This is a genomic window from Streptosporangium sp. NPDC000563 (assembly GCF_040299985.1).
In the GTDB taxonomy this organism is placed as follows: domain Bacteria; phylum Actinomycetota; class Actinomycetes; order Streptosporangiales; family Streptosporangiaceae; genus Streptosporangium.
On sequence record NZ_JBEPDA010000001.1, the window covers coordinates 634,257 to 689,530 of the forward strand.

The following is a 55,274-nucleotide window of genomic DNA, read 5'->3' on the forward strand; positions in this document are numbered from 1 at the left end:
CCGCCCTGGGACATGAACGGGGTGACCAGGCCGGTCAGCGGGATCAGGTTGGTCACGCCGCCCACGATGATGAAGACCTGCCAGGCGAGGATGAACGACAGGCCGCCGGCCAGCAGCTTGGAGAACGGCTCACGGGCCGCGATCGAGGTGCGCAGACCGCGCTCGACCAGCAGGGCGTAGACCATCAGCAGGGCCATCAGCCCGGTGAGGCCGAGCTCCTCGCCGGCGGCGGTGAAGATGAAGTCGGAGAAGGCGAGCGGGATCAGGTTGGGATGTCCCTGGCCGAGCCCGGTGCCGAGAACGCCGCCCTGCCCCATCGCGAACAGGCCCTGCATGAGTTGGTAACTGCCACCGAAGGTGCGGTCGTACAGCTCCGGGTTCTCCGGGTCGAGGAAGACCTCGAAGCGGGCCGCGACATGGTCGAAGATGAGCCCCGCCAGGACCGCGCCGCCGACGAAGAGCAGGATGCCGATGAGCACCCACGAGGTGCGCTGGGTGGCGATGTAGAGCATCGCGATGAACGTGCCGAAGATCAGCAGCGAGGAGCCGAGGTCCTTCTGCAGGATCAGCACGCCCAGGCTGAGGCCCCAGGTGATGAGGACCGGTCCCAGGTCGCGGGCCCTGGGCAGGTCGATGAAGAGCAGCCGCCGCCCGGCCAGGGCGAGCACGTCGCGCTTGGCGACCAGATAGCCGGCGAAGAAGATGACCAGGGCGAGCTTGGTGAACTCCGCGGGCTGGAGGGTGAAACCGGCGATGCCGATCCAGATGCGCGCGCCGTTGATCTCCTGGCCGATGAACGGCAGCAGCGGTGAGATCAGCAGGGCGAGGCCGAGGGCGCCCATGGTGTAGGTCAGACGCTGCAGCGCGCGGTGGTCGCGCAGCACGATCAGCGTCACGGAGAACATGACGACCCCGACGCCGGTCCACAGCAGCTGGCCGGTGGCCGAGGCACCCGGCATGCCGGAGGCCTCAAGGCGGTAGATGACCACCAGCCCGATGCCGTTGACCAGCGTCACCAGCGGCAGGATCAGCGGATCGGCCCAGGGGGCGAACTTCGCCAGGACCAGGTAGGCGGCGAGCATGAGACCACCCAGGCCGAGGCCGTAGGTGAGCATTCCCGATGGGATCTGGTTGTCGAGGGCCAACCCCACGTTGGCGTACGCCAGCATCACGATGGCGACCGCGAATGCGAGCATCGCCAACTGGGCCACCCGCCGTTTGGCGGGAAGCGGGACCGGCTCGGCGCTAGGGGTGCTCATGTGTCTACTGTGACCTTGTGGGTTCGGGGGCCCTGGCGGGCGCGGAGGACGCGGAGGCGCTCGGGGTCGCGGTCGGCTCTTCCTTCCGATCGGCTTTGGCCGCGGACGACTTCAGCTCTTCGATCTTCTTCAGGCCCGCTTCGACGGTGGGAACGGGGATGCCGTCGCGGACCTGACCCTGCTGGAACGCTCCGAGGGAGGTGATCGATTCCGCGGTGCTCTGGGCCACGTCGAAGAGCTCGAAGGGGCCGAGGTTGGTCTTCACGCCCTGGAAGACCACGATCTCGTTGCCCTTGGCGCCCACGAAGTACTGGTCTTCCAGCCACTGGCCGCCGAAATACCAGCCCAGGCCGCCTCCGACGACGACGACGCCGCCCACCACGGCCAGGAGCGGCCACAGCCGGCGGCGTTTGGCCGGTCGGGCCGCGGCCCTGATGATCGGCTCGTCGATGTCGTCGTCGTCTGAGATGACGGGCTGCGGCATGGTGACCGCGCTGGCGCGACCCGCGGGGGTGTCCGGCAGCTCCGACCGCGGCATGCTGGAACCCGCGGCGCCGACCACGGCCGCGTCGGTGCGCGGTACGTGGCTCTCGTCCACCTCCAGCACGTCGGCGAGGACGCAGGTGATGTTGTCGGGGCCGCCGCCACGGTTGGCCAGGTCGATGAGGGTGCGGACCACCCCCTCCGGGTCTTCGATCGTGGAGAGCGTGTGGTGCAGTGTCTCGGCGCTCACCACCCCGGACAGGCCGTCGGAGCAGAGCAGGTAGCGGTCGCCGACCTGGGCCTCGCGCAGGGACAGGTCGGGGTCGACCTCACCGCTGCCGTCGAGCGCCCGCAGCAGGATCGACCGCTGTGGATGGGTGGCGGCCTCGTCCTGGGTGATGCGGCCGTCGTCCACCAGTGACTGCACGAGGGTGTGATCGTGCGTGATCTGGTAGAGCTCCCCGGCGCGCAGCAGGTAGGCACGTGAGTCGCCGACGTGGACCAGGGCGACCCTCGTCCCCGACCAGAGCATGGCGGTGAGGGTGGTGCCCATGCCCTTGAGGCTGGGATCGCGCCCCACCATCTCGTGCAGCTTGCGGTTGGCGTCGCGTACCGCGGCCTCGATGGCGCTGAGCAGGTCACCCCCTTGGGCGTCCACGTCGAGCGAGGACATCGCGGCGATGGCGACCGAGCTGGCCACCTCGCCGTGTGCGTGGCCGCCCATGCCGTCCGCGACGGCGAGCAGGCGGCCGCTGGCGTAGGCGGAGTCCTCGTTGCCTTCGCGGAGGAGGCCGACGTCGGAGCGGGCGGCGTAACGGAGTGCGATGGTCATTTGCGCAATTCGATGACGGTCTTACCGATGCGGATCGGAACACCGAGCGGCACCGGAGTCGGACGGGTGACTTTGGAGCGGTCGAGATACGTGCCGTTGGTCGAGCCGAGATCTTCCACGATCCACTGACCGTCCTGGGGAAAGAGCCGGGCGTGCCGGCTGGAGGCGTAGTCGTCGCTGACTACCAGCGTCGCGTCGTTCGCCCGGCCGATGGTGATGGGCGTCTCCGAGAGGGTAATGGTGGTGCCTTGGAGGGGGCCACCGGTAACGATCATCTCCCGTGGCTCCCCCTTCCTGGATTTGGCCGCGGGCTTCACCGGCTTGGGGGCCTTGCGCGCGGGGACGGCGGCGGCCGTGCGTGATCCGAACAAGTCTGTCCGGATCACACCGACCGCGGCAATCACGAAGAACCACAGCACCGCGAGGAAGGCGAGCCGGATCAGCAGCAGCGTGAGCTCGGACATGGACCGTCTGTTTACCTTTAATCGCGCCGGAAAACCAGAGTCGTTCGCCCCAGCGTCACACGAGTGCCGTTCTGGAGCTCGACCCGGCGAACCGGCTGGCCGTTGACGAAGGTGCCGTTCGTGGAGCCGAGGTCGACGAGCGCGACCAGGGGGCCCTCCACTCGCAGCTCGGCGTGGTGCCGGGACACACCCGGGTCGACCAGCCGTAGATCGCAGTCGGTGCCCCTGCCGAGCAGGGTCACCGGTGTTGTCAGGTCGAAGGACCGCTGGCCCTGCGGGTCGTCCTGGGTGGAGACCAGCAGGCGGGGGCGGCCCCCGAAGGCGTGCGACCGTGCGGGGGGCACGTCGCTCACCGGGGTTCGGATCTCGTCCTGCTCGACCGTCGCCCCGCGGATCACGCCCGAACGGATGCGGAACAGGCCGACCGCGAGGTCGTCGGCCGTCTCGAAGCGGACCCTGACCGGTCCCACGAAGGAGTAGCCCTGTTCCTTGGCGTACTCCCTGGCGAGGTTGGCCAGCTCGTGGCTGATGCTGTCGGAGTAAACCTCCAACCGCTCGCTGTCGGTCGTGGACAGTTCGACCACGAAGTCGTTGGGCACGAGAGTGCGGCCCTGGGCGACGATCGCCGCCCGCTCGTCCATTTCCCGTTGGACCGCACTGGCGACCTCTACCGGCTGAAGGTCAGATTTGAACGCCCGCGCAAAGGCCCCCTCGACCAAGCCTTCGAGCCTCCGCTCGAAACGCTGAAGGACTCCCATCGGGTACCTCCCCTCCTCCGTCTATCTGGTCACGGCCGCTTGGGGGCTCGTTCCTCGCTCTCTCGCACCCAGCTGCTCCGCTTCCGCATCTAGGAGGATCGTATCCGGGTTCATGGGTACCGGCTGATTCGTGCTAATGTTTCGACCGCACCCAACAAGGGCGGGTGGCGGAACGGCAGACGCGCACGGTTCAGGTCCGTGTGTCCGAAAGGACGTGAGGGTTCAAATCCCTCCTCGCCCACAAGATCACTACCCCGGTCATGCGAGCATCGCGACCGGGGTCTTGTCGTTTTCCGGGAAACCGCGTATTCATCTGAGCCGTCCGTAAGGTCTCGTGCCGGACCGAGTGGATCATCGATCAAGATAGTCGCTCGCTCCGTTATAGAGAAGTCTCAGGGGTTACGCATGGGTCTTGTGGTTTTTGGCCCACTACGGCATGCCTCACCCTTCTACCCTGCCGTGCTTGCTGATCACTTTCGGATGACTTGCAGGGGTTCGCCGGTGTCCGGATTACGCTGACAGAGAACGCGGGCCGGGGAAAGAATCTTTCCCCGGCCCGCGCCGTCTCCCGCCCACTCCGAGACCGATCCCGACGGTCCCCGCCGACCGGCGGGTCGCGAGTCGGCGAGTCGCTAGCGGGTCGCGAGCACCCGCACGTCCAGGACCTCGCCGAGCAGGTCCGTGAGGCTCACCATGCCGACCACCTCGCCGCCGTTCTCCGTGACCAGGCCCAGGTGCGCGTGGGCGTCCTGGAGTGTGGAGACCGCGTCGGGGATCGTGGTGGCCTTGTCCAGGCGGGGCACCGGGCGGGCGAGCTCGGCGGGGCTCGCCTCCGGCCGGACGAGGATGTCCCTGACGTGCACCACGCCCAGGACGTCGCCCGGCCTGCCGGAGGTGACCAGCATGCGCAGGTGCCCGTCGCGTGCGGCGACCTGGCGCATCTGCTCGCTCGTCGCGTCGTCGGGCACCGAGGTGGTCTTCTCCAGCGGCAGCATCAGTCGCTCCACCGGCTGCTGGTGAACCCGCAGGGCCCGGGTGAGCAGGTCGTGCTCGTCGCGGTCGAGCAGGCCCATCCGGCCCGACTCGCCGACCAGCATCGCCAGCTGGACCGGGGTCCTGGTGGTGGCCAGCTCGTCCTTGGGATCCACCCCGAACAGCCTCAGGATCCCGTTCGTCAGGCCGTTGAGCGTGGCGAGCACCGGCCTCATGAGCCAGGTGAAGCCGCGGAACGGCATGGCCAGCCCCATCGCCGCGGTCTCCGGGTGGGTGAGCGCCCACGACTTGGGGGCCATCTCGCCGATCACCATGTGCAGGAAGGTGACGAACGCCAGCGCGATCACGAGCGAGACCGCGACCCGCAGCGACTCGGGCAGGCCGACCGCGCCGAAGACCGGCTCCAGCAGGTGCTCGATGGCCGGCTCCGTCACCATGCCGAGGCCGAGCGAGCACAGCGTGATGCCCAGCTGGGCTCCGGCCAGCATCAGGGAGAGCTCCCTGCTGCCGCGCACGGCGGCGCGGGCGGCGAGCCGGGTGAACCGGCCGCCCTTGCCCGCCATCTCCTCCAGGCGGTGCCTGCGGGCCGAGATCACCGCGAACTCGGCGGCGACGAAGAAGGCGTTGCCGATCAGCAGGGCCACGCCGAGCAGGAGGGCGGAGACGGTGCTCATCGCCGCCTCACCCCGCTCCGCTCGATCATGGGCGGCTCGGGGCCACGCTGGATCATCCGCGGCGCGTTCATCTCCGGCTCTTCCTCGTCCCCGGTCTTCCCGGGTCTCGTCTCCGTGTCCTGGTCGCCATCGGTCTCCCGTGGCGCGTTGAGCGACAGCCGAACCCACTCGGGGACCCTGCGGTGCACGGAGAGCACCGTGAGCACCGCCTCCTCCTCGTCGACGTCGTCGCTCTCCAGCGGATCGTGCCGCGGCGTCAGCGTGACGGTCGCCTCGTCACCGGGTTCGGTCATCCGGCCGAGGGTGGCGAGCACCAGGCCCGCGACGGTGTCGTAGTCGTCGCTCTCGGGGAGCTGCAGCCCGATGGCCCGTTCGATCTCGTCCAGCCGGAGCGTGCCCGGGAGGTCCCAGGTGCCCTCCTCGCCCACGACGACCCCCGCGGGCTCCGGGTCGTTCTCGTCGATGAGCTCGCCGAAGAGCTCCTCGGCGAGGTCCTCGATGGTGACCACGCCGGCCAGGCCGCCGTACTCGTCGATGACGCACGCCAGGTCGTCGCGGGCGGCGCGCATGCGCTCCAGGACGAGAGGCAGCGGTGACGAGGTGGGCACCAGGAGCGCGGGACGGGTGATCTTCTCCAGCCTGCCGTCGGTCAGCCCCGACTTGAGCAGCTCGCGTACGCCGGTGACGCCGACCACGTCGTCGCCGTTCTGGTCGCAGAGCACCGGGTAGCGGGAGTGACCGTGCCTGCGGACCGCGTCGACCAGGTCGGAGATCGGCCGGTCGTCCCTGAGCAGCACCAGGCGGGGGCGCGGCACCATCACGTCCTCCGCGGTGCGGTCACCGAACTCCAAAGCCCGCTCCAGCAGCTCCGACAGCCTTGGCGGCAGGTCACCCGCCGTGGCGGACTCGGAGATGATCCGCGACAGCTCCTCGGGGCTCGCGCCGTGCTCGATCTCCTCCACCGGCTCCACGCCGACCCGGCGCAGCAGGCCGGTGGCGGCGGAGTCGAACAGCCGGACGACCGGTCCGGCGATCCGCAGGTAGATCAACGTCGAGCGGGCGAGGAACTTCGCCACGGGCTCGGGACGGGCGATGCCCAGGTTCTTGGGGGCCAGCTCGCCGAAGACCATCTGGATCACCGTGGCGATCGTGACGGCGAGCGCCACGGCGATGCCGGGCACGGCCCCCGACGGCACTCCCGCGTTCTCCAGCCAGGGACGGACGACCGTGGCGATGGCGGGTTCGGAGAGGAAGCCGACGAGCAGGGCGGTCACGGTGATGCCGAGCTGCGCGCCCGACAGCATGAACGACAGCCGTTTCGTCACCTCCAGCGCCCGTGCCGCGGCCGCGTCGCCGGAGTCGGCCTGCTCGCGCAGCACACCCCGGTCCGCCGCGACGAAGGCGAACTCCTGTGCGACGAAGTAACCGGTGGCGAAGGTCAGGAGGAGGATGGCCAGAAGGCCCAAAGCCGTGTTCACCGGGCGACTCTCCCGGTTGGTTCAGTGGTGCCCGTGCGTTCGCACGGGCAGATACTCCACGGGTCCGGAGTGGACACGATCATCCTTTCGAGCAGAGGTAGTCCTCTACCGTAACGATCCGGGTGGGGGTCAATGTTTCCGGATCGGCCGACGATCGCATTGTCGGTCGCTAACCACCTGTCTGAGTACTTTTACATAGGGAAACCTTGGCCGTCTCGCGGCAGGTTCCTGAGCCACGACGTAGCGTCGATAATGACGTTTTCACCATGAGATCGAGAAGTGGCGGGACAAGACGTGGCTGACAGGCCCGAAGACGACGATCGCACCCGCGCGTTGCGATCGCCCACGCCGGGGCCCGTGCCGTCGAGAGCGGCCGGGCAGCCCGCCTACCCCTCGCCTGGCGGCCCGGGGGCGCCCGTCCGGGGGGCGTCGGCCTCCTCACGGGAGACGCCCGTCCGACAGGAGGCGTCCGCGCGCGAGGTGCCGCCCTCCCGGGGAGGCGGGCGAGTGTACGGCAAGGCCAGATCGGGTTCCGGCCCGGTCAGGCCGCTGAACGCCCCCTCGGCCCAGCCGGGGGGCTCGGGCGGAGGCTCCGGCGGCCAGGGCGGCGGGTTCGCGTCGCGCATGCCCGCCTGGCGGCCGAAGCGCCCCGGCAGGCTCGCCGTGCGGATCCTCGCCGGACTGGTCGTCGTGCTGCTCATCCTGGTCGTCGTCGGGTATTTCACGGTCAACTCGCGGCTGACCCGGGTCGAGGCGCTCACCGACTACGAGGGCCGTCCCGCCGACACTCCCGGCACCAACTGGCTGCTGGTCGGCTCCGACAGCCGCGAGGGCCTGACCGCGGCCCAGCGCAAGAAGCTCGCCACGGGCAAGGCGGTGGGTCGCAGGACCGACACGATGATGCTGCTGCACATCCCCGAGGGCGACGACCGCCCGACCCTGGTCAGCCTCCCGCGTGACTCGTACGTGCCGATCGACGGCCACGGCAGCAACAAGCTCAACGCCGCCTACGCCTTCAAGGGCGGCCAGCAGTTGCTTCCCAAGACCGTGGAGCAGGTCACCGGGCTGCGCATCGACCACTACATGGAGATCGGCTTCGGCGGTTTCGTGGGGATCGTGGACGCCATCGGCGGGGTCGAGATCAACGTCAAGCAGGCGATCAAGGATCCCAAGGCGGGGATCAACCTGAAGAAGGGCCTGCAGACCATGGACGGCGGGACGGCCCTCGGCTACGTCCGCACCCGCGCCACCGGCGCGATCCCCGACCTCGACAGGACCCAGCGCCAGCGCCAGTTCTTCTCCGCGGTGGTGAAGAAGGCGGCGAGCCCCGGCGTCCTGATCAACCCCTTCACCTCCGTCCCGCTCGCGCTGAGCGCGGCCGACTCGGTGACCGTCGGCGAGGAGACCGGCGCGTTCGACCTGCTCTCCCTCGGCCTCGCCATGGGCGGCGACCCGATCACCACGGTCGTTCCCATCGGCTCACTGCCCACCATCGACGGCCAGGCCGTCGTCAAGTGGGACCGGGAGAAGGCCCTGCGCATGTTCGAGGCCCTCGCCCAGGACAAGCCCGTCCCCAAGGACGCCCTCGGCAAGTGACCTTCTCCCCGGCCTTCCGACTCCCCGGCCTTCCGACTCCCCGGCCTTCCGAGGGCCTCGGCCCAGCTCGTTTTCGATCTTCGCGACCCGCTCGTCCCGTACCGGACAACGGCGCCGGAGGCCGAACGGAGGCGACCGGGCCGCGTCCTTCGGAGACCGGGGAGTCCCGTCGTGTCACGCGGGAGCGGGGTGAGGCGTCGAGGGGCGGCGGGGTCGAGGCGGTCGGCGCCGTCGTGTCACGCGGGAGCGGGGCGAGGACTTCGCGGTCGTAAGCAGTCCGTAATCGATCGAGGGCGGCGCCGCGGATAGCGTCGGCGTCGAGGCCGGAGGGACATCTCGGCTTTCTCCTCGTGGCCGGAAGCCGCGGGACCCGACGCCGGAGGTATCCCATGAGAGTCAAGAGGTTGCTCCGACACCCCGTCACCTGGGGCGTCCTGGCGTTGGGCGCCGTCGCGCTCGGTGTCGCGCTGTACCTGTTCCAGCCGTGGCGCCTGTTCACCGTCGTCGAGGTGAACGAGGCGCTGCCCGTGGCGACCGCGCCACCCGGAGCCGAGGCCGCCCCGCAGGGCGAGCCTTCCGAGCCCTCGACGTCTTCCGCGTCCTCGGAGTCCTCGGAGCCCTCCGAATCCCCTGCGCCCGCTCGAGAGCCGAAGACCCTGTCCAAGGGCACGTTCATCTCCCACGAGCACAAGACCGAGGGCAGGGCGAGGGTGCTGGAGCTGCCCGACGGGAGCCGGGTCCTGCGGATCGAGGACCTGAACACCTCCGATGGGCCTGACCTGCGGGTCTGGCTCAGTGACCAGCCCGTCAAGGAGGGCACCGCGGGATGGTTCAACCTGGACGACGGCAAGCACCTCGAACTCGGCGACCTGAAGGGAAACAGGGGCAACGCCAACTACGCCATTCCCGCCGGAGCCGACCTCGACAGCCTGAAGTCCGTCACCATCTGGTGCAAGCGCTTCAGCGTCTCCTTCGGCGCCGCCTCCCTGACCTGACACAATCTCCGACCCATGAGGGTTTCTGAGGAACTGCACGCGATCGGCCGCCCGCTCGTCGAGGCGCAGCTCGCCCACCCGACGGTGGTGGGCATCGCACGGGGAGACCTGCCGGAGCCGGTGTTCCGGTCGTGGCTGGAGCAGGACTACCTGTTCCTGCTCGACTACGTCCGTGTCTTCTCGCGGCTCGCCTGGCAGGCTCCGGACGGGCATCTGGGCGACCTGGTGGACCTGGCGCACGCCACCTTCCACGAGGAGCTGAGCCTGCACCGGTCGCTGTCGGCCGAGTTCGACGCCGACCTCGGCGGCGCGAGGAAGGGGCCGGCCTGCGCGGCGTACACCTCCTTCCTGCTCGACTCCGCGGCCGTCTACGCCGACGGTCTGGCCGCGCTCTACCCCTGCATGTGGGGCTACTCCACGCTCGGCCGCGTCCTGGCGGAGAACCCGCCCGAGGAGCCCCGCTACCGCGCCTGGGTGGACACCTACGCGCACCCCGCCTTCGCCGAGCTGACCGAGCGCATCGCGGTGATGATCGACGAGGTGGCGCCGGACCCCGGCAGGGCGGGGAGGCTGTTCGCTGAGGGGATGGCTCACGAACTCGCCTTCTGGGACGTGCCCTGACAGCGGGACGTGGGTGAACGTCTCCGGCGGCCGGGTCCCTCCGCCGGATCATCCGTTCTCCGTGAGGCGCTCCCGGCCGCCCTCGGCGAACGGCTTCCCCGCCCTGCCGGAGACGGATGATCAGGCAGGCCGGATGTCCCTAATTAGCCTGCTATCAGGGGAAATTGGAGGTCCGGATGAGGGCATCCGAGCGGCTTCGTGCCCCATCCGGTGGGGGACGTTGGAACAATGAGCGCATGAGTGTTCCTGAAGTTGAGGTGCAGGCCGTGCCGGAAGACGCGTTCCTGCTCGACGTACGCGAGAACGACGAGTGGCGTGCCGGGCACGCGCCCGGTGCCGTCCACATCCCCCTGGGCGAGCTGCAGGCGCGGGTCGACGAGGTGCCCAAGGACACACCCGTCTACGTGGTCTGCCGGGTCGGCGGCCGTTCCGCGAACGCCGCCGCCTGGCTCAACCACGTCGGCTGGGACGCGATCAACGTCGGCGGCGGCATGCGGTCCTGGGACGGCGCGGGACGCCCGATGGTCGCCGAGAGCGGCCAGGACCCCTTCGTCGCCTGAGCCGTACGCACCGGGCGAGGGGGAGCCCTTGCTAGGAAAGGAATGAATGGCATAATCGGGGCGAATGTCTACCGCGGGAGCTCGGGCGTAACCGGGCTGAGAGGGCGGAATCACGCAGAGGGTCTCGAACCCTCCGACGCGCCGCCGACCGCATGAACCTGTCCGGGTAATGCCGGCGTAGGGAGTGTGCGTGATGACGTCTGCCGCCGTTGATTCCACCAAGGGCCCCGGCGATCCCGGGGACTCAGGGGCGGTCGAGGCGCCCCTCACGCTCGGCGAGGCTCCTCCCAAGGCCCTCGGCGTGCTCGACCAGGGCGCGCTCTGGGCCAACCTGGGAGTCAGCCTGCTCGGGTTCTCCGGTGCGATCGCCCTGATCAACCCGCTCGGGGACCGGCCGCTGAGCTTCGTGGCCGCGATCCTGGCCGCCGTCGTGGGCAGCGTCATCGGTACCGCGATGGTCGGCCTGGCCGCGATTCCCGGGCAGCGGACCGGCGCTCCGGCGATGGTCCTGCTGCGCGGCCTCTTCGGGGCCAGGCTCTCCTACCTGCCGACCGTGCTGAACATCATCCAGATGCTGGGCTGGGGGGCCTTCGAGCTGTGGGTGATCGCCCAGGGCGCCCAGGCCATCGCCGGGTCCTTCGGTGTCGAGGTGCCCTACGCGGTCTGGGTGGTCGTCGCGGGGGTGATCACCACCGCGCTCACCATCCGGCCGCTGGGAGCGGTCCGCCTGCTCCGCAGGTACGTCACCGCCGGTGTGGTGATCTCGATGATCTGGTTCACGATCGCGCTCTTCCAGCGGGGACCGGCGATCGGCGGCGGATCCTGGGAGGCGTTCGCCCCCGCGGTCGACTACGTGATCGCGCTGTCGGTCTCGTGGGTGCCGGTCGCGGCGGACTTCGCCCGCTTCTCCCGCTCCGGCAGGGCCGCGTTCACCGGGGTCGTCGGCGGCTACACGATCGCCCAGGTGGCCTGCCTCGTCCTCGGCATCGCGGCGCTCGCACTGGTCGGCAACGACCCGAACCAGGTCTGGGACCCCTTCGTCGCCGCGGCGCTCGGCCCGCTGTTCTTCGGCATCCTGGTGCTGCGTGAGACCGACCAGTCGTTCGTGAACGTCTACTCCACCGCGATGTCGCTGCAGAACCTGCTGCCCAGGCTGGACCGCCGGATCATCTCCGTCGCCATCGGCGTGCTGGTCACCCTGCTCGCGATCTTCGTCAACGCCGAGACCTACACCGGCTTCCTCGGCCTCATCGGAGCGGTCTTCGTGCCGATGTTCGCGGTGCTCGCCGCGGACTACTTCCTGCTCGGCGGCGCCGATCGCTGGGACACCTCGGAGACCGCGCCCTCGCGCCCGCTCATGGTGGTCGCGTGGGTGCTGGGCTTCGTGACGTGGTGGATGCTCGCCGCACTGCCGACCGCTCCGGAGGTCGCGTGGTGGACCTCGTTCTGGAACGGCGTCCGCGACGCGCTCGGCTTCGTCCCGCAGCCGTGGATGAGCGCGTCCGTCGGCGCGTTCCTCGTCGCGGGCCTCGCCACCCTGGCCCTCGGCGCGCTCCGGCGCCGCTCCTGACCGTGCCGCCCGTACGGTTTCCGGTCGGTGGCGTACGAGGGCGTACGGCTTCCTGTCGCACGGGAGCGTACGCCTTCGGCCGGGCGGGGAGGGACGGGCGAGGCGGTCTACGCGCCGCCGGGCGCGCGGGCCGTGGCGGTGGACTCGATGCGCAGCAGGCGTTCCTTGGCGGCGGCCCCTCCGGCGTACCCGCCCAGAACGGCCTCGCTCTCGACGACCCGGTGGCACGGCACGATGACGCACACCGGGTTGCTGCCCAGCGCGTTGCCGACCGCGCGCAGCGCCCGCGGCCTGCCGATCCGCTCGGCGATCTCGCGGTAGGTCGTCACCGTCCCGTACGGCACCGCGAGCATCATCTGCAGGACGGTCCTGGAGAACTGGGTCGCCAGGCGCAGGTCGACCGGTGTGGTGAAGGCGCGGAGCCTGGCGGAGAAGTAGGCGTCCAGCTCCCGGCGGACGGGATCGAGCCGCCGGGCGTCCGGCCCGATGAACGTGCCGACCTCCCTGCTGATCCGTTCGAAGACGACGTTCTCGTCCTCGTAGCTGCAGGCCACCACACCCCTGCCCGTCACCGCGAGGGTGAGACGCCCCAGCGGGCCGTCGAGCGTGCCGAACGCGATGTCGGGATGGCTCGTGCCGACGTAGTCGGGCGAGGTCACCCGTAGCAATGCATCGATGTCGCCGGATGACATGGCCCCACCCTTTCGTATCCAGGTGTGTGGTGACCGCAGAGTATCGGACGGATCGCCCGGCCAGTGGCAACACGTGCGGGACGAAAGTGCCAAGATCAGACCGGTTGAGACGGCACTATGGGTCTGTGGTGGACTACAGGGCCGACAGTGACGGCGGTATCGGCCGTGAGGTCGTCGCCGCTGCGCCCAACGCGATCGTCGCCATCGATCGCGAGCAGACGGTGCTCGCCTGGAATCCCGCCGCCGAGCGCCTTTTCGGCTGGTCGGCGAAGGAGATCGTCGGGCGCCGGGCGCCGGTGGTCCCCGAGGAGCTGACGGCCGAGCACAACGCGGTCCTGGAGAAGGTCCGCACCGGCGGTGAGGTCTCGCTGAGGACCAAGCGGTTTCGCCGCGACGGCAGCCTGATCGACGTACGGGTCGACACCGGCGCGCTGTCCTCGCCGGACGGCGCCCTCCTCGGCTACGTCAGCGTCTACCACCTGGCCCAGGACGACGAGACCGCGAACGAGCGCAGCGTCCGCAGGGCACAGCTCGTCCGCAGGCTCACCGACGTGGTCGCCGACATCAACGCCGAGCTGGAGCTGCCCGCCGTGCTCGACCGGATCGCGGCGAGCCTCGCCGACCTGACCGGGGCCGACGCGGGCGGGTTCGTGCTGATCGAGGGCGACAAACTCAGGCTCGTGGCCTGCCACAACCTTCCCGACTCGATGCGCGACTCCACCGCCGACCTTCGCACCAGCCTGGTCGGCAAGCTGCTGCGCGAGGGCAGGACCGTCCTGCTGGAGACCGGCGACCAGAGTCGCCTGGACGAGCTGATCTGGTCGCGGCTGCCCGGCCTGCACACCATCGCGCTCGGCCTCGCCGCCATGGGCGGGCGGCCGTACGGCGCGCTGTACGCGCTGTTCGCCAAGCGCAAGGTGAGCCACCTGGAGCTGGAACTGCTGGAGCTCCTCGCCGGTCACGCGGGCATCGCCGTGGGCAACGCGATGGCCTACCAGGAGGCCGTACGCCAGCGCGCCCACGAACGGGCGGTGTTCGACGCCAGCGCCGACGGCATCGCGGTCCTCGACGGCGCGGGCAGGGTCGTCCGGTGGAACCCGGCCGCGAGCGAGCTGACCGGTTTCCACGCCACCGAGGTGATCGGCGGGCCGCCGCCGTTCGAGCTGCCGAGGCCCGGGGACAAGCTCGGCATCCAGCTGCCCTCGGGCACCTGGCTGGACGTGCTCTGCGCGGAGATCGTGGAGACGGGCGAGATCGTGGTCGACTTCCGCGACGTCACCCGCGCGAAGGAGCTGGAGGAGGCCAAGGACCTCTTCCTCGCCACCACCAGCCACGAGCTGCGCACGCCGATCACCGTGGTCCGAGGCTTCGCCAGCACGCTCGACAGCCGCTGGGACGGCATGACCGACGTCGAGCGCCGTGCCGCCGTGCACACCATCGCCGAGCGGGCCCGCTCTCTCGGTCAGCTCATGGACCACCTGTTGCTGGGCTCGCGCGCCGGGGCCGGCGAGCTCGTGCTCAGGATCGAGAGCTTCGACCTGGCCGAACTGGTCGGGCGTGCCACGCTGGGTCTGCCGATCCTGTCGGACCTGCACCGCATCGAGGTCGCCGTCCCCGACGACCTGCCCCCGGTGTCCGGTGACGCGCTGGCCACCGACATCCTGCTGGCCCAGTTGCTGGAGAACGCCTTCAAGTACTCACCGGACGGTGGCCTGATCAGGGTCGAGGCATGGGTGGACGGCGACCGGGTGGTGCTGGTCGTGGACGACGAGGGCGTGGGAATCGCCCCCGCCATCCGGGAGCGCGTCTTCGAACGTTTCGTCCAGGCGGACAGCGGTGACCGCCGCAGATTCGGCGGGGTCGGCCTCGGCCTCTACATCGTGCGGAGCCTCGCGCGGGCCCAGGGAGGGGAGGTCACGGCGCATCCGCGCCCCTCGGGCGGCACCCGGATGAGGTTGGCTCTTCGTATTGCCGACACGCCGAGCGCTCTTACCTGATCGACACGCCGAGGCGGTAACGAGCCGGTAACGGATGTGCTGATCTATTGTCGAATGTGCACAAGCTGTAATTGGTGTGCGGTTTCCAAGACTATCTAACGGGGCATTTCGGTCGTACTGGGGTGAGTTCCTCAGGGGGGAACAGGCATACGGGGAGGTGAGTGCGTCGAGCGTCGTTCTGTTGCCGTATGCACCGTCCAGCGTCGCTGTCGCACGCCAACGCCTCTGCTCTGACCTGCAGGAACGGGGTGTGTACGAGTCCGCCATCGATGACGCGGTGCTCGTGGTCAGCGAGCTGCTGAGCAATGCGCTGCGTCACGCCCACCCCCTGCCATCAGGGCAGATCAGGGTGTCATGGCGCTGGACCGAGGAGCATGTCGAGGTCGCTGTGAGTGACGGTGGCGCCGCCACCGAACCGCGGGCGGGACGCCCGGCGCTCTCCTCCCTGGGAGGGCGAGGACTCGGAATCGTCGAATATCTGGCCTCCACCTGGGGCGTCAGGCACGAAGGAGAGATCACCACGGTGTGGGCGTTGGTCGCGGCGGTCGACACGGTAGGTAACGGCCGTGTTTCCACCCCCGAACCCGCCCTCAGGGAATGCGGGTAACGCTCCCGACGGTGTCCCGCCCCACCTCACACGTCACGAGGCAGGGCGGGATCCCGATCTCCGCGTGCTCACCCGGGGCCCGCCGGGCGGCGTTGTTCGGTGGGCGGCTACGCGGGCTCTACGCGTAGAGGAACCACTTGTCGTACTGGGGGACGCAGCTGTACGAGGTCCACCAGCCGCTCTGGATGCCGAGGTTTCCGACCCGGTGGCAGTCCCAGTCGTAGTAGTAGACGTTTCTGAGGGTGGCGGCCTGTGCGGGGGCCGCGCCGACGGACAGTGTCAGGCCGGTGGCCAGCACGGCCGAGGCGAGCAGGGTCAGGGTCTTGCGCATCATTCCTCCTGGGGCATGGACGAAATGCGGTTCCGCGAAGACGTGCGATCACTCCGTCGGGCCGGACGGCACCGGAAGTATCACACCGGCACTCGCCAGGAAACAGATCACCGTCCCCGTCCCGGTCCGCGGAGCGGGCCTGACCTCGTGACACCGGTGAGGAGACGTGCGGCGAACGTGAAACGTTCACGGCGGTTTTTCGCGGGTGCCGAGCCGGTGTGACGGCGGTTCTTTCGTGGGCGTCGAACCTGTGTCGCGGTGCTTCTTTCGTGGGTGTCCGAAGCGGTGTGACGGCACTCCCTCGCCGGTGCCGAGTTCGGTGGATCCGGGGACGGGCCCTCACGCCCCGGCGAGCGCCGGGCGGTGCAGCACCGCCTTCTCACCGGCCGTCCAGGCCGTCGAGACGAGGAGGTAGATCCCCGCCGCCAGCGGCAGCACCATGGCGACCAGAACCGTCCCGTACGGCAGCAGGGGCAGCATCCGGCGCAGCGCCGCGGGCTGGAGGTCCTCGCTCATCGTGCGCCGCATCCGGCGGGAGGTGACCCACGCCACGGCGACGAGCAGCAGGAAGAGTCCGGCGAACACCATGGTCGGACCGCTGATCAGCCCGAATCCGGCCACCGTGCCCGCGAACTGCTGCCCGAGCGGCACCCCGAGGAGCCCGTGAGTCAGGAGCGTGTTGGCCTGCCCGGCGATCGTCGAGGAGACGAACACCTGGTACGTCACCATGAGGAACGGCATTTGTGCCACGGACGGCAGGCACCCGGCCAGCGGCGAGGTCTTCTCCCTGGCGTAGAGGGCGGCCATCTCCCGCTGGAGCCGCTCGGGGTCGCGGCCGTACCGCTTCCGGAGTTTCCCGAGCTCCGGCGCGAGGCGGGTCCTGACCCGCTCGCCCCTCGCCTGCATGACACCGAGCGGAAGCAGCATGAGCCGGACGAGGAGGGTGAAAACGACGATCGCGAGCGGGGCCGAGCCCAACGGCTCGGCGAGCACGGCGATGAGACCGGCGGTGAACGAGATGACGGGGGCGAACATGGAAGGGCCCTTCCGAGCGGAGTGAAGACGGCGCAGAAGGCACCCGCGAACCGCGAGGATCTTTTCGGGACGCGTGCGCGGCGCGCGAAGGCCGGGTGTCCCGGAGACATGCCGATCACGCATGTACGGGGTTACCGGTCATGTGCGCGGGTGACGCACGGCGATCGCGTGCGCGTGGGCGCACGGCGACCACATCTGTGCGGGCACACGGTGATCAGGCACACGGGGGACACACGGCGATCACGCGCGTCGGGCACGGAGGTCGCGAGAGGTCGCGGGGGTTACGCGGGCGCCGGGCCCGCGGAGGGTGCTCTGGGCCGGGACCTCCCGGCCGCGTCGGGGTCGCACTGCCGGACGAACATCGTCAGCCTGGCCCGGTCGCGCCGGGACAGCGGTGACCGTGACCCCGTACCCGAGGTGACGGGCGCCGGACGCAGCGCCCAGGCGAGCAGGAGCACGCCCAGCCCGACCACGGCGGCGGCCGTGAGGACACCGCCGCCGTCGAACATCCAGACCGTCAGGGTCTGGACGGCGAGCAGTAGGTTCACTGCTTGAGCTTGCCGACCACGGTGACCGCGGCGACGACCACGAGGGCGAGCACCCCGAGCACGAGCGCGAACTTCAGCAGCCCGAAGAGGGCGGGCAGCACGAGCCCGAACACCACGTAGAGCGCGAGCAGGACGCCCAGAACCCCGAACACGATACGACTCATACGCTCTACCGTACGTCGGCCGGGGAAACGGCGAGGGCCTTGATCATAACGAAGGTCATAACGATCCAGTCCTTACGGACCGATGACACGAATGGGGGATCGTTCCCTCGCGGGCCTACCGTGGAGGCCATGAACGCGCGGATTCTGGTGGTCGAGGACGATCCGATGGTGGCCGAGGTCGTGGCCCGCTACCTGGAACGCGACGGTCACGCGGTCGACTGCGTCGGGGACGGCGCCGAGGCGCTCAGGCGCGCGCTGGCCAACCCGCCCGATCTGATGGTGCTCGACCTGATGCTTCCGAAGATGGACGGACTCCAGGTCTGCAGGAAACTCAGGGAGCGCTGGCCGGTCCCGGTGATCATGTTGACCGCGCTCGGCGAGGAGCTGGACAGGGTCGCCGGCCTGGAGACCGGTGCCGACGACTACGTCACGAAGCCGTTCAGCCCGCGTGAGCTGGCCCTGCGCGTACAGTCCGTGCTGCGGCGGGCGCGCGGCGCCTCCCTGCCCGCCGGCACCGGCGTGCTCAGGGACGGCGAACTCACGGTCGACGTCGGCGCCCACGAGGTGCGCCTGCACGGCGACGAGGTCCTGCTCACCGCCCGCGAGTTCGACCTCCTCGCCCACATGATGCGCAACCCCCGCCAGGCCTTCAGCCGCTCCGCCCTGCTCGACCAGGTATGGGGCTGGTCCTTCGGTGACTCGTCCACGGTGACCGTGCACGTCCGCCGCCTCCGCGAGAAGATCGAGCCCGACCCGACCGCCCCCCGGCGCATCGTCACCGTGTGGGGCGTCGGCTACCGCTACGAACCGCTGGCGGAGTCGTGATCCCCGAGATCCTGCTGATCGTCGCGGTCACCGCCGGGCTGGGCCTGCTGGTCGCGCTGGCCGGGCTGGGCGCGATGCGACTGCTGCGCGAGCGGTCGATCGGCGTGATGCTCGCGGTGGTCGTCGTGGTGACCGTGGTGGCCACGGTGGGCGGAGTGGTCGCCATCACCCTGAAAATGATCATCGAGGGTACGCCGAGGGACATCGTGCTCAGCGTGGTCGTCGTGGGCGGCCTGGTCGGGCTGGGCGTCGCGACGGTGCTCTCGCGCCGGGTCGTGGCGGCGAGCCGCAGGCTCGTCGACGCCGTGCACGCCGTATCGCCCTCGGGGGAGTTCACCCCACCGAGGGGATTGCCCGCCGAGCTCGGCACGATCGCCGGGAGCCTGGACCAGGCGTATCGGCGGCTGCGGCTCGGCCACGAGCGCGAGCGCGCCCTGGAGAGCGCCCGCCGAGAGCTCGTCGCCTGGGTCAGCCACGACCTTCGCACCCCGCTGGCGGGCATGAGGGCGATGGCCGAGGCCCTGGAGGACGGGGTGGTCTCCGACGAGGAGACCGTCCGCCGCTACCACCGGCAGATCCGCCTGGAGGTGGACCGGCTGTCGGGCATGGTCGACGACCTGTTCGAGCTGTCCAGGATCCACGCCGGGACACTGCGCCTGTCGCGCAGCAGGATCGGCCTCGGGGATCTGGTCGCCGACGCGCTGGCCGGGGTCGAACAGCTGGCCAGGGCGAAGGGGGTGCGGCTGACCGGCGAGGCCGACCAGGTGGTCCCCGTCCAGGCCGACGCCGCCGAACTCTCCCGGGCGCTGCGCAACCTCGTGGTCAACGCGATCAGGCACACCCCGGGCGACGGCACCGTCGTGGTCCGCGCCTCGGCCGAGGACGACATCGCCTGCCTGTCCGTCGCCGACTGCTGCGGCGGCATCCCGGCCGACGACCTGCCCCGCGTCTTCGACGTCGCCTTCCGCGGCGAGACGGCCCGTACCCCCAGCGCCGACGGAGCCGGAGCGGGCCTCGGCCTGGCGATCGCGCGAGGCATCGTCGAGGCCCACGAGGGGTCGATCGGCGTCGTCAACGCCGACGCCGGCTGCCGCTTCGAGATCCGGCTGTCACTCTCCGCCTGAGCGGCCGGGTGCCGGGTGCTCCTTCGTCCGGGCTTCGTCCGGGCGGCCAGGTGCTCCTTCGCCTGGGCGTCCGTGTGTTGAACGGTCGAGCCCGGGTGCGGGGACAGGACGGTCGAGGGACGGTCAGTTCGCGCCCGTGCCGTTGGAACCCGTGCCGTCGGCGGCCGGCGCGGGCGTGACATGGTCATCGAGGTTCTCGGGTCTCACAGCGACCATGAGGGCCATCTGCGCGCACTCGTCACCCTCGGTGTCGCGTTCGACGTGCTGGCAGGAGGTCAGCCTCCTGGTGGTGCCGAGAGATTCCACCATCGCCCGGAACGTCGGGCACGGCCAGCGCCACATGCAGCTGCGGCAACGCAGGATCGGATGCGCGGTGTCGCTCGTGACGCCGCCCGCGTCGCGCGGCCGGTGCAGGTCGAGCAGCCTGACGCCGAGCGTGGCGAAGTCGAGGAGCTCCTCACGCGCTCCCTCAAGGAAGTCCAGGTCCTCGGTCGACAGGCGGGTCCTGATCGGGATGTGCCCCTCGTGGTCCACCAGGTTTCGCAGTGAGCTCGCCGCGTCGCGCCACGAGGTGGCCTTGTCGGTACGAGTGATCATGGACTCCAGGTGCTCCCGGAGCCGCTTCCGCTGGAGATCTTCGGGTAGGTCGGTGTTCATGATGCGTTTGAGCCCGTTTCTTGTGACTCAACGGCCGCCACTGACGTGGCGCGGGGCGATCGGGAGGTGCCGGGTCTCCTCCCTTTCGGGCCAAGCCGTTGTTGCGTAGTGTCAAGCTTCGCGCACTCAGGGTTTCCGTGAGACGGAAACGGGGGACAAAGGGCCGGACGACTCGGGTTGTTCAAGAGAACGTGACCAGCGGCTCTCGCGCCGATAGTGTGCCCGCTGTGGAGCTAAAAGTCTCAACTCGATCTCATGCCGGGCACACCGTCGTGACCATCGTTGGCGAAATCGACCTATACACCGCGCCTCGCCTGCAGGCCGAGTTCACCCGGCTGCTTGGTCAGAGCCAGACCATGCGTGTCGTCCTCGACATGTCCGCGGTGGAGTTCTGCGACTCCACCGGCATGAACGTGCTGCTGTCCGCGCTCAAGCGGTTGCGGGAGCGGGGCGGCACACTGGAGGTGGCGGCGCCCCGGCCCGCCGTACGCAAGATCCTGCAGGTCACGGGTCTCGACTCCGTCTTCGTCGTGCACGAGACCCTGCCGGAGAAGCTGCTGACCTCCGATTCACAAGGATGACGTCCTCCCCACGGCTGATGCCCGGGGTCACCACGCTGGAGGTGTTCGATGGCCGGCACGGCGGCGATCATTCCCGCCAAGGATGAGGGCGACAGGATCGGGGCCACCGTGGCCGCGGTCCTGGCGCTGCCCGGCGTCGACCTCGTCGTGGTCGTCGACGACGGTTCCGGCGACCAGACGGGACGGGTGGCCAAGGCCGCCGGCGCCCGTGTCGTGCGACACAGCCACAACCGGGGCAAGGCCGCCGCCATGGAGAGCGGTGCCCACGCCGTGCGCCAGCTCGACGGCGAGGAGCCCCGGCACCTGCTCTTCCTCGACGCCGATCTGGGCGACACCGCCCGTACGGCCACCGCGCTGATCGAGCCGGTCGCGGCGGGCGAGGCCGACATGACGATCGCCGTCTTCGTCACCCGGGTGAAGCTCGGAGGCCACGGGTTCGTCGTGAGACTCGCGCGTGAGGGCGTCGAGCGCGCCACCGGCTGGACCCCCACACAGCCGCTCAACGGGCAGCGCTGCCTGACCCGGGCGGCCTTCGAGGCCGCCCGCCCCCTGGCGCGCGGTTTCGGCGTGGAGACGGGTCTCACGATCGACCTGCTCAGGAAGGGCTTCCGGGTGCGCGAGGTTCAGGTCGAGATGGCACACCGGGCCACGGGTACCGACTGGAAGGCCCAGATCCATCGGGCCAGGCAGTTCCGCGACGTCGCCCGCGCCCTCCTGGCACGCCGTTAACCCGGCTGACCTGGCCGACATGGGCTGATCCGGTATCCGGCCCCGGCCCCGGCCGCCCTGGCACCCGGTCGACCAGGTCGGCGGGCCTGGAAGCCCGCGCCGAACCGGGCACCCCGCCGGGTGTGCTGGAATTTGCGGGTGACTCGGGATGCGTCGGTCGTCGACGCCAGGCGGAGCCCCGCCGGCGATACGCCGCGAAGGCTCGGCATCGCCGCGTTCGCAGCCGTGGGGCTCTCGGCGGCGACGACGGTTCTGATCGGGCTGCTCGGCCCCTCGGCCATGGTCCCGAGGCTGCCCGGCCCTTCCTGGCAGCCGCCGTACTCGCTGGACGTCCATCCCGGCACCCATCTGGTCATCGCCATGGGCGCCTTCGCGATCGTGCTGGGCGGGCTCGGACTCGTCGGCGCGCTCAGGTCACGGTGGGGACCCGACCCGCGCCTGCTGCTCGCGGCCGGCTGCGCCGTGTCGGGCGTGCTCGCCTTCCTGTCGCCCTCGGGCTCGGCCGACCACCTCAACTACGCCGCGTACGGTCGCCTGGTCACGCTCGGCCTGGACCCGTACGCGATCACCCCCGCCACCCTGCCCGGCGACCCCGTCACCGGCGCGGTGGAGGAGTGGGCCGGTGTGACCAGCGTCTACGGCCCGGTCGCCACCGCCGTCCAGGCACTGGCGAGCCTCGTGGGCGGTGACTCGGTCAGGCTCACGGTCTTCGTGATGGCCGTCGTCAACGCGGCGGCGTTCGTCGGTACGGCGCTGCTGCTGCACCGTTTCGCCAGGGGGGACGCGAACCTCCAGCGGCGGGCGGCGCTGCTGTGGGTGGCGAACCCGCTGATGATCTACCACCTCGCCGCCGGGATACACGTCGACACCCTCGCCGTCGCCTGCATGGTCGCCGCGCTCACGGTGCGCGGCGCCGCCTCGGGGCTGATGCTCGGGGTGGGCATCGGGGTCAAGCTCAACGCCGGGCTCGTCGCCCTCGGACCCGCGTGGGAGTTGCGTCGCTCGCCGGGCAGGCTCGCCGTGGTGGCGGGGACCGCGACGGCCACCGTGGTGGCGATCTACGCCGTCGCCGGGCCGCACGTGCTCGATCAGGTGAGCGCCGCCAGTAAGAGGGTCTCCCTCGCCACCCCCTGGCAACTCGTCAAGGTGGGGCTCCAGTCGCTCTTCGGGCCGGGCGCGTACTCGGCGTGGATCCAGATCGGGTCCCTGCTCCTGATGGCCTGCCTGGCCTGGCTCGTGCTGCGGGCGCTGCCCGCCGACACCGTGCCGGCTGTGGGGCCGAATGTGGGTCCGTCCGTGGCCGCCGCGATGGTGGTCGCCTGGCTGTTCGCCGCCCCGTACGCGCTGCCCTGGTACGACGGGCTGGCCTTCGCGCTGCTGGCGATGGCGTCCTGGCCCGCGTTGGAGGCGTTCATGGTGGCCAGGGTCGCCGTGCTGTCGCTCGCCTACCTCCCGGCCAGGGAGATAGCGCGGCCCGATGACCTGCTCTGGACCAAGACCCTGCTCAGGGAGACGGTGGTGCCGTGGACGCTGCTGGCACTGACGATCGCCCTGGTGTGGTGGGCGGCGAGAGCCGGACTGCGCGCACGCAGGCGGCCAGCGTCAGCGGCACCGCGACCGTGAGCGCCATCGCGGGGATCGCGATGCCCGAGTCGTTCATCAGAAACCCGATCAGCGAGCAGGCCAGCGCCCCGATCAGCCCGGCGCGCAGCGCGGGCGCGAGCGTGTAGGCCCGGCCCAGGGCCGAGGCCCCCCACCGCGAAGGGCGGTCGAGCACCAGGAACAGGAACGCCAGCGCGACCAGCGTGAGCAGCGACAGCGACCAGTTGCCGACCGTGACCCCGATCATCGCGCCGAACTTGCGGCCGACCACGGTCCAGGCATCCCCGTCCAGCACCTGCTGCACGAAGGCACCCAGGTGGGTGCGTTGGTCGGCGGGCCGCATCCAGTCGGCCACCGCTATGGCGCCGATCAGCAGACTGCCCGCCAGGCCGACCAGGATCAGTCTCATCGGTGAGACCCGCCCGCCGGACACCAGGATCATGAGGATCGCGACCCCCACCAGGAACGCCGGGACCCCGCCGAAGTCGGCGCCCCACGCGGGCCAGCCGTCGGCGAACACCGCCAGTCCTCCGTACGCCGCGCACACCGCGAGCGCGAGCGTCCGACGGCCACCCGAGATCAGCCACTGGGCGATTCCGGCGAGGGCGAGGATCGTGCCGGCGGCGTAGACGGCGAAGGCGATGTTGCTGAAACCGTAGAAGCGTCCGCCGGTGACCGGCTCGTAGCCGGTGACCGCGTTCACCTGAAGTGCCGAGCCGGTCATCACGTCGGCCAGCAGCGCGACCGAGGTGATGGCGGCGACCACCGTCAGCGGGCCGAGCGGGTGCGCCCGCCACGGTCCGGAGAGCGCCACCCCGGCGACCGCGCAGGCGAAGCCGAGGATCGTCACGATCACCCAGACCATCGGCGCGGGCAGGCTCCACCAGGGGATCAGCTGCGCCAGGAAGGTGGAGACCGCGATCGCCCCGCTGACCACGGCGACGACCTGGACGGCCGTCAGGGCACGAGAACCACCCCAGCCCCGGCGGATCGCGACGGCGGCCAGCAGGTAGAACAGGATCTGCACCGCCACGAACACCGCGAAGAACGGCCCCCTCACCTCGCGCAGCACCTGGCTCGCCAGGTCGTCGTCGGCGAGCTTCTCGACCGTCGCCGCGACCGGCTCCTCGCTCGTCCCGCCGCCCTGCCAGGCGCGTCCCACGACCCCGTTGGGGGACTGGAGGCCCAGCAGGCCGATCGCGGTGGCGGTCAGGTCGGTGTTCGTGACCAGGCCGTCCTGGCGGGTGGAGGCGGCGGTGAGGTAGCCGCGCGGGTACGTTTCCCCGCCGGGGGACGGCCCCCGGGCGATCGCCACGTGCAGGTGAGGCGCGACCGAGGTGTCGGCCAGGCCGGCGACCAGGACCGTGGTCCCCGTTCCGGGCGCGGCCGTTCCGGGGACGGTGCCTTCGGAGGGCGTGGCCTCGGGCGTCGTGGCTCCGGGAGCGGTGGTCCCCGGGGCCGTGGTTTCCGGCGTCGTGGTTTCCGGTGCCGGTGCCGGTGCCGGGGTTTCGGGCGCGGTGGTCCCCGGGGCCGTGCTCGCCGTGGGCGACGCCGGGGTCGTGCCGTCGGCGAGCGAGGGGGGCAGGCGGTCGAGGACCGTGCCCACCACGCGGTCGGCCCTGGCCACGGCCTCCTGTCTGGCCTGGGTGGTCATCGTGGCGGGGACGCCGTCCGCGGCGAGGGCGTCACCGGTCCAGGCCCTGGCGAGGTCATCGGCCTCGACCACGATCAGCCCGTACGGGGACAGGTCGCCCAGCTCCTCGACACTCGCCGCGTATTTCCCGATTTTTCCGGACTTGTCGGCGGCGGCGAGGGCGGCTCCCGGCCCGACGGCCGCCACCTTCAGACCCGCCTCCGCCGCGAGCCCGCCCAGCTGCCCGAGAACCGGCCGGTAGGAGGTGGTGGCGTTGAAAGCGGTCAGCTCGTCCCAGCCGGGAACGCTCGCCCCGCCGCCGGGGGCCGCCTCCGGTGCCCGAGGGGGCTCGCAACCCGTGCCGGGAGCGCCCGCGCGCTGGCCGGCCGACACCGTCAGCCAGCCCGCCGCCGGGCAGGTGATCCCCCGATCGGGCGGCGGGACCGCCCGGGTGGACATGGACGCGGACCCGCCCTCACCCGCGAGCCTCCACAGGTTCGGGGTCCGCTCCCGGTCGAGGTCGCTCCACTCCAAGCCGGGCACCCCGATGATCACGACCCTTCCGGGAGTCGTCACCGCCGAGGCGCCCGTCACGCCGTCACCGGAGCCCCCCGGAACACCGGGGGCACCCGAGGCGCCCGTACCGGCACCCGAGGCGTCGAGGGCACCCGAGATCCCCTGGGCTCCCAAGGTATGGGGAACACCGGAGGCGGCGAAGGCCTCCGGAGTGCCCGGGAGGCCGAGCAGGACGAAGAGCAGGGCCGACAGCAGGGCCGCGGCGGTCGGCACGGTCCCGGCGACCCGGCGGAACGCCGGCCGTGTCGCGGGTCCCCCGGTCGCCGGGCACGCGCGCCCGTGACCGCTGTGTGCCGAAGCCATCCGGTTCCCCCTGTCCGTGCCCGCTCTGTCCGTGCCCGTTGGGCGGCCACTTTTCCCCGCCCCCACGGTAACCTGCCTGCTCGTGAGGACTGGCGAGGCGACCACGACCGAGCGGCGCCCACGGACGTGGCCGTCGTGGCCGTCGTGGCTGCCCTGGCTGCCCGCGCTGCTGCTCGTCGCCGCCGCGGTGGCCCCGCTGGTGCTCTCCTGGCTGGGCAATGTGGACGACCAGCGTCTGGTCGACCTGGATGTGTACCGTACCGGCGGAGCGGCGATCCTGGAGGGTCGGTCCGTCTACGGGTTCGTCACGCCCGCGCCGCAGTTGCTGCCCTTCACCTATCCGCCGGTGGCGGCGCTGTTCGCCACGCCGCTGGCGGCGGTGTCGTGGACGACGGCGCAGTGGGCGTGGACAGCGTTGATCTTCCTGACACTGGGGGTCTCCGTCCGGCTCTCCTTCCGCGCCGTGTTCGACGGGGTGGGTGGCGCGCCGGGGAGGTCGGGAGCGGCGGACGAGGTCCCGCTCTCACCGGGTTCCGCTCCCCGCGCGCCCGGTGGGGAGCCGGCGCCGACGGAGGGGAAACTCCGGGGCGTACGCACCCGACTGGTCGGTTCGGGGAGATTCGGCGGGCTCGGTGGGACGGGCGGGGGGCGGCTGTGGACGCCGCTGCTGTTCGCCGCCCTGATGATCGCGTGCACCTACCTGATGCCGATCAGGGACCAGGTCCGCTTCGGCCAGGTGGACATCCTGCTCGTCGCGCTCTGTCTGGCCGACTGCGTGGCCAGGCGCCCGCTGTGGCCGCGCGGCATGCTGATCGGCCTGGCCACCGCGGTCAAGCTCACCCCGGGTGTCTTCCTGATCTACTTCCTCATCGCCGGTTTCGGACCCGGCGCGAGACGGGAGCATCGAGAGACCTTCCTCGTGGCCGCGCTCACCGCCGCGCTGCTGACCCTGCTCCCGTTCCTGGTGATCCCGGCGGACGCCGCCGACTTCTGGTTCCGCGCGTTGCTCGACCCCGAGCGGCTCGGTGCCAACGCGGCGACCACCAACCAGTCGATGCGCGGCATGCTCATCCGGCTCTACCTCCCCGACGTGCTGACGAGCCTGCTCTGGCTGGCGCTGGTCGCCGTGGTCGCCTGGTACGGCTTCCGCCACGCCCGTAGAGCGCTGCTCGACGGGCACCTCGTGAGCGGGGTGGCCCTGGTCGGGCTGATGGCCGTACTGCTCTCGCCGGTCGCCTGGATCCACCATCTGGCCTGGGTGGTCGTGGTGCTCGGCGCGTTGGTCGGTGACGGGCGCGACCCGGTCAGGCTCCGGGTGGCCGCCGGGGTCTGGCTCTACTACGTGCTGCCGATCCCCTGGTGGGGAGTGACGATCAAGGCGATGGAGATCCCGGTGCTCAGCCCGGTGCTGGGCAAGATCGTGCAGAACGGATTCGGGCTGGGCGCGCTGGCCCTGGTCTGGGTGCTGGGAGTGTGGCTGCCCCGGCGAAGGGCGACGTTCGAGGCGCTTTCCCGGCGGGATACGGCCCCGGAGACGGCCCCGGAGACGGAGCGGCCCGGAAGGGACGAGGGCCCCGGACGTGAAACGGCCGTCGAGGGGACCTGAGCGGGCGGGGGTCCGGCGCGCGGTGGCCATCGAGGGGAAGATCAACGAGGAAACGACCTCTGACGTGGGGCGACTTCGACTGATCGGATAGGAGTCGGTCGTATCGGTATGTAATCCTGCGCACATTTTCTGACAGTCGCCGGATACCCTGGGGCCATGCCGAAACTCGCTTACCTGGGACCGGAGGGGACCTTCACCGAGGAAGCCCTGCGCATCCTGGCGCCTGAGGCCGAGCGCCTGCCGAGCCCGAACGTCACCGCGGCCCTCGATGCCGTACGGCGCGGCGAGGCCGACGGAGCCGTCGTCCCGATGGAGAACTCGCTCGAAGGCGCGATCACCACGACCCTCGACGAGCTCGCCCGGGGTGAGGCGCTGCTCATCACCGCCGAGCTGCTGCTTCCCGTCGAATTCTCGCTCCTGGCGCGTCCCGACACCGAGATCGGCCATATCAAGAGGGTCTTCACCCACCCGGCGGCCATCACCCAGTGCCGCAACTTCATCGCCCGCGAGCTGCCCGACGCCGTGGTGGTCGCCGCCCCGTCGACCGCCGCCGCGGCGCAGGAGGTCGCGCTGCCCGGCTCGCCGTACGACGCGGCCATCGCCGCGCGCATCGCCGGAGAGCACTACGGACTGGTCGAGCTCGCGTCCGGGATCGGCGACCGCACCGACACCGTCACCCGGTTCGTCCAGGTGTCGCGTCCCGGACCGCTGCCGGAGCCGACCGGTGCCGACCGGACCTCCCTGGTCGTCTTCCTCGCCGACGACCACCCGGGCGCGCTGCTGGAGATGCTGACCGAGTTCTCCGTCCGCGGCGTCAACCTGTCCCGCATCGAGTCGCGGCCCACCGGCGACGGCATCGGCCGCTACTTCTTCCACTTCGACTTCGAGGGCCACGTCGCCGACGCCCGCGTCGGAGAGGCGATCTCGGGTCTCCACCGGGTCTCCGCCGAGGTGCGCTTCCTGGGCAGCTACCCGCGTGCCGACGGTCTCTTCCCGCAGATCAAGCGTGGTACGAACGACGGCGACTTCACCGAGGCCGCCAGCTGGCTCGGCAGGATCCGCAACGGTCAGGTCTGACCGTCACCCGGCTCGCGAGCCGGCGCCGATCCCAGGGGGGCAGCCGGGGTATGCCCTTCGAAGGCGCCCTCCGAGAGGGATCCGGAGTGTGCCCGCCGAAGGCACGCCAGAGGGGGGGCGGGGCCGGTGCGTACCCCCGCCGAAGGCGTCCGCCGGGCGGAAACGGGGTCGGTGCGCCCGCTCCAAGGCGTCCCAGGGAGGCTCCAAGGCGTCCCGGGGAGGAAGACGGGGCCGGTGGGTGCCCGCCGAAACGTCCCGCCGGGCGGGAAAGCGGGTTCCGTTCCCGTGGCGCCACCCCGCCTCGGAGGGCGGGCGGTCAATCCGGGCGCGGGCGCGGGCAGTACATCGGTAGCCTTGTGGCTGTGATTGACCTGCGTACCCTTCGTGAGGATCCCGACCGGCTACGGGCGTCGCAGCGTGCCCGCGGTGAGGACGACTCTGTCGTCGACACGCTGCTCGACCTCGACGAGCGGCGGCGCGGCGCGCTGAGTCGCTTCGAGACGCTCCGCGCCGAGCAGAAAACCATCGGTAAGTCGGTCTCCCGTGCCTCGGGTGAGGAGAAGGCGACCCTGCTGGAGCGGGCGAAGGATCTCTCCGCGCAGGTGAAGTCCGCCGAGGCCGAGGCGGAGAAGCTCGGCTCCGAACTCGACGGCCTGCTCTACACGGTGTCCAACCTCGTGGAGGAGGGGGCTCCCGCCGGCGGCGAGGACGACTACGTCGTGCTGGAGGAGATCGGCGAGAAGCCGTCCTTCGACTTCGAGCCCAAGGACCACCTGGAGCTGGGAGAGCTCCTCGGCGCGATCGACATGGAGCGCGGCGCGAAGGTCTCCGGCTCGCGGTTCTTCTTCCTGAAGGGTGTCGGCGCCAGGCTGCAGCTCGGGCTGCTCAACATGGCCATGCAGCAGGCGATCGAGGCCGGCTTCGTCCCGATGATCACGCCCGTGCTGGTCAAGCCGGAGTCGATGAAGGGCACCGGTTTCCTCGGCGCCCACGCCGGCGAGGTCTACCACCTGCCCGACGACGACCTTTTCCTGGTCGGCACGAGCGAGGTGCCGATGGCGGCCTACCACGGCGACGAGATCCTCGACGGCTCCGCGCTCCCGTACCGCTACGCGGGATGGTCCTCCTGCTTCCGGCGCGAGGCCGGCTCGTACGGCAAGGACACCCGGGGCATCATCCGGGTCCACCAGTTCGACAAGGTGGAGATGTTCTCCTACGTCCGCCCCGAGGACGCCCACGCCGAGCACCTGCGTCTGCTCGCCTGGGAGAAGGAGATGCTGGCCAAGGTCGAGCTGCCCTACCGGGTGATCGACACCGCGGCCGGAGATCTGGGGTCCTCGGCCGCGCGGAAGTTCGACTGCGAGGCGTGGGTGCCCAGCCAGGGCAGCTACCGCGAGCTCACCTCGACCTCCAACTGCACCGACTTCCAGGCCCGCCGTCTCGGCGTTCGCTTCCGTGACTCCGGTGGCAAACCCCAGCACGTGGCCACCCTGAACGGCACGCTGGCCACCACCCGCTGGATCGTCGCCATCCTGGAGAACCACCAGCAGGCCGACGGCTCCGTCGTACTCCCCAAGGCGCTGCGCCCGTACGTCGGTCTCGACGTGCTCGAACCCGTCAAGTAAGCCCGCGCCGCGCGAAGAGACTCACGGTGAAGGCCCCGCCGCGGCGGGGCCTTTCCGCGTTCACGCCGGGCGTTCCACCGCTTTCGCCACTTCCGCGTTCACGCCGGATGTTTCACCGCTTTTGCCGCTTCCCCGGTTCGCGCTGTCCTCGCGGCGCCCGCCCAGCCGACCAGGACGGACCCTCCGACCCCGATCGCGCCGACGAGCCAGGCGAGGAACCCGGCCGTCGCGTAGTCGTCGATGACGCCCGCCTCCCAACCGGTGAAGAGCGTCCATGTCGCGAACGGCGTGCAGCAGGCGATGGTGACGAGCGCCAGCCAGGTCCGGGCCGGTACGCGCGCCTGGATCGCCGCCACCGACACGAGGATCGTCGCGGTGAGGGCGCAGGCGCCGCCGAGCAGGGCCACCAGAACGCCGAGGTCGATGACGTACGGTTCGCCGGACGGCAGGGCGAGCACGAAACCGACTGCGGCGAGGAAGTACGCGGGCCCGGTCACGCCGGTGGTCCGCCGTGTGTGACGGCGTGCCACGGCCATGCCGGACATGAAGCCGAGCAGGCCGACGAAGAGACCGATGCGGTGCTCCGTCCTCAGATCGACTCCCGGCGCGTCGAGCGGGATCGCCGCGTTCGCGGAGAGACCTCCGTCGAACAGGCCCATCCGCCGCCAGTTTCCCCGCGCGTCCCGTACGGCGATGCCATCCTCACCGTTGGCCGCCACCACCACGTGCCCGTCCGGTACGCGCTGGACCGCGATGGCCGAGGAACCTTGCCACGGCCTGCCCCACATGCCCGCAGCCCGCCGCCGGAGTGCGTCCTCACGCCCCGGGGAGAGCGCCCACACCGTTCTCCAGTTGTTCCCGCCGTCCCGCGACTCGTCCACCGCCAGCCGAGGAGGGACGACGCGGTAGCAGTGCAGGGGGTCATCGGGCAGGCAACTCCGGGTCGCGGGGGCCTGGACGGGCGAGGAACCGAGGTCTGGGAGGCCCGAGTCCGGTGAGGGCGAAGAGATCCGGGTGCTCCGCTCCTGTGCTGGGTGACCGATCCACGTACGGCCGCCGTCACGGGAGAGGAACTCGGCACCTTGGTCCAGGACCACGGCGATGACCTCGCCACGTATGAGGACCTGCGTCGCCGCGGGCGGCCGCGGTTCACCTGCGGTGGCGGTGACCCCGACAAGGGCGATCGGGACGATGATCAACACGCGGACCCGCGGTACCGGGTGACCGGTACCGCACCGGAGCCAGATCAGCCACGCGGCGCCCAGCGCCGGCAGGGCCACCAGGTCGGTCGGATCGGCCAGGACAAGCGATGGGCCGGCGGCCAGGGTCCACGCTCTGGAGGCGAGTGCCGCGCCCGCCTCCGTGGTCTTGACCAGGGTGAAGCCGACACCGGTGGCGGTGATCGCCACGAGGGCGGCGAGCCGGACGGGGACGAGCGAGGCGCCGCTTCCGAAGGAGGCGCCGCCTCCGGAGCGGGCGAGGACCGAGGAGAACGAGGAGAACGAGGAGAAGGGGAGAGAAAGAACGAGGGCGAGTACGGGCGGGGCGACCAGCAGCCCCGCGACGTCGCTCAGCTTGCCGGTGACGAGCCCCGGCCACAGGGCCTTGAGGAGATGGTCGTTGATCAGCAGCACGAAGGTGGCGACCACGGTCGCCGGATGCCCGATCCAGGCAAGGAGGGGCTCTCGCGGGCTTTCCACGGCCGGGTAGATCCACCGCGACGAGGCTTGGTTCGGGATTGGTGGCATTCGTGATCGAGGTGTGTCCCGAAACCCGAGCGATCCGCACGTCCCGGTGCCGGGCGAGTTCGGTTCGCCGGTGACGCCGCGCACGTCCACAGTCCCGCGGGAGGGCACGGAACGAACATCGGAATCCTTCTCCCGCTGTCGCCCTGGCCGAAGCCCTTACGGTCGCTCTCAGAGGCGGAGAGAGGGCGCTGGACCGCTACGTCGCGGCCCGCCGCCCCATCGCACTCCAGGCCGCCACCCTCACCGGGCGGCTTTCAGGCCGGGCGACGTGAACGGGCACCTGCGACCGCTCGGAGACCTCGTTCTGCGGCTCCTGGCGCTCAGCCCGGCCTTTCTTCGGCGTCTCGCCTGGCGGCTCTCGGATCCGGTCTGTCGATGAGCTCCGCAGGTCTTGCCCGGGGCCGGTGCCCTCAAAGGGGAGAATCGGCCTCCGCGGACGAAAGTAAGGCGAGAACACGCGGGGCGGTACGCCGGGGCGCGCTCCGCAGGACGGGGGCCGGTGCCCGAAGTGCCGCGGGACGCCCCGGAAGGTCCGGGAACAGAAAGACGGGGTTCGCTAGAAGCGAACCCCGTCTTCCCGGTTCAACCAAGAGGTCTATGCGTCAGACGGCGCGGACCTGCGAGGCCTGCGGGCCCTTCTGGCCCTGGGTGATCTCGAACTCGACCCGCTGGCCGTCTTCGAGGCTACGGTAGCCGTTGCCCTGGATCTCGGAGAAGTGCACGAACACGTCCGGTGCACCGCCGTCCGGTGCGATGAAGCCGAAGCCCTTTTCAGCGTTGAACCACTTGACGGTTCCCTGAGCCATTAAAGCTCTCCCTCAGGATTTGAAACTTTGGGATTCACACCTCATGAACCCCATGTGTCGTACAGCGGGCCCCGGGGTGGCTCAGTCAAACTGGTTTTCACAACGGGATTCAGCTAATACAACGCCATCACATCTAACACTATCCGGCGCGGGCGTGTTCCCGCCATGAGGAAGATTCCTTGGACCGGATCCCGGGGCCGACAGACCGGCTATCACAGTGCAGACTGGGACGTGTTATGCAAAGCCCCAGGTTGATCGCCACAGACCTCGATGGCACCGCTCTGCGCTCGGACGGTACCGTCTCTCCCCGTACGGCCGCCGCTTTTGCGCTTGTGGAGAACGCCGGGGCCACGCTGGTCTTCGTGACCGGCAGGCCACCCCGCTGGATGAGCATGGTCGCGGGTGCCGTACGCCGTCGTGGGCTGGCCATATGCGCCAACGGAGCCCTCGTCTACGACCTGCACAGCGAGCAGATCGTCAAATCCCACCTCATCCACCCGGACGTGCTCGAAGAGGTGGTGAGACGCCTCCGCGAAAAGGTGCCCGACCTCGCCTTCTCCGTGGAATACGAGGGCGGATTCGCCCACGAATCGGACTTCCGTCTCGGAAGATGGGACAGCAAGACGGTCGTCGGACGCCGTGTCGGAACGGACGCACTTACCTCGCGGCCCTGCGCCAAGCTTCTAGCGCTGCATCCCAGAATGGACCCCGACATCCTCCATGAGGCGGTTTACGGGCTGGTCGGTGACCTTGTCACCCCCACCCATTCCAGCGGCCGGGCACTGATAGAGATGAGCGCGCACGGTGTGACGAAGGCATCGGCGCTGGCCCATCTCGCTATGACGCTCGGTGTCGTGGCCGAAGAGGTGGTCGCCTTTGGTGACATGCCCAATGATCTGCCGATGCTCAGGTGGGCCGGCACCTCGTACGCCGTCGCCAACGCCCACCCGGAGGTGCTGGCCGCGGTCGATCACGTGACCGCGGCCAACAACGACGACGGGGTCGCCGGAGTCCTTGAGGAGCTCTACAAGGGGGACGGGTTTCGCGACCCCCGTGAAGGCGTCCCATGAAGGCTCCGCGGGCGGGGGCGGCCACCGGCTCTCGCCGTACCCTCGCCGGATCGCGGGCCTTCTGCAGGTGCGGGCCTTCTACAGGTAGGGGCCCGCGTTACCCGCGGGTCCTCCCTCCTGCTGCTGCAGGGACATGCCACCGGGCAGAGCCCTGCGCATGTTCTCCAGCTGGGCGCGAGCCGCCATCTGCTGGGCGAACAAGGTGGTCTGTATGCCGTGGAAAAGCCCCTCGAGCCAGCCGACCAGCTGCGCGTGGGCGACCCGGAGCTCCGCCTCGCTGGGCGGGGTGCCGTTGACGTCCTCGGTGAACGGCAACGAGAGCCGTTCCAGCTCCTCGACCAACTCGGGCGCCAGACCGTCTTCGAGCTCCTTGATGGAACTCTCGTGGATCTCCTTGAGCCGCTTGCGGCTGGCCTCGTCCAGAGGAGCCGCCCGGACCTCCTCAAGGAGCTGACGGATCATGCTGCCGATGCGCATCACCTTGGCGGGCTGCTCGACGAGGTCGGCGATGGACCTGCTCTCGCCCTCCTCCTCGCCCTTGGAGCCCTGGGGACCCACGACCACGATGTGCGGAGTGCTCTCCTCAGCGTTCATAGCCTCAACTTACTAGCAGGATTTTCCCGACGTGTTCTCCAGACTCCAGGATGCGGTGAGCCTCGGCCGCCTCCCTCATCGGCACCCGGGCATGCACCACCGGCCGGATCGCCCCGGCGTCGAGCAGGGGCCAGACGTTGTCGACGACCCCGCGCACGATGACCCCCTTCTCGTCGACGGGCCGGGAGCGCAGCGTGGTGCCGTACACCGAGGCCCGCTTCGCGAGCAGGGCTCCCAGGTTCAGCTCGCCCTTCGCGCCGCCCTGCAGGCCGATCACGACCAGCCGCCCCCCTGTCTTGAGAACCTTGATGTTTCCCGGAAGATACCTGCCGCCCATGATGTCGAGGACCACGTCGGCCTTGACCTTCTCCGAGAAGTCCTCCCGCCGGTAGTCGATCCCCTCGTCGGCTCCCAGCTCCAGGCAGCGCTCGATCTTCTCGGGGGACCCGGCGGTGACGACCACGCGCGAGCCGAACGCCTTCGCCAGCTGTATGGCCATCGTGCCGATCCCGCTGGCACCGCCGTGCACGAGGAGGGTCTCGCCCTTCCGCAGGCGCCCGGTCATGAAGACGTTGGACCAGACCGTGCAGGCCACCTCGGGCAGCCCGGCGGCCTCGACCAGGTCGACGCCCTCCGGCACCCGCATGACCTGCTGCCAGGGCACGGCGACCTTCTCCGCGTACCCACCTCCGCTGAGCAGCGCGCACACCCGGTCACCCGGCGCGAACCCCTCCACGTCCTGGCCCACCGCCCCGACCACGCCGGAGCACTCCATGCCCGGGTACGGTGAGGCGCCGGGGGGCGGATCGTAGAAGCCCTGACGCTGGAGCGCGTCGGCCCTGTTGACCGCGGAGGCGGTCACGTCGATGATGACTTCGCCACGTTCGGGTAGCGGGTCGGGAACCTCCCGCCACGTCAGAACTTCCGGTCCGCCTGGTTTATCGATCACGATGGCGCGCATGTGAGAAAAGGTATCCGCTGAGCCCCAACTTGGTGGTTGCACGCGTTGACATGAACACAGGGCGTTAACCTGCTATGTGTTTGCTGCCCTTTTATGCCCATCCCGAGGGGGAACACGGTGGCAAGACACGATCGTGAGGAATCTCTCGAGGAACAGCTCGCGTGGCTGGATGCCATCAAGGAGCAGGAGGAGGAGGCGCCCGCCCTGGCGGTGAAGGCCACCGCGGTGGACGACGCCGTCGTCTCGCCGTACCCGAAGGATCCCTGGAGTCTGGTCCCGACCGAGCCCGACACGACGTCCTCGCCGCTGTTCCGCGCGGCTGTCGACTCGGCCCACCCGGACACCGACCCGCCGGTGGAGGACGCCGACGCGGCCGAGTGGCTGGAGGCCTCCGACACGGTGACGTCGTTCACCGTGCCCGCCCCGGCGTCCGGCAAGCAGGACAACGACGGTTTTCTCGAGCCGCTCAAGCCCCTGCCGCGCCAGGAGTCGGCCGACACCGGCGAGTACGGCGCCGGCGACTTCACCGAGCCGCACATCCGCACCCCGTTCGCGGCGCCCGCCCAGGAGCCGTCCCGAGGGCTGTTCGAGCAACCCCAGCGTCCGGCGGAGCCGGCCGCTTCCGCTCCCGCCCCGGCGGAGCCCTCAGAGCTGGAGCCGCTCAGGCCGTCCTCCTCGGACACCGAGCGGTTCACCTTCGGCAGTAAGGAGTTCGGCGGCACCGACTCCGACCGCTTCTCCTTCGGAAGCGGCGACACGCGCCCCGCCTCGGGGGACAAGGACTTCTCCTCGACCAGCGGAGATCTCTCCACCGGAAGCACCGACTCCGACCGGTCCCCGTCCGGCACCTCCGGCACCACGGGATCCGGCACGTCCGGTGCATCCGACACATCTGGTTCGTCCGGCGCGTCAGGCCCTTCCGGTACGTCTGGTTCGTCCGACGACGGCGACCGATTCTCGTCAGGGGCCGCAGAGGCCGACCGCTTCCCCTCCACCGGCGCCGAGCACGACCGCGACCGTACGAGCTTCGAGCCCTTCGGATCCTTCGACTCCACGGTGACGTCGGCGGCGAAGGAGTCGCCGTCGCCCAGGCAGGCGTCCGAGCGTTTCGAACCCGCTCCGGATCGCTTCGCTCCCGTCCCCGCGCCCGTTTCTCCGCCCGGTTCCGAGCCCGAATCGGAGTCGGAGTCGTTCCAGTCATCCGAATCCTTCGGCACCGACAGGCCGGAAGCGGCCGCGTCGCCGGAGCGCCCCTCCACGGCGGGTGCCTTCGGCTCGAAGCCCACCTCGGGCGCCTTCGGTGACGCTCCCGGTTCCTCCGGAGCCTTCAGCTCGTTCGGCTCCTTCGACACGGAGCGTTCCAGCTCACCGTCGCCTTCTTCCTCCGGCTCCTCCGGTTTCGCCGCCTTCTCCGGCCCCACGGCCTTCGCACCGGGCCGGGACACGCCCCCCGCCCCTGAACGGGAGACCCCTTCACCCCAGAAGCGCGGTCGGGACACGGCGGAACGGGAGAACCCTTTCGCATCGGGCCGGGACACGGCAGAACGGGAGAGCCCTTTCGCACCCGGTCGGGACGCGGCGGAACCGGTTCGGGAGCCGTACCAGGCACGCCGCCGCCAGACGGCCCCGGCACCCGCCTTCGGCGCACCGGCCAGGCAGCAGCCTCCGGGCACGGCTCCCCGGCCGTCCGCCGACAGCCTGGATCCGGAGTCGCTGCTGAGGGGCCGCCGCAACGCGCCCGCCGGCGGCTGGCGGAAGCTCGTCTACAAGGCGTCGGCAGGGTTGATCAAGCCGGGCGAGTCCCCGGAGGTCCGCCGCCGCAGAGAGCTGGTCGGCCGCGCACGCACCCCGGTGGCCACCGGCCACCACCGTGTCGCCGTACTCAGCCTCAAGGGCGGTGTCGGCAAAACCACCACCACGGTCGGCCTCGGCGCCACCCTGGCCCAGGTACGCGGCGACCGGGTCATCGCGGTCGACGCCAACCCCGACCGCGGCACCCTGTCGGACAAGGTCGAACTCGAAACCTCTGCGACCGTCCGCGACCTGCTGAACGAGCGTCAGCAGATCAAGAGGTACGTCGACATACGGGCCTTCACCTCCCAGGCCCCGTCGCGCCTGGAGATCCTCGCCTCAGACCGGGACCCGTCGGTCTCCGAGGCCTTCAGCGCGGCCGACTACCAGTCGGTCTCCCAGGTCCTGGAGAACTTCTACTCGATCTGCATCACCGACTGCGGCACCGGCCTGCTCCACTCGGCCATGTCCGGCGTGCTCGGACTGGCCGATCAGCTCGTCCTGGTCAGCTCCCCCTCCGTGGACGGCGCCCGCGCCGCCTCGGCGACCCTCGACTGGCTGGAGGCCCACCACTACGAGGAGCTCGTACGCTCCGCGACCGTGGTGCTGTGCAGCGTCCGCCCGCGCTCGAAGTCGACCGTCGACCTCGACCGCCTGGAAGCCCACTTCGCGGCCCGCTGCCGTGCCGTCGTCCGCGTCCCCTACGACCCGCACCTCGAGGAGGGCGCGGAGATCGACCTGGAAAGACTCCAGGCCGGTACCCGCGAGTCCTACCTCCGCCTGGCCGCCTCGGTCGGCGACGGTTTCGCCGGCCCTCAGCCCTGATCCACACACGATCCTCGGCTTGACCCACACACCGGCGGGCGCCGCGACTCCAGATCGGAGCCACGGCGCCTGCCGGGTCCGGGCACGCTCGGGCCAATGAGAGACTAGGGTGCAATCTGACACGTTCTTCGGACGTGTCACCAGGAGAGCTCGCCTAGTGGACGATGGCGGCGGTCTTGAAAACCGCTAGGCCGGGTGACCGGTCTCGTGGGTTCGAATCCCACGCTCTCCGCCCAGCTCGCAAAACGGCGTCTGACCAGGGAATTCCCTCGGATCGGGCGCCGTTGATCGTTTCCGGGGTATGCAGCCGTATGCCGCCCTGAGCGGCCACATGTCGCTGGTCGTGGGATATCTGTGGGATGGAACCGGCCACGTTTGCCCAGCTCATCAAGACAAAAAAGAGGGTCCCGGATGACCGAGACCCTCTCACCGTAACCGGTGGACTCACGCCGCCAGCGCGTCCTCAATCCGCTGGTTGGCAATCTCCGTGCCGCCGTCGATGCACTTGGCGTAGACCTTGAGCAGTACGTCCACCCCGTGCCCTGCCCGCTCTGCCACGTCGGGGGCCGCCACCCCGGCATTGAGCCACAGGGACACCGCCGCGTGGCGCAGGTCGTACGGCCGGGCCGCCAGGGGTGAGACCTGCTGTTCGGGAGTCAGGGCGAAGGCCCGCGCAGCCTTCCACACCTCGCAGTAGGTCCCGATGGAGATCACGCCCCCGCGCGAGGTACGGAACAGCCGCCCGTCCTCGTGGACGCCGAACTCTTCGATAAGGGACGCCTACGGGAAACGTGCGGCACCGTATCCATGGCGAGGGCGCTGAGGCCGCGGCGCGCGAGGTCGTCACTTCACGAGAAGCTCATCTCCGCCAGACCTTTCTCCACTGTCACGTCGGGCGAGTAGCCCAGTTCCCTCCGCGCGGCGGTGATGTCGTAGGAACGGTCACGGCCGGTGAAGCTCACCAGCCAGTTCGTCAGAGGGGGCGCCGTCTTGCGGCGAAGCAGGCGCGCTGTGCGGTCCATCATCGCGGCCATGGGCGCCGCCATCGCCAGAGGGACGCTGCGGCTCTTGGACAGATCCACGCCGCGGGTCGCCAGCAAGGGGGTGAGGAAGTCTCGAATGGGCATCGGCGTGCCGTCCGTCGCGTAGTACACCCCACGGTGGCGGCCCCGTGTGAGCGCGAGGATCGCGGCAGCGGCCAGGTTTTCGACGTGCACGAAGTCGACGATGTGCTTACCGTGATCGATCCAGGCGAACCGCCCCGCCTCGGCGACCTTGACCATTTCGTTGATCGTCGTCATTCCGCGCCCCCAGATGAACGGCGGGCGGAGCACGACCAGCTCGGTGTTCTCGCTGTTGGCTTTCAACAGTGTGCGCTCGGTGGCCAGCTTGACCCGGCTGTAGGCGATGTTCGGCCGGCCTTCCGGCGTCGACTCGTCGACGACGGGACGACGTTGACTGCCCGTGGAGACGGACGCGGCGCTGATGAGCACGAAGCGTCGCACCTCGGCCGCGACGCTCGCGGCGTGCAGGGCGACGGTCGGCACGTGATTGGCCTGCTCGAAGAGCGAGTCGGGCCCCCAGAACTCCATGTGAGCCGCGACGTGCACGACCGCGTCGGCCTCGCGCAGCTTGGCGAGCCAGATCGGCGCCGGGGAGTCGGCCCGGCCGAGCTCGGCGAGATCGCCGGGAACGGCATCGGCTCCGGCCGCACGTACCCGCTGAATGCTCGAGCCCGATCTGGCAAGCGCCATGACCTCATGTCCTTCGGGGACGAGGCGACGGACGAGAGCGCCGCCGACGAAACCGCTGCCACCAGTGACAAAGACCTTCATGATTGCACTCCTTGTGATTGAGTACGCACTTCTCGTGCACGCCCGGTTGTCGGTGCCGCTCGGCGCGCGTTCCCGACCGCTTTCCGGGTGCATAGCCATCAAATAGTTTGACATCAATGCATCTACGTCTATGTAACCTCCCGTACGATGGGTGCGTCAAGTGGAGGTGGGCGATGCCGCACGCGAGGAAGAGCGTGACCGCAGCACAGGTCGCCGACGAGTTCAGTCGTACGGCGAAGGTGCTCGTACGTCACTTCAACGAGCGTCTGGGCGAGCATGGGGTGTCGACACCGAGGTCGCGCCTGGTGGTGGAGGTGGCACGTTCGCAGCCGGTTCGGCTCACCGAGCTCGCTCTCGCGGTCGGTATCGCCCAGGGGACCGCCTCCACCCTGGTCGACGCGCTCGTCCGTGACGGACTGCTCGAACGCCAGGCCAGCGCGGACGACCGCCGGTCCGTACTCCTTCGAGTGACGGCGCAGGGGGCAGCACTGGCCCAGGACTGGACGGCCGGCTATGAACTGGCGGCGGAAGAGCTGTTCAGGCCACTCACCCCCGAGCAGCTGTCGACGCTGGTCGACATACTGCGGACCCTCAGCGCCGACGAGGCGTCGCCCGCCGACGGCTGAAGAAGACATCGCCGGCGCGTGGATTGCCGGAGCGTCGCTCGCCACCGATGACCTGCGATCGCGAAGTCGCAGGTTGTCCAGGTCCTCTCTGAACCTCCAGTCATCCCTTCGTTTCTTGCCTATGAGGCGGTCGCGAAATTTGTCATAGTCCTATCGGCCCTCGCTCCAGCACCGCCCGCGTGGAGGAGCGCCCATGTGGGACATCAGCCGATCTCGACTCCGGTCGGGGATTTCTGCACAAAACATACACATGAGCACGGCGGAATCGCCATGAGCGACAGTTACGGTCACACGGTGGACGCAACGAATGATCTTCCTGACGTGCACCACCCGCGTGCTCCTCTTGATGTCAAAGGCGGGATATGGGTGACGGTCGCCGTATTGCTGGGGTTAGGGATGATGTATGCGACGAGTGCTCCCGGGTGGCACTATGCGTGGTTCATGCTTGTCGGCCCCGGCTGGCTCTTGTTCGGCGCCGGCTGGTTGATCGTGCTCGGTGTCCTCCTTGTTATGCCTGGGAGGCTGGTCGCATTGCGTCGAAACTGGCCGTTCTGGGCCGTTCCGCCCTTGATCGTGGTGCTGGTCGCCTCGCTGGTCTACGTCGGCGCACCGGTCAAGATGCGTTTCGAGTTGTCGCGCGCCGACCTCGATCACTTCGCGAAGACGATGTCAGAGGGGACGCCGCCTGGAAAGCGGAATTGGATCGGCCTGTATCCCGTCGAGTACCTTGAAGGATCCTCCAGCGCCTTCAGCTTTATGATCGATGACACGGGTTTCTTCACCAGTTATGGTCTCGCCTGGGCCCCGAACGGTGACCCGTACGACATCGATGGACCTGGCATCTACGAACACATCGACGGACCCTGGTACGTCTGGGAGGTCAGCGACTGGTAGGTAGGTGGCCCGTCCGTCTCGTGCACCAAGGGTTCATCAGGGCCGGAGCAGCTCGGCGAGGTGATCCGTTCGCCTTACAGGAGTCACCTTGGGAGCTATCCAGGCGGGCGATCATGGATTGGACTGAACAGCCCCGAACGGCCGGAGCCCTGGCGATCAGCAGAACGAACGGCTTTGAACGTTCCTGGAGATTGTTCGGGGATCTACGGATTAGAAAGTGAGGCCGCACCCTCGATCCAGGATCGCAGCCGATGGAGGATATCGCGCAGGTGGGTGTCATCGGCGAGGCCGGGAGGTGCCCATACTTCCGTCCTGAGTTCGCTCTCGGCGTCGAGTTCGCTCCACAGTTCTTCGAACGAGTCCCTGATGCTCAACTCGCGCGGATCGGCGGCTTCGAACAGGCCGCGAAGGTCCTCGACCAGCTTGGGTAAGGAGATTCCATTCGAGTCGTACAGGTCAAGTCGCGCAGCCATTTGGCTAATGAGAGCGCGTTTGTAGTCCTCCACGGCATCACCTTCTCGATTTCCGAGTCATTATGCCGACGGCCAACGGTGTGGGATGTATGCGGGATGATGTTGGCCACATCCGCGCAGGTCGCGTTGGAGAAGCCGCTGTGGAACGCCTTTGAGGAGCGACGGTGGAGACGTGGACTGGAGTCGGATGCCCGACCCCCGTTGTGAGCGGGTATCTGGACGTGGAAGACGCGACCTGGTGCCTTTGAGGGGCTACGGTGCTTCCGGACAGTCGCCTAGAATTGACACATGCCAATCTTTGAGATTGTCACGCATATCATGGCTCCTCCGGAACGAGTCTTCGACATCTCGTTGGACGTGGGTGTTCACGCAGCCTCAATGGTGGCATCTTCCGAGGAAGTAGTCGGAGGTGTGACCGCCGGGAGCTTGAAGCTGGGTGACACCGTTACGTGGCGGGCGCGGCACTTCGGCATTCGTTGGCGAATGACGTCTGTGATCAGCGCTTACGACCGCCCCGGATATTTCGTCGATGAGCAGGTGTCAGGACCTTTCAAGCGCTGGTATCACGCTCATTATTTTCGGCCTTACGGCCACGACGGTACGATAATGAGCGATGTCATTGAATTCGCCGCGCCGCTCGACCCTCTTGGCGGGATCGCTGAAATGCTGGCTCTCCGTCACTACATGCCCAAGTTGATCCGGATCCGGAATCAGTACATCAAACGAGTTGCCGAGGCCGATCTCACCGCCGACTGAGGTCTCCCACTGCTTGGGCGATAGATGATCTGTCACGCGTGATGGGATCGTCGGCCCACGTTGTGGAGGCGGTCCAGGGCGACCGCGGGGCAATCGTCAGGCTATTAAGGACGAGCAACAGGGAAAGGGTGCTCATTGGGAGTGTTCCGCCTCGTTCACGGCCCGCTCGCCTCGAAGGGGCGCGCCGTACGCGGCCGAGGGCTCCGGGAGCGTCGGAAGACGAGCTTGCGGGATGAACGACAGGTCAGCTCTTCTCCGCCAGGCGCCGCCGAGCGGCCTCCCATCGCCGCATCCCATCCTCTTCTTCGGAGTCCTCCTCGTACCAGCCGGTTCCCGAGACCCAGGTCTCAAGCCAGTCGGACAGGCTCTCGGAGTCGACGTACCATGCGTCGTGCCAGTCGTCTTCGATTCCGTTCGGCTCGAAGAGCAGTATCGTGCCCGCAGGGGTCCGGCAGTCCATCGCGGCGTACATGCCGCAGCCCCAGTCCAGGATCGGCAGGACCTCCGCCGGCCAGTACGCCTTCTCGCCAGGCCCTGAGGCCGCGCGTTCCTCGTGGTAGACGCTCACGGCGGTGCGGCCCTCTCCCAGGAGCGGGAAGAGCTGGTATTCGGGGCCGAAGCCGCCGTCGGCCACCTCCCGGTAGAGCCGTGCGAACAGCGGAGGAAGCCCGAAACCCAGGATGCTCTCCGCCCGCGCGACCTCTTCCTCCGTCGCGGTGGGAGGCAGTCGCTCTTCGTCCACGCTCGCCTTCGTGAACACGCGCCGGAGGAGGTCGTCGATGTCTGTCACGGCGACGATCCTGCCATCCGCCCACGACAGATTCCCCTGATCGAGAGCCGTCCCGAGCCGCGTCTCCGGCGCGTGAGACGAAGTATGGGAGAAGGTCGAAGCCGGCCTGCCTACGGTGCCTCTTCGACGGTGGGCACCCGATTGCCCAGTCCGTGAGGCATCAGCAGGAAGACCTTGGGGGACAGCCGGTCCATGTCCCCGCCTCTGCCGAACACCAGGCCGGCGGCGAAGTCGACGAACTGTTTCGCCTCGTCGTCCGTGAGCCCGTTGAGGTCCATCACCACGGGCATGCCCGTACGGAAGAAGTGTCCGACGTAGATCGCCTCGTTGTAGTTCTGGGGACGTAGTGTTTTGACCACCGGACAAGTCTCCACCGTCCGTCACACCCGTCAAGGTGGCTTCTGCTTGGAACCCACGAATATGTCGCGTACCCGGGAGTGATCGTGTGACCGAGTCCGGCAGGCTTCTGTACGTCATCGTGTGCGCGGCGGGCGCCGCCCGGGACGTCGGCCGTCTCGTCGCCCTCGCCCTGGACGAGGGCTGGGTCGTTCAGGTCGTCGCGACCCCGTCCGCACTGGACTTCATCGACGTCCCCGCCCTGGAACGGCAGACCGGACGTCCCGTCCGCAGCCGGTATCGAAGGCCGGACGAGCCCAAGCCGCCCAGGGCCGACGCGATCATCGTCGCCCCCGCCACCTACAACACCGTCAACAAGTTCGCCCAGGGCATCGCCGACACCTACGCCCTCGGCCTCCTCGCCGAGGCACCCGGCCTCGGCATCCCCGTGGTCGTCCTTCCCTTCGTCAACGACGCTCTCGCCACACGCGCGCCGTTCCGCCGGAGCGTCGAGGGCCTCAGGGCCGAAGGCGTCCGCGTCCTGCCCAGCCCTGCCGGACCCGACCCGGCCGACACCGGAGACGAATGGGCCCTCGCTCTCCAGGAGATCTCGGGGAAACAGCCTCGCCCGATGCGCGATGGCCGCCCATAACGTGGGGCGAAGAGCCGATGCCATGGGTCGCGTCGATCCCGGGGGTTATCGGTCTGCCTTGGAAAGGCATTACGTGTCCGCGGTTATCGGCTGATGCGAGATCACCCCTGGTTTTCGCGGCGCATGCCCTCTTCTGAAGTTATCCGATTTCGATCGGCCGGCTCACGTCCACTCCGACTTTCGGACCCTACAATGACCCATGGAACAGGGGGTGAGTATCTGAAAGGACCAGGAAGACAGCGATCATTCGTGGTGGTCGATCCCAACCTGCCCTCGGAGATCGCGGATTTGTTGCGCGCGAATCCCTCCCTGCTCGGGCGCGTACGGGCCGGTTGGAGGCCACCGGAGATTCCGCGAAGGAAATCCGCGGATCTCCCGGCTGCCGGTGGCATGTTCGCGGGGGTCGGCTTTCTGATGGTGCTTTTCCTCGGAGGAGGAGCCTGGCTCGGAATCCTGCTGCTCATCACGCTCGCGTACTGCTTTCACCTCGCGATCAGAGCCGCCGGGGATTCCGAGGAGAGCGCCACTCCGGAGCGGGAACTGTACGCTCTCGCGGGCCGCTACCGGGATTCCTATCTTCTGTCCGATGACTTCGACGCCGATGCGAGCCGCCTGCTCGGCCGGGCCCGGACGGCGGTCGACTCCGTCCTGCGATCGCGTGTCAACGCCGAAGGGTTGCTTGACGACGTACGGAACGCCGTCATGCTGCCGTCGCAGGAGTGGGAGGTCGCGCGCCTGTTGGCCAAGCTGTCCTCCCTACGTGGAGAACACCGCGATCTCGTGCGTGGCGGGGTCACCCGGGAGGTGGCGGCGGCGATGGAGCCGCTGGAGCGAGTGCTCGCCGGCAGTGAGAGCGCTGTCGTCGCGAAGGTCGAGGCGTTGGAGCGTTACGCGGCTCATGTCGCCGACGCCGAACGCGCCTACCGGGCCCGTGGCCAGATCGAGGCGCTGGTGGAACGGTTGCCGCGCTATGAGGAGCTGTTCGTCGAGTCGGGTGCCGACGCCCTGGGCATGCCCGAGATCGGATATCTCGCGGGTGAGGCCGATGAGCTGGAGCGGGCGTTGCGCGCCAGCATCGGTTCGGCGCACGAACTCTTCCTTCACCTGGACGGTCCTTCGCCGTCCGGGGAGAGATCATCGGATGACCACCCGTCGCGCGGAGACGGTCAGACCTCACCGGGAGGCGGTCAGCCGCCTCCTCATCCTCGGCCGAACAGGCAGTAGGCGGCCGTCGCGTCGTCGTGGGTTTTCGTCCGGGGCCAGCGGGAGCCGTCGGAATCGGTGTCCTCCGCCTCGCGGACCCTGCGGATCAGCTCGCCGGGTCCTGAGCGTTCGAGGATGTCGAGGGCCTCGCGCCAGGTGGTCAGCCCGAACAGGTCGACGAGCCGGGAGGCTCCGTCGCTGAGCAGGGCGGCCGCCCGGACCCGGTCGGCGGGGAGCGTGCCGGTGAGCGACCGTTCGGCGGTGAGCGGGTCGACGGCGGCGATCCAGAAACCGCCTTCGCGGTTGCGGTGGTCCCGCATGGTCTCCACGTACTCCCGGCGCGCGGTCACGTGCTCGGCGCTTCCGTGGGCGAGGCTGTCCATGGCCGACCGATGTGCCCTGCCGATCCGGTTCACCCGGTCGTCACAGACGACTGTCGGCTCCTGCTCGCCGACCACGTCCAGGAGGAGGACGGAGTCCGACAGGACGAGGAAGTCCAGGTTGCCCGCCACACGGCGGACCATGATCACTGTGGCGGACGGCGATCCGGGGTGGGTGAGGTCGCAGAGGAAGTGATGGAGGGAGGCGACGGCTTTTATGCCGTTCGCGAGTATCTCCGTGAGCGTTCCCGTGTCCTGTGTCATGCCCGCGAGGAGGGTCGAGCCCAGGGAGCGTACGTACCAGCCGACGCCGTGAACGCATCCGGTCTCCGTCCCCGCGGGGGTGCCGGCGCCGTCGAGGAGGACGTAGGCGTCCGGGGTCGCCCCGAAGAAGTCCTCGTTGTCTTCGCTGTCCGTGCTGTCCAGGGTGTCCGTGATATCTGCGGCGTCCGTGGTTTTGTCGGCGTCCGCGTTCTGCCTGCCGGGTGCCGCTTCGGTGGCGAAGGTGATGCGCATCGGGTCGGAGCTCCTCGTGCTGGACGGGCGTGCGCGTTTCCCTCACGAGTTCCCCGGTTGGAACGGCGTACTCTCACTCACTCCGCGGGGGACGTCCGCGGCGTACTCTCGCGCGCACTCCGCGCGGGACGTCTTCCGCGGCTTACCGCCGTGGCACATCCTCAGGCCTCCAGGGCGTCTCGTACGGCGATTCGTGGATCCGGGGCAGGGCGTCACCGGTCCTTCGAGGCAGGCGCACGGGTGCGGGGACGAGCGAGGCAGATGAGCCGGGCACGGAAAAACCAGGGCACGGAGACGCCGGGGATGGGACACCGGAACGCGGCGACCGGGATCCGGGGCGCGGGACGGACCATCGGAGAGGGGGGATCCTCCGTGGAGATGGACCCTCAGAGGGGGCGGAGGTCAGTACGAGGGTTCGGAAATGGACTCGGCCCGGTAGACGTCCAGCGGTCCCTCCTCGTCCTCGTCCTCGCCCACCTTCCTCAGCAGCAGGGTCCTGCTGCCGATTTTCAGGGAACGTTCGCCGTTGATCTCCGTGGACGCGAATACCGTGACCGCGTGACCGTGCATATCGCGCACCTGGTCGTATTCCGGTCCGTCAGGAATCTCCAATTTGATGCGCCTCATCTGGAATGTCACTCTTCCAGTGTGAAAGCCGCAGCCTGGAAAATCGATCGTACGTATGACGATATTTGGCATCATTTTTGACTGAAAAGGTATGAATGTAAGGCCCCTTCCGAGGTTCGGGTCCGTACGGTCGGCGGTGGCCGCCATGCCGGCGCGCCGCTCGGCCACGTCACCCGGCCGGGGAGCGGGTCAGGGCAGGGGGTCGATCTCGATGTTCTGGTCGTACTGGACGAGTTCCGCCCCGCGATCGGTGAGGATGGGCCACTTGGTGGCGCGGGCACACCAGACGACGTGTCCGGCCGTGATGTCGCGCGATCCGTCGAGGATCTCCGCGATGTCCCCGACCTTCCCGTGGGTGAAGTCGTCGATCTTCACGCCGGGTGTCGTGACGAGCTCGAACAGCTCCACCTGGGTCGAGATCGGGGAGATGGACAGGACGGCCGCGAGACTGGTCGCCGGGACGCATATCCCGCCGCCACGGAAGAGACACATGGCCGCGACGCTGCGCGAGTATTCGGTCTTCGCCACCGCGATGTCGACCAGTGCGCTCACGTCGAGCACTCGACCGGGAAGCATGGCTCAGCGCCTCCGGAAACGACGAATGCCGATCTGGCCCCACTCCGCCTCGGAGAGCTGGTCGACCCCGAGGGAGTCGGCCGCCGTGTCGAGGTCATCGCGATGCAGGTTCCAGCGGCGCATCAGGGTGATCACGTGAGGTTTGTTGCCGATCTCTCTCTGGAGGGCCGCGTGGATCACGTCGGCGACGCGGTTTCCGGTCAGTCGTGCCTTCCGGGAAAGCGCCTCATAATCCGCTTTATCCAGCTCTATGGTGATAGCTGTATCAGAAGCCGGTGCGCTGATTTCCTTTTGCCCTTCTCTGAGCTGAAGGTGCGCCAGCCACAGCGGAACCGAATCCGATTCTTGTCTGGCGCCATCGTGATCATTTGATGATGGTTTTTCCGATCCTGTGCCGTCTCGCCATGCCGGCATGGAGTGGGCCATGCGTTCGACAGTAGCTGCGAATTGCAGATTATGGCAGCACTTCTGCATCAAAGGTCATCACTGCTGGAACCCCGGCGGTTGAATGTCGGGATTCGTAGGAGTGGAAGGATCGCCGGGGTTCGTGGGGCCGGAGGGAGCGGAAGGATCGCCGGGATTCGTAGGAGCGGAAGGATCACCGGGGTTCGTGGGGGCGGAGGGATCGCCGGGATTCGTAGGAGCGGAGGGATCACCGGGGTTCGTAGGAGCGGTGGGAGCAGTGGGGGCGGTCGCGCCGGGGCTGGGGGTGGTCGCGCCGCAGAGTCCCAGGGCCCGCCGCTGCGCGGCTATCTGGTCGACCGGAGCCTGGTAGGTGAGCCGCTCCTCGGGCGACGGTTCGTACCGCCACGCACTGCTCTCGAAGACGAAGCCGAACTCCGTCGTCTCGCCGAGCCTGGCCGCCTCGACCCTGGCGCTGTCCCCGGTGACCGTGACGGTGGAGATGGCGAGCGGGGAGTTCGTCTGGAGCGGCGGGCAGATCTCGAACAGCCGCACATACTCCTCCCGCGCGATCAGCCCCTGCGCCTCGACGGTCCACAGGTCCCAGAAGTCGCCGTACAACCCGCTGCTGTAGGCGTCGAGTGCCGGCTGGACGGCCTGGCGGACCGAGACCTCCGAGTGCTCGCCGCCGCCTGTCGGGGATGTGCTCGGCGGTGACGAGGGCGGGTTGAGCACCGTGAGAACGGTGATGAGGGCCCCGATGGCCACCCCGACGGCCATGATGACTATCGCGGCCAGCCCGCGTCCTGTCTCGCCACGTGGCGGCTGGCCGTACTGCGGCGGGTAGCCCACGTGCGGTCTCCGGGGGGCTGGCAAGAGCGGATAAAAGTGATCATAACGCTCGCAGCTCTCGGCTGACCACGTCATCGGTCCGGTGATCGCGCTGGAGTCGACATTTAGGTAAACATCGACAAATCGCCCGAATCTAGGGCAAACCTACTGGGAAATTACCTACCATGCGAGACCATTTGCGCTTCTATCGGCATCGATGGTTCAAGGCGTGGATCGCCCTGATCGTTCTGTCCTTCTCGCTCATCACCATGATGCAGGTGGCCGGTAACCAGGCCGTCCTGCCCGCGGCCTTCTTCTACGGGGCGGCAGCCGGGCCCATCGCGCTCCTGCTCGCCGTCCACGACCGTATCCACATCGCCACCAGCGTGCCGGCCATGACGCTGGCGAGCATGTTCATGTTCGGCGGGGGCGTCGCACTCCTGCTCGGCGGCTACTTCGACGCGCTTCTCATCTCCGAGAAGAACAGCACCTCGATCCTGAGGGTCGGCTGGATCGAGGAACCCGCGAAACTCGTCCCGCCCCTCGCGGTCGCGCTCACCGGCCGCCACCTCACCAAGGCCGCGGGTATCGCACTCGGCCTGGCGTGCGCGACCGGGTTCGCGATCATGGAATCGATGGCCTACGCCTGGAAGAGCGTCGCCAACCACGACGGTGCCATGGGTGCGGGCACGGTCCTTCTCCTGCGCGGCCTCAGCACCCCCTTCAGCCACCTCGTCTGGACGGGCCTGGTCTGCGCGGTGGCCTTCGGCGTCTGGGAGGTCCGGGGGCGCGCCGTCGTCGCCCTGCCCATCGTCGTCGCCTTCGTCACGGCGGCCATGCTCCACTCGCTCAGCGACGGCCTGCTCATCCTGGACATCCCCCGGCCGGCGAGGCTGTTCTTCATCGCCACCGCCGTGACGAGCTACTGGCTGTTCCACCGGGCCACCCGAGATCTGAAACCGGTGCCGCCCCTGGAACCGGAACCGTCCCGCGCCTGATCCGCGGGGTCGGAGTCCCGCGCTGATCCGCTGTGTCAGAGCTGTGCCAGCAGCCACCGAGGCCCGGTGACCTCGGCGCCCAGTTCCGTGACCCGCTCGCGCAGCCCTCGGTCGGCGGTGACGACCAGGACGTGCTCCCACGGCCGCGCGTCCCGTACGGCCTGGACGACGGCGTCGTCCCCGCTCCCCGGCGCGGCGATCACCCGGACGCCGGGTACGGAGGCGACGCCGCGGGCGGCTCCCTCGACGATCGCGGTCAGCCTGGGAAACCAGCGTGCCAGCGTCGGCGTACGGCCGGGCACGGCCAACCGGCCGTCGCCGGCGCTCGCGCCGACCTCGGCGAGCAGTCTGGCCGCCGCCCCCGCGCGATCCCTCCACCAGCCGTGCTCGGCGCGGGCGCCCACGATGTTGGCGATGTCGAGGACGACGAGGGAGGGGGTGAGCGCGAGGCCGACGACCGGCCAGGTCGCGGCGAAGCCGGGGTGGAGCTCCCTCGCGGTGATCTCCTCGGTGGGGACCCAGCGCAGGTCGTCGCTCTCGGCGCTGGCGGGGACCACGCGCAGCAACTCGGAGGCCTCGGCGATCACGGTCTCGAAGGACCAGCCGCCGTGGTCGTCGAGGTAGACGCCCTGGATCCGTAGATCGGTACCGTCCAGCGCGGCCTCCTCGAAGGCCTCGCGCAGCGCGGTCTCGATCGTGTCCTCGTGGCTGTCGCGGGCGCCGCCCGGCAGTCCCCAGGTGCCGCCGTGGTGGCTCCACGCGGCGCGCTTCTGCATCAGGACGCGGGGCCCGTCCGCGGGGTCGTGGTGGACGGCGAGCAGACCGGCCGCGCCGTACACCCCCCAGTGCCGGTGCCCGAGATCGCACCGGGCCCAACCGTCCCCATCCCTCGCCGTCATGACTTCATGATGTCCCAGGGCATGCTTGAGGATTCTCCGCCCCCGGCCGATCAGGGAGACGCCGGGGATGGAGGGGACGACCGGCAGGTAAAAATCGTTCATGCTGCCATGTCATGATCCGGCATACTTGCCGTTTTGATCCTCGTTGAAGGACTCGCATGTATCCGAGCGCGCGTTTCGCACCTGTTCGCGTCCTGCGGCCGGTCCGCGCGTTCGCGACCGTGGCCCTCACCCTGATCGCACTGAACTCCGTCTTCGCCGCGGGGACCTCGGTGCTTCGGCTCCTCCACCGGGAGGGCTGGTCGTGGCGGGCGGCCGACGAGTGGAACGCCGTGTTCGCGCTGCTCCTCTCCCCGATCCTCCTTCTTTTCCTGGCCCTCCAACTGGCGGCGGGCATCGCCTTCATGTGCTGGTCGTTCCGCGCCCGGGCCAACGCGTACGCGATCTCTCCCGGTGTTCTCCACAGGTACGCCACGCCGTTCCTGGTGTTCGGATGGATCGCCCCCCTCGTCAACCTGTTCGTCCCCAAGGGGCTCGTCGACGACATCCTGACCACCTCAAGGCCCGGCGGGCTGCGACCGGGAACCGACCTCTACCGGGGACGCCGCTCGGGTCTGGTCTGGGCGTGGTGGCTGGCATGGCTGGCGTGGACGGTGGCGGAGGCGGCGTCCGTGCCCCTGGGGTACGCGGGCATGACCATTACGGAGACCGTCGTCCTCGTCGCCTGCGTCCTGCTGCCGATCGTCGCGGGCCTGCTCGCCGCCCGGGTCATCCTGAGGATCACCAATCTTCAGGAGAGCGCCCGTGCCGGCCTGCCCGCGGGGGGAGGACCCCTGAAGAGGCAGGGGCCACCGGTGGGTTCCTACCTCGGTCTCACCACCGTCGTCGTACGCGACTACGACGAGGCCATCGGCTTCTACCTGAACATCCTCGGCTTCGAACTCCTGGAGGACACGCCGCTGGGCGACGGCAGGCGCTGGGTGACCGTCCGCCCGCGCGGCGCCAGGGAGACGGCGCTGCTGCTCGCACGCGCCAACGGTTCTGAGCAGGAGGCCAGGGTCGGCGACCAGACCGGCGGCAGGGTCGGCCTGTTCCTGCACACCGACGACTTCACCCGCGACTACGAGCGCCTGCTGGCGGCGGGCGTCGCCTTCGAGGAGGCCCCGCGCAGCGAGCCGTACGGCCAGGTCGTCGTCTTCCGGGACCTGTACGGCAACCGCTGGGACCTGCTCCAGCCCGCCGACGTCTCCCCGGCGTACGGCTAGCCCGGCCCTGCTCGATGTGCCGGGCTCAGCTCCCGCCCTTCGCGAAGTGCTGGTAGTCCCTGGCGCCGGACCAGGAGCCGCCCCACTCCCAGCCCTTCCGCTCGAAGGCCCTGACCACGCGGTCACCCGGGTTGATCACCCCGGGAGCCTTCAGCGGGCGCTCGGCGAACTCGCGGGCGTTCTTGTGCGACACCGAGCCGTTGGCGTACACGTACGGGTTCTCGCGCGGGTTGATGTCGATCGCCCGGCCGTAGGCGTGCTTGGACCAGTTGCTCGTCCCCTCCACGGGGCGGCAGTTGAAGGCCGAGGTGTTGTCGGCCTCGATGGAGGCGAAGTCGCTGGCCTTGTAGACGTCGACGAGCTCCATCCTGCGGATCGGCCAGCGCCAGTCGTACAGGCGACGGAAGACGGAGACGATGTCGTCGGTGACGTCCTTGTTCACGACCAGCTCGCCGGTGTGTGGTTTGTCGTCGAAGCCCCAGTAGGTCATCGTGATCAGCCGCAGGTCGCCGACCGGGACCGGGCATCCGGGCCGCCACGAGTGTTCGAGCCGTTCACGGGCGATCCGGGAGACCTTCGCGGCGAACTCCGGCGGGCCCGTCGGGGTCGGCGACACCGTGGTGGACGGGCCGGCCGTCGGCGTCGCGGCGGACGGCTCCGGGGGGGCCACCCCGGTGGAGGGCGAGGACGCCGAGATCGGCTCGGAGGTGGCCGGGGGCGCGGCCGGGGCGGGCTGGGAGGTGGCCGGGCCACACGCGGCCGCCGCCAGGCAGCCGGCGGTCGCCGCGAGCACGGCCCGCGTACGGATCATGAATCGGGAACCTGACACGTGCCGCCTCCTCAGAAAAACGGACAAAAGCGACAAAAGGCTATTGTAGGCGACCGGCCCGCCCGGGGCGGGAGGTGGCTGCGGCGGTGATCCACCCGTGGTCGATCGTAGGCTCCGGCGGTCAGGCCCCGATCTCGGCGACGTTCTCCGAGGCGCTGTTCTCCGAGAGGGCGTTCTCCGAGGGGGTGCCGCTTACGGCCGGATTCGTGGTCGCTTGGCGTGGGGGCCCACATTCCTTGGGGAGGCTTTTCATCGAAACGTATCGCGCCTGTGTTCGAACCCGCGCTACAGTCATGGGCACGGGATCGAACACGGGTTCGGTCTGATGTTCTCCCAGGTGAGGGGTGTGCCATGGCGACGCTCGCGGTGCCGTCGACGACGCGCCCCCCGCTCCCTCGCCCGCCGGCGGAGGGCGGCGCGACACGCCGTAGCGCTTTCTACGGAATTCTAAGCAGGCCGCTATATCCCGTCATAAAGTCCGAGAGCGTGGACCCCGTGCGCAATCCCTACGCTCCCGGTGCCGGACAACGCCCCCCGGAGCTCGCCGGCCGCGACCGCGAGCTGCAGCAGTTCGAGATCGTCCTGGAACGGGTGGCCAGAGGGCGCCCCGAGCGCAGCATGGTGGTCACCGGGCTGCGCGGCGTGGGCAAGACCGTTCTGCTCAACACCTTCAAGTCGATGGCCATGCAGCGGTTGTGGGGCACCGGCAAGATCGAGGCGAGACCCGACCAGTCGATCCGGCGTCCGGTGGCCGCCGCCCTGCACATGGCGATCAGAGAGCTCGCCCCGAGGCATCGGGCGCCCGAGCGCATCGAGGAGTTCCTCGGTGTGCTCAAGGCGTTCGCGATGCGCGACCCGTCCGCGGCCAAGGGCACCTCGCACTGGTCGCCCGCGATCGACGTGCCCGCGGGCCGGGGGCGGGCCGACTCCGGAGACCTGGAGATCGACCTCACCGAGCTGTTCGTCGACGCCGCCGCGGTCGCCACCGACCTGGGGGTCGGCATCGCCCTGTTCATCGACGAGATGCAGGACGTGCAGGCCCCCGACGTCTCTGCGCTCTGCGCGGCCTGCCATGAGCTCTCCCAGAGCGGCGGCCCGCTGATCGTGGTCGGCGCCGGCCTGCCGCACCTGCCCAGCGTGCTCTCGGCGAGCAAGAGTTACTCCGAGCGCCTCTTCCGCTACGCGAGGATCGATCGCCTCGACCGGGAGGCGGCCGACCTCGCGCTCATCGCCCCGGCCGAGAGCGAGGGCGTGGAGTTCACCCAGGACGCCCTCGACGCCCTCTACGTGGCCGCCGACGGTTACCCCTACTTCGTCCAGGCGTACGGCAAGGTCGCCTGGGACCTGGCGCTGCGCAGCCCGATCACCGCCGACGACATCAGGGTCTCCGCGCCGGAGGCCGAGGAGGAGCTCGCGGTCGGGTTCTTCGGCAGCCGCTACGAGCGGGCCACCCCCGCCGAGCGCGACTACATGCACGCCATGGCCGCCATCGGTGACGAGCCCGTCGCCACCGCCGAGGTGGCCGAAGGGCTCGGCCGCAAGCCGTCGAGTCTCTCCCCGGCCCGTGACAGCCTCATCAAGAAGGGCCTCATCTACAGCGCGGAACGCGGGCTGATCGCGTTCACCGTTCCGCACTTCGGAAAATTCCTGCGGTCACAACCGGTCTGATCGAACAAATGTTCGATATAGTGTGCGGGAACCCCTAGCCCTCTATATGGCTCTCTAGTGGGGAAGCTAGAGAGCCATATAGAGCTCAATCGTGCTGCCCTAGGAAAATCTAGGGCTCTCTAGCGTCCGGCCGATATCGGCAGAGATTCCGGCAGAGACTCCGTCGCCACCGGCCGCCCGTCCAGGCCGACCATCGCGACCCGCACCGCCGGGTGCCGTCCGCTCAGATAGATCGCGAAGACCACGTCGACGGGGTCGCCCGCGTGGCTGTTGCCCGGATAGACGAAGAACCGCCAGCACAGCTCCCGCCAGCTGTCGACCGGATCCTTGCTCGACAGCAGTCCCAGGTGCGAACGCCAGACGGCGCTCGACCGCAGCCGTCCGAGCGCGGTGGCCGGGTCGAGGCGGCGCTGCTCGCAGGGCGCCCGGTGGCGGAGCCTCGCGACGGTCTCCTCGATCTCCGGCGAGAGCGCGGCGAGCAGCAGCAACCCCGCGAGCGCGGCCGACGCGTGGGTCCACGTCAGATCCGCCATCGACTCCCAACCGGGGATCCCCGGGGTGAGGAGCAGTCCGAGGGACATCGCCGTCAGGACCATGGTGCGGCCGAGTGACCGCCGTCCCACCGGAAGCGCGCTGACCTCGCCGAAGCAGCCGCAGCCCGCGTCCGGGCGGCGACGCCGCAGCTCCCACAGGACGTAGGTGGAGACCGCGAAGAACCCGGCGGTCGCCCACCGGAAGAACGGATGACCGGTCAGCAGCAGCCCGCTCGCCAGGAACAACTCCACGAACGCGCAGCACAGCATCGCCGGCGCGCGCCAGCGCTCGGGCACCAGCACGGCCGGCCCCAGCTTGCTCAGCATGCCCGGCTCGGTCTCGCGTACGACCGTTCCGATCTTCGCGACCGTGCCCGCGACCAGCAGCACGAACA

General features: G+C 69.3%; 55 protein-coding genes, 2 tRNA genes, 1 pseudogene and 1 riboswitch (2 of these 59 cut by a window edge). Of the genes and pseudogenes, 28 read left to right on the top strand and 30 right to left on the bottom strand.

Going from position 1 to position 55,274, the window contains the following annotated elements:
• The 4 genes in view from ABT352_RS02885 to ABT352_RS02900 are tightly spaced (at most 17 nt apart) and all read right to left on the bottom strand, a layout consistent with a single transcriptional unit that may run on beyond the window.
• Positions 1-1,259: the 5' portion of an FtsW/RodA/SpoVE family cell cycle protein gene (locus tag ABT352_RS02885; protein WP_350942012.1), read on the bottom strand. It extends 121 nt beyond the left edge of the window; only the first 1,259 of its 1,380 coding nucleotides appear in the window; it begins with the start codon at positions 1,257-1,259; its stop codon lies beyond the left edge, outside the window.
• Between the two features lie 4 nt (positions 1,260-1,263).
• A complete protein-coding gene (locus ABT352_RS02890; protein WP_350942013.1) occupies positions 1,264-2,574 on the bottom strand; it encodes a PP2C family protein-serine/threonine phosphatase in 1,311 nt (436 codons plus the stop codon).
• Positions 2,571-3,038: an FHA domain-containing protein FhaB/FipA gene (locus tag ABT352_RS02895; RefSeq protein ID WP_350942014.1), complete on the bottom strand. Its 468-nt coding sequence runs from the start codon at positions 3,036-3,038 to the stop codon at positions 2,571-2,573. The genes ABT352_RS02890 and ABT352_RS02895 overlap by 4 nt, the downstream gene beginning before the upstream one ends.
• A gap of 17 nt (positions 3,039-3,055) precedes the next feature.
• Entirely contained in the window at positions 3,056-3,796 is a 741-nt protein-coding gene (locus ABT352_RS02900) for an FHA domain-containing protein (RefSeq protein ID WP_350942016.1), read from the bottom strand.
• Between the two features lie 158 nt (positions 3,797-3,954).
• On the opposite strand from ABT352_RS02900, the gene ABT352_RS02905 reads away from it, so the two are divergent.
• Positions 3,955-4,037 (top strand) — tRNA-Leu (locus ABT352_RS02905).
• A 391-nt stretch (positions 4,038-4,428) separates the two neighbouring features.
• On the opposite strand, the gene ABT352_RS02910 is transcribed toward ABT352_RS02905, so the two are convergent.
• Entirely contained in the window at positions 4,429-5,463 is a 1,035-nt protein-coding gene (locus ABT352_RS02910) for a hemolysin family protein (RefSeq protein ID WP_350942017.1), read from the bottom strand.
• Positions 5,460-6,941, bottom strand: coding sequence for a hemolysin family protein (locus tag ABT352_RS02915; protein WP_350942018.1), 1,482 nt, complete (start codon positions 6,939-6,941; stop codon positions 5,460-5,462). Before ABT352_RS02915 ends, ABT352_RS02910 begins: the two co-directional genes overlap by 4 nt.
• Positions 6,942-7,448: 507 nt before the next feature.
• Between ABT352_RS02915 and ABT352_RS02920 the strand changes: the two genes are divergently transcribed.
• The 5 genes from ABT352_RS02920 to ABT352_RS02940 all read left to right on the top strand — a co-directional run bounded on the left by ABT352_RS02920 (position 7,449) and on the right by ABT352_RS02940 (position 12,283).
• On the top strand, positions 7,449-8,537 hold the full coding sequence (locus ABT352_RS02920; RefSeq protein ID WP_350942019.1) for an LCP family protein: 1,089 nt from the start codon (positions 7,449-7,451) through the stop codon (positions 8,535-8,537).
• A gap of 389 nt (positions 8,538-8,926) precedes the next feature.
• Positions 8,927-9,532 carry a DM13 domain-containing protein gene (locus tag ABT352_RS02925; protein ID WP_350942020.1) on the top strand — a complete coding sequence of 202 codons (606 nt, stop codon included), beginning with the start codon at positions 8,927-8,929 and terminating at the stop codon, positions 9,530-9,532.
• Between the two features lie 15 nt (positions 9,533-9,547).
• The gene (locus tag ABT352_RS02930; RefSeq protein ID WP_350942022.1) at positions 9,548-10,153 is read left to right on the top strand and encodes a TenA family protein; all 606 of its coding nucleotides are present in this window, start codon (positions 9,548-9,550) and stop codon (positions 10,151-10,153) included.
• Between the two features lie 236 nt (positions 10,154-10,389).
• Positions 10,390-10,713 (top strand): rhodanese-like domain-containing protein, encoded by a 324-nt coding sequence (locus ABT352_RS02935; protein ID WP_350942023.1) that lies wholly within the window; start codon positions 10,390-10,392, stop codon positions 10,711-10,713.
• 63 nt (positions 10,714-10,776) lie between these two features.
• A riboswitch (TPP riboswitch) is annotated at positions 10,777-10,915 on the top strand.
• Positions 10,907-12,283, top strand: a complete 1,377-nt coding sequence (locus tag ABT352_RS02940; protein ID WP_350942025.1) for a purine-cytosine permease family protein — start codon at positions 10,907-10,909, stop codon at positions 12,281-12,283. It overlaps the preceding riboswitch by 9 nt.
• A 107-nt stretch (positions 12,284-12,390) precedes the next feature.
• Here the strand turns inward: ABT352_RS02940 and ABT352_RS02945 are convergent, their stop codons facing one another.
• Entirely contained in the window at positions 12,391-12,975 is a 585-nt protein-coding gene (locus tag ABT352_RS02945) for a methylated-DNA--[protein]-cysteine S-methyltransferase (protein ID WP_350942027.1), read from the bottom strand.
• 125 nt (positions 12,976-13,100) lie between these two features.
• Here ABT352_RS02945 and ABT352_RS02950 point away from each other — a divergent pair, with 125 nt between their 5' ends.
• Positions 13,101-14,972: a sensor histidine kinase gene (locus ABT352_RS02950; RefSeq protein ID WP_350942028.1), complete on the top strand. Its 1,872-nt coding sequence runs from the start codon at positions 13,101-13,103 to the stop codon at positions 14,970-14,972.
• Between the two features lie 157 nt (positions 14,973-15,129).
• Positions 15,130-15,579, top strand: a complete 450-nt coding sequence (locus ABT352_RS02955; protein ID WP_350942029.1) for an ATP-binding protein — start codon at positions 15,130-15,132, stop codon at positions 15,577-15,579.
• 118 nt (positions 15,580-15,697) lie between these two features.
• On the opposite strand, the gene ABT352_RS02960 is transcribed toward ABT352_RS02955, so the two are convergent.
• The 4 genes from ABT352_RS02960 to ABT352_RS02975 all read right to left on the bottom strand — a co-directional run bounded on the left by ABT352_RS02960 (position 15,698) and on the right by ABT352_RS02975 (position 17,657).
• The gene (locus ABT352_RS02960; RefSeq protein WP_350942030.1) at positions 15,698-15,910 is read right to left on the bottom strand and encodes a hypothetical protein; all 213 of its coding nucleotides are present in this window, start codon (positions 15,908-15,910) and stop codon (positions 15,698-15,700) included.
• 339 nt (positions 15,911-16,249) lie between these two features.
• Positions 16,250-16,945, bottom strand: a complete 696-nt coding sequence (locus ABT352_RS02965; RefSeq protein WP_350942031.1) for a YidC/Oxa1 family membrane protein insertase — start codon at positions 16,943-16,945, stop codon at positions 16,250-16,252.
• 281 nt (positions 16,946-17,226) lie between these two features.
• Positions 17,227-17,493, bottom strand: coding sequence for a DUF6412 domain-containing protein (locus ABT352_RS02970; RefSeq protein WP_350942032.1), 267 nt, complete (start codon positions 17,491-17,493; stop codon positions 17,227-17,229).
• Positions 17,490-17,657: a hypothetical protein gene (locus ABT352_RS02975; protein ID WP_350942034.1), complete on the bottom strand. Its 168-nt coding sequence runs from the start codon at positions 17,655-17,657 to the stop codon at positions 17,490-17,492. The genes ABT352_RS02970 and ABT352_RS02975 overlap by 4 nt, the downstream gene beginning before the upstream one ends.
• 129 nt (positions 17,658-17,786) lie before the next feature.
• Here ABT352_RS02975 and ABT352_RS02980 point away from each other — a divergent pair, with 129 nt between their 5' ends.
• Together ABT352_RS02980 and ABT352_RS02985 are read left to right on the top strand one after the other, a co-directional pair.
• On the top strand, positions 17,787-18,482 hold the full coding sequence (locus ABT352_RS02980; protein ID WP_350942035.1) for a response regulator transcription factor: 696 nt from the start codon (positions 17,787-17,789) through the stop codon (positions 18,480-18,482).
• On the top strand, positions 18,479-19,606 hold the full coding sequence (locus ABT352_RS02985) for a sensor histidine kinase (RefSeq protein ID WP_350942037.1): 1,128 nt from the start codon (positions 18,479-18,481) through the stop codon (positions 19,604-19,606). Before ABT352_RS02980 ends, ABT352_RS02985 begins: the two co-directional genes overlap by 4 nt.
• A gap of 123 nt (positions 19,607-19,729) precedes the next feature.
• On the opposite strand, the gene ABT352_RS02990 is transcribed toward ABT352_RS02985, so the two are convergent.
• A complete protein-coding gene (locus ABT352_RS02990; RefSeq protein WP_350942039.1) occupies positions 19,730-20,263 on the bottom strand; it encodes a hypothetical protein in 534 nt (177 codons plus the stop codon).
• 227 nt (positions 20,264-20,490) lie between these two features.
• On the opposite strand from ABT352_RS02990, the gene ABT352_RS02995 reads away from it, so the two are divergent.
• From ABT352_RS02995 to mptB, 3 genes are all read left to right on the top strand, one after another.
• On the top strand, positions 20,491-20,844 hold the full coding sequence (locus ABT352_RS02995) for an STAS domain-containing protein (RefSeq protein ID WP_350942041.1): 354 nt from the start codon (positions 20,491-20,493) through the stop codon (positions 20,842-20,844).
• A gap of 48 nt (positions 20,845-20,892) precedes the next feature.
• On the top strand, positions 20,893-21,573 hold the full coding sequence (locus ABT352_RS03000) for a glycosyltransferase family 2 protein (protein WP_350942042.1): 681 nt from the start codon (positions 20,893-20,895) through the stop codon (positions 21,571-21,573).
• Between the two features lie 138 nt (positions 21,574-21,711).
• Positions 21,712-23,196, top strand: coding sequence for a polyprenol phosphomannose-dependent alpha 1,6 mannosyltransferase MptB (mptB, locus tag ABT352_RS03005; protein WP_350942043.1), 1,485 nt, complete (start codon positions 21,712-21,714; stop codon positions 23,194-23,196).
• On the opposite strand, the gene ABT352_RS03010 is transcribed toward mptB, so the two are convergent.
• Positions 23,078-25,687: a hypothetical protein gene (locus ABT352_RS03010; RefSeq protein ID WP_350942044.1), complete on the bottom strand. Its 2,610-nt coding sequence runs from the start codon at positions 25,685-25,687 to the stop codon at positions 23,078-23,080. The two genes, mptB and ABT352_RS03010, sit on opposite strands and share 119 nt — an antisense overlap.
• Before the next feature lie 82 nt (positions 25,688-25,769).
• On the opposite strand from ABT352_RS03010, the gene ABT352_RS03015 reads away from it, so the two are divergent.
• From ABT352_RS03015 to serS, 3 genes are all read left to right on the top strand, one after another.
• The gene (locus ABT352_RS03015) at positions 25,770-27,293 is read left to right on the top strand and encodes a glycosyltransferase 87 family protein (RefSeq protein ID WP_350942046.1); all 1,524 of its coding nucleotides are present in this window, start codon (positions 25,770-25,772) and stop codon (positions 27,291-27,293) included.
• A gap of 156 nt (positions 27,294-27,449) precedes the next feature.
• Positions 27,450-28,370, top strand: a complete 921-nt coding sequence (gene pheA, locus ABT352_RS03020) for a prephenate dehydratase (protein ID WP_350942047.1) — start codon at positions 27,450-27,452, stop codon at positions 28,368-28,370.
• Between the two features lie 362 nt (positions 28,371-28,732).
• Positions 28,733-29,995: a serine--tRNA ligase gene (serS, locus tag ABT352_RS03025; protein WP_350942049.1), complete on the top strand. Its 1,263-nt coding sequence runs from the start codon at positions 28,733-28,735 to the stop codon at positions 29,993-29,995.
• A 98-nt stretch (positions 29,996-30,093) separates the two neighbouring features.
• Here the strand turns inward: serS and ABT352_RS03030 are convergent, their stop codons facing one another.
• Positions 30,094-31,695, bottom strand: a complete 1,602-nt coding sequence (locus tag ABT352_RS03030; protein ID WP_350942050.1) for a hypothetical protein — start codon at positions 31,693-31,695, stop codon at positions 30,094-30,096.
• Between the two features lie 108 nt (positions 31,696-31,803).
• On the opposite strand from ABT352_RS03030, the pseudogene ABT352_RS03035 reads away from it, so the two are divergent.
• A pseudogene (locus ABT352_RS03035) lies at positions 31,804-32,436 on the top strand (hypothetical protein); the annotation flags it as partial.
• On the opposite strand, the gene ABT352_RS03040 reads toward ABT352_RS03035, so the two are convergent.
• Positions 32,346-32,549, bottom strand: coding sequence for a cold-shock protein (locus ABT352_RS03040; protein WP_012886943.1), 204 nt, complete (start codon positions 32,547-32,549; stop codon positions 32,346-32,348). The pseudogene ABT352_RS03035 and the gene ABT352_RS03040 sit on opposite strands and share 91 nt — an antisense overlap.
• 179 nt (positions 32,550-32,728) lie before the next feature.
• Here ABT352_RS03040 and ABT352_RS03045 point away from each other — a divergent pair, with 179 nt between their 5' ends.
• Positions 32,729-33,619 (top strand): HAD family hydrolase, encoded by an 891-nt coding sequence (locus tag ABT352_RS03045; protein ID WP_350942051.1) that lies wholly within the window; start codon positions 32,729-32,731, stop codon positions 33,617-33,619.
• Positions 33,620-33,697: 78 nt separating this feature from the next.
• Here ABT352_RS03045 and ABT352_RS03050 read toward each other — a convergent pair whose 3' ends face one another.
• Both ABT352_RS03050 and ABT352_RS03055 read right to left on the bottom strand, forming a co-directional pair.
• Positions 33,698-34,213, bottom strand: a complete 516-nt coding sequence (locus ABT352_RS03050; RefSeq protein ID WP_350942052.1) for a bacterial proteasome activator family protein — start codon at positions 34,211-34,213, stop codon at positions 33,698-33,700.
• Between the two features lie 4 nt (positions 34,214-34,217).
• Positions 34,218-35,174 (bottom strand): NAD(P)H-quinone oxidoreductase, encoded by a 957-nt coding sequence (locus ABT352_RS03055; RefSeq protein WP_350942053.1) that lies wholly within the window; start codon positions 35,172-35,174, stop codon positions 34,218-34,220.
• A gap of 117 nt (positions 35,175-35,291) precedes the next feature.
• Here ABT352_RS03055 and ABT352_RS03060 point away from each other — a divergent pair, with 117 nt between their 5' ends.
• Together ABT352_RS03060 and ABT352_RS03065 are read left to right on the top strand one after the other, a co-directional pair.
• Entirely contained in the window at positions 35,292-37,790 is a 2,499-nt protein-coding gene (locus ABT352_RS03060; protein ID WP_350942055.1) for a MinD/ParA family ATP-binding protein, read from the top strand.
• Between the two features lie 143 nt (positions 37,791-37,933).
• Positions 37,934-38,022, top strand: a tRNA-Ser gene (locus tag ABT352_RS03065).
• Between the two features lie 212 nt (positions 38,023-38,234).
• On the opposite strand, the gene ABT352_RS03070 is transcribed toward ABT352_RS03065, so the two are convergent.
• Together ABT352_RS03070 and ABT352_RS03075 are read right to left on the bottom strand one after the other, a co-directional pair.
• Positions 38,235-38,504 carry a site-specific integrase gene (locus ABT352_RS03070; protein WP_350942057.1) on the bottom strand — a complete coding sequence of 90 codons (270 nt, stop codon included), beginning with the start codon at positions 38,502-38,504 and terminating at the stop codon, positions 38,235-38,237.
• Between the two features lie 134 nt (positions 38,505-38,638).
• Positions 38,639-39,625 carry an NAD-dependent epimerase/dehydratase family protein gene (locus ABT352_RS03075; RefSeq protein WP_350942059.1) on the bottom strand — a complete coding sequence of 329 codons (987 nt, stop codon included), beginning with the start codon at positions 39,623-39,625 and terminating at the stop codon, positions 38,639-38,641.
• A 194-nt stretch (positions 39,626-39,819) separates the two neighbouring features.
• Here ABT352_RS03075 and ABT352_RS03080 point away from each other — a divergent pair, with 194 nt between their 5' ends.
• Entirely contained in the window at positions 39,820-40,251 is a 432-nt protein-coding gene (locus ABT352_RS03080; protein ID WP_350942060.1) for a MarR family winged helix-turn-helix transcriptional regulator, read from the top strand.
• A gap of 270 nt (positions 40,252-40,521) precedes the next feature.
• A complete protein-coding gene (locus ABT352_RS03085; protein ID WP_350942062.1) occupies positions 40,522-41,145 on the top strand; it encodes a hypothetical protein in 624 nt (207 codons plus the stop codon).
• A 203-nt stretch (positions 41,146-41,348) separates the two neighbouring features.
• On the opposite strand, the gene ABT352_RS03090 is transcribed toward ABT352_RS03085, so the two are convergent.
• Positions 41,349-41,651 (bottom strand): hypothetical protein, encoded by a 303-nt coding sequence (locus tag ABT352_RS03090; RefSeq protein ID WP_350942064.1) that lies wholly within the window; start codon positions 41,649-41,651, stop codon positions 41,349-41,351.
• A gap of 255 nt (positions 41,652-41,906) precedes the next feature.
• Here ABT352_RS03090 and ABT352_RS03095 point away from each other — a divergent pair, with 255 nt between their 5' ends.
• The gene (locus ABT352_RS03095) at positions 41,907-42,374 is read left to right on the top strand and encodes an SRPBCC family protein (protein ID WP_350942066.1); all 468 of its coding nucleotides are present in this window, start codon (positions 41,907-41,909) and stop codon (positions 42,372-42,374) included.
• Between the two features lie 244 nt (positions 42,375-42,618).
• Here the strand turns inward: ABT352_RS03095 and ABT352_RS03100 are convergent, their stop codons facing one another.
• Entirely contained in the window at positions 42,619-43,164 is a 546-nt protein-coding gene (locus ABT352_RS03100) for an SMI1/KNR4 family protein (protein WP_350942068.1), read from the bottom strand.
• Positions 43,165-43,274: 110 nt separating this feature from the next.
• The gene (locus ABT352_RS03105) at positions 43,275-43,523 is read right to left on the bottom strand and encodes a cell division protein SepF (protein ID WP_350942069.1); all 249 of its coding nucleotides are present in this window, start codon (positions 43,521-43,523) and stop codon (positions 43,275-43,277) included.
• A gap of 86 nt (positions 43,524-43,609) precedes the next feature.
• Between ABT352_RS03105 and ABT352_RS03110 the strand changes: the two genes are divergently transcribed.
• The gene (locus tag ABT352_RS03110; protein ID WP_350942070.1) at positions 43,610-44,152 is read left to right on the top strand and encodes a flavoprotein; all 543 of its coding nucleotides are present in this window, start codon (positions 43,610-43,612) and stop codon (positions 44,150-44,152) included.
• Between the two features lie 414 nt (positions 44,153-44,566).
• Positions 44,567-45,376, top strand: coding sequence for a hypothetical protein (locus ABT352_RS03115; RefSeq protein ID WP_350942072.1), 810 nt, complete (start codon positions 44,567-44,569; stop codon positions 45,374-45,376).
• On the opposite strand, the gene ABT352_RS03120 is transcribed toward ABT352_RS03115, so the two are convergent.
• The 5 genes from ABT352_RS03120 to ABT352_RS03140 all read right to left on the bottom strand — a co-directional run bounded on the left by ABT352_RS03120 (position 45,352) and on the right by ABT352_RS03140 (position 48,732).
• Complete coding sequence (locus tag ABT352_RS03120) at positions 45,352-46,251, bottom strand: protein phosphatase 2C domain-containing protein (RefSeq protein ID WP_350942074.1); 900 nt, start codon at positions 46,249-46,251, stop codon at positions 45,352-45,354. The two genes, ABT352_RS03115 and ABT352_RS03120, sit on opposite strands and share 25 nt — an antisense overlap.
• Before the next feature lie 402 nt (positions 46,252-46,653).
• Complete coding sequence (locus ABT352_RS03125) at positions 46,654-46,890, bottom strand: hypothetical protein (RefSeq protein WP_350942075.1); 237 nt, start codon at positions 46,888-46,890, stop codon at positions 46,654-46,656.
• Positions 46,891-47,067: 177 nt separating this feature from the next.
• A complete protein-coding gene (locus ABT352_RS03130) occupies positions 47,068-47,454 on the bottom strand; it encodes a hypothetical protein (protein WP_350942077.1) in 387 nt (128 codons plus the stop codon).
• Between the two features lie 3 nt (positions 47,455-47,457).
• A complete protein-coding gene (locus tag ABT352_RS03135; RefSeq protein ID WP_350942079.1) occupies positions 47,458-47,880 on the bottom strand; it encodes a hypothetical protein in 423 nt (140 codons plus the stop codon).
• A 57-nt stretch (positions 47,881-47,937) separates the two neighbouring features.
• Positions 47,938-48,732: a hypothetical protein gene (locus ABT352_RS03140; protein WP_350942080.1), complete on the bottom strand. Its 795-nt coding sequence runs from the start codon at positions 48,730-48,732 to the stop codon at positions 47,938-47,940.
• A gap of 140 nt (positions 48,733-48,872) precedes the next feature.
• Between ABT352_RS03140 and ABT352_RS03145 the strand changes: the two genes are divergently transcribed.
• Positions 48,873-49,685 carry a PrsW family glutamic-type intramembrane protease gene (locus tag ABT352_RS03145; protein ID WP_350942082.1) on the top strand — a complete coding sequence of 271 codons (813 nt, stop codon included), beginning with the start codon at positions 48,873-48,875 and terminating at the stop codon, positions 49,683-49,685.
• 35 nt (positions 49,686-49,720) lie between these two features.
• On the opposite strand, the gene ABT352_RS03150 is transcribed toward ABT352_RS03145, so the two are convergent.
• A complete protein-coding gene (locus tag ABT352_RS03150; RefSeq protein ID WP_350942084.1) occupies positions 49,721-50,686 on the bottom strand; it encodes an NUDIX hydrolase in 966 nt (321 codons plus the stop codon).
• 56 nt (positions 50,687-50,742) lie between these two features.
• On the opposite strand from ABT352_RS03150, the gene ABT352_RS40745 reads away from it, so the two are divergent.
• Complete coding sequence (locus ABT352_RS40745; protein WP_502992764.1) at positions 50,743-51,849, top strand: DUF4328 domain-containing protein; 1,107 nt, start codon at positions 50,743-50,745, stop codon at positions 51,847-51,849.
• A 25-nt stretch (positions 51,850-51,874) separates the two neighbouring features.
• Here ABT352_RS40745 and ABT352_RS03165 read toward each other — a convergent pair whose 3' ends face one another.
• The gene (locus ABT352_RS03165; RefSeq protein ID WP_350942086.1) at positions 51,875-52,678 is read right to left on the bottom strand and encodes a M15 family metallopeptidase; all 804 of its coding nucleotides are present in this window, start codon (positions 52,676-52,678) and stop codon (positions 51,875-51,877) included.
• Between the two features lie 486 nt (positions 52,679-53,164).
• On the opposite strand from ABT352_RS03165, the gene ABT352_RS03170 reads away from it, so the two are divergent.
• On the top strand, positions 53,165-54,346 hold the full coding sequence (locus tag ABT352_RS03170) for a DUF8462 domain-containing protein (RefSeq protein ID WP_329088482.1): 1,182 nt from the start codon (positions 53,165-53,167) through the stop codon (positions 54,344-54,346).
• Positions 54,347-54,465: 119 nt separating this feature from the next.
• Here ABT352_RS03170 and ABT352_RS03175 read toward each other — a convergent pair whose 3' ends face one another.
• On the bottom strand, positions 54,466-55,274 hold the 3' portion of the coding sequence (locus tag ABT352_RS03175) for a MauE/DoxX family redox-associated membrane protein (protein ID WP_350942087.1). It continues 37 nt past the right edge of the window; 809 of the gene's 846 nt are visible here — the last part of the coding sequence; the start codon falls outside the window, past its right edge; its stop codon occupies positions 54,466-54,468.

What these genes read in the sequence shown, in the direction of transcription:
- ABT352_RS02890 (WP_350942013.1), bottom strand. Translation starts at nt 2,574, where the DNA reads ATGACCATCGCACTCCGTTACGCCGCCCGCTCCGACGTCGGCCTCCTC.
- ABT352_RS02895 (WP_350942014.1), bottom strand. Translation starts at nt 3,038, where the DNA reads ATGTCCGAGCTCACGCTGCTGCTGATCCGGCTCGCCTTCCTCGCGGTG.
- ABT352_RS02900 (WP_350942016.1), bottom strand. Translation starts at nt 3,796, where the DNA reads ATGGGAGTCCTTCAGCGTTTCGAGCGGAGGCTCGAAGGCTTGGTCGAG.
- ABT352_RS02910 (WP_350942017.1), bottom strand. Translation starts at nt 5,463, where the DNA reads ATGAGCACCGTCTCCGCCCTCCTGCTCGGCGTGGCCCTGCTGATCGGC.
- ABT352_RS02925 (WP_350942020.1), top strand. Translation starts at nt 8,927, where the DNA reads ATGAGAGTCAAGAGGTTGCTCCGACACCCCGTCACCTGGGGCGTCCTG.
- ABT352_RS02930 (WP_350942022.1), top strand. Translation starts at nt 9,548, where the DNA reads ATGAGGGTTTCTGAGGAACTGCACGCGATCGGCCGCCCGCTCGTCGAG.
- ABT352_RS02935 (WP_350942023.1), top strand. Translation starts at nt 10,390, where the DNA reads ATGAGTGTTCCTGAAGTTGAGGTGCAGGCCGTGCCGGAAGACGCGTTC.
- ABT352_RS02940 (WP_350942025.1), top strand. Translation starts at nt 10,907, where the DNA reads ATGACGTCTGCCGCCGTTGATTCCACCAAGGGCCCCGGCGATCCCGGG.
- ABT352_RS02945 (WP_350942027.1), bottom strand. Translation starts at nt 12,975, where the DNA reads ATGTCATCCGGCGACATCGATGCATTGCTACGGGTGACCTCGCCCGAC.
- ABT352_RS02960 (WP_350942030.1), bottom strand. Translation starts at nt 15,910, where the DNA reads ATGCGCAAGACCCTGACCCTGCTCGCCTCGGCCGTGCTGGCCACCGGC.
- ABT352_RS02965 (WP_350942031.1), bottom strand. Translation starts at nt 16,945, where the DNA reads ATGTTCGCCCCCGTCATCTCGTTCACCGCCGGTCTCATCGCCGTGCTC.
- ABT352_RS02975 (WP_350942034.1), bottom strand. Translation starts at nt 17,657, where the DNA reads ATGAGTCGTATCGTGTTCGGGGTTCTGGGCGTCCTGCTCGCGCTCTAC.
- ABT352_RS02980 (WP_350942035.1), top strand. Translation starts at nt 17,787, where the DNA reads ATGAACGCGCGGATTCTGGTGGTCGAGGACGATCCGATGGTGGCCGAG.
- ABT352_RS02990 (WP_350942039.1), bottom strand. Translation starts at nt 20,263, where the DNA reads ATGAACACCGACCTACCCGAAGATCTCCAGCGGAAGCGGCTCCGGGAG.
- ABT352_RS03000 (WP_350942042.1), top strand. Translation starts at nt 20,893, where the DNA reads ATGGCCGGCACGGCGGCGATCATTCCCGCCAAGGATGAGGGCGACAGG.
- ABT352_RS03010 (WP_350942044.1), bottom strand. Translation starts at nt 25,687, where the DNA reads ATGGCTTCGGCACACAGCGGTCACGGGCGCGCGTGCCCGGCGACCGGG.
- pheA (WP_350942047.1), top strand. Translation starts at nt 27,450, where the DNA reads ATGCCGAAACTCGCTTACCTGGGACCGGAGGGGACCTTCACCGAGGAA.
- ABT352_RS03040 (WP_012886943.1), bottom strand. Translation starts at nt 32,549, where the DNA reads ATGGCTCAGGGAACCGTCAAGTGGTTCAACGCTGAAAAGGGCTTCGGC.
- ABT352_RS03050 (WP_350942052.1), bottom strand. Translation starts at nt 34,213, where the DNA reads ATGAACGCTGAGGAGAGCACTCCGCACATCGTGGTCGTGGGTCCCCAG.
- ABT352_RS03055 (WP_350942053.1), bottom strand. Translation starts at nt 35,174, where the DNA reads ATGCGCGCCATCGTGATCGATAAACCAGGCGGACCGGAAGTTCTGACG.
- ABT352_RS03075 (WP_350942059.1), bottom strand. Translation starts at nt 39,625, where the DNA reads ATGAAGGTCTTTGTCACTGGTGGCAGCGGTTTCGTCGGCGGCGCTCTC.
- ABT352_RS03085 (WP_350942062.1), top strand. Translation starts at nt 40,522, where the DNA reads ATGAGCGACAGTTACGGTCACACGGTGGACGCAACGAATGATCTTCCT.
- ABT352_RS03095 (WP_350942066.1), top strand. Translation starts at nt 41,907, where the DNA reads ATGCCAATCTTTGAGATTGTCACGCATATCATGGCTCCTCCGGAACGA.
- ABT352_RS03115 (WP_350942072.1), top strand. Translation starts at nt 44,567, where the DNA reads ATGGTGCTTTTCCTCGGAGGAGGAGCCTGGCTCGGAATCCTGCTGCTC.
- ABT352_RS03120 (WP_350942074.1), bottom strand. Translation starts at nt 46,251, where the DNA reads ATGCGCATCACCTTCGCCACCGAAGCGGCACCCGGCAGGCAGAACGCG.
- ABT352_RS03130 (WP_350942077.1), bottom strand. Translation starts at nt 47,454, where the DNA reads ATGCTTCCCGGTCGAGTGCTCGACGTGAGCGCACTGGTCGACATCGCG.
- ABT352_RS03135 (WP_350942079.1), bottom strand. Translation starts at nt 47,880, where the DNA reads ATGGCCCACTCCATGCCGGCATGGCGAGACGGCACAGGATCGGAAAAA.
- ABT352_RS03145 (WP_350942082.1), top strand. Translation starts at nt 48,873, where the DNA reads ATGCGAGACCATTTGCGCTTCTATCGGCATCGATGGTTCAAGGCGTGG.
- ABT352_RS03150 (WP_350942084.1), bottom strand. Translation starts at nt 50,686, where the DNA reads ATGAACGATTTTTACCTGCCGGTCGTCCCCTCCATCCCCGGCGTCTCC.
- ABT352_RS40745 (WP_502992764.1), top strand. Translation starts at nt 50,743, where the DNA reads ATGTATCCGAGCGCGCGTTTCGCACCTGTTCGCGTCCTGCGGCCGGTC.